At 64.4% G+C, this 44858-nt stretch carries 45 protein-coding genes and 1 pseudogene (1 of these 46 cut by a window edge); 27 read left to right on the forward strand and 19 right to left on the reverse strand.

The features are described 5' to 3' along the window. The 4 genes in view from HT136_RS12225 to HT136_RS12240 are tightly spaced (at most 39 nt apart) and all read left to right on the forward strand, a layout consistent with a single transcriptional unit that may run on beyond the window. Positions 1-658, forward strand: partial view of a GNAT family N-acetyltransferase gene (locus HT136_RS12225; RefSeq protein WP_214200041.1) — the 3' portion only. The gene continues 374 nt to the left of window position 1, outside the view; only the last 658 of its 1032 coding nucleotides appear in the window; the start codon falls outside the window, past its left edge; the stop codon is at positions 656-658. A gap of 39 nt (positions 659-697) precedes the next feature. After that, on the forward strand, positions 698-976 hold the full coding sequence (locus HT136_RS12230) for an acyl carrier protein (RefSeq protein ID WP_214200042.1): 279 nt from the start codon (positions 698-700) through the stop codon (positions 974-976). Between the two features lie 20 nt (positions 977-996). Further along, the gene (locus HT136_RS12235) at positions 997-1683 is read left to right on the forward strand and encodes an alpha/beta hydrolase family protein (RefSeq protein WP_214200043.1); all 687 of its coding nucleotides are present in this window, start codon (positions 997-999) and stop codon (positions 1681-1683) included. Then, positions 1680-2483: a hydrolase 1, exosortase A system-associated gene (locus tag HT136_RS12240; RefSeq protein ID WP_214200044.1), complete on the forward strand. Its 804-nt coding sequence runs from the start codon at positions 1680-1682 to the stop codon at positions 2481-2483. Before HT136_RS12235 ends, HT136_RS12240 begins: the two co-directional genes overlap by 4 nt. Before the next feature lie 58 nt (positions 2484-2541). Here the strand turns inward: HT136_RS12240 and trxB are convergent, their stop codons facing one another. Further along, the gene (trxB, locus tag HT136_RS12245; protein WP_214200045.1) at positions 2542-3513 is read right to left on the reverse strand and encodes a thioredoxin-disulfide reductase; all 972 of its coding nucleotides are present in this window, start codon (positions 3511-3513) and stop codon (positions 2542-2544) included. 198 nt (positions 3514-3711) lie between these two features. Here trxB and HT136_RS12250 point away from each other — a divergent pair, with 198 nt between their 5' ends. Next, positions 3712-4590 carry an alpha/beta fold hydrolase gene (locus HT136_RS12250; protein ID WP_214200046.1) on the forward strand — a complete coding sequence of 293 codons (879 nt, stop codon included), beginning with the start codon at positions 3712-3714 and terminating at the stop codon, positions 4588-4590. 31 nt (positions 4591-4621) lie between these two features. On the opposite strand, the gene HT136_RS12255 is transcribed toward HT136_RS12250, so the two are convergent. The 5 genes from HT136_RS12255 to HT136_RS12275 all read right to left on the reverse strand — a co-directional run bounded on the left by HT136_RS12255 (position 4622) and on the right by HT136_RS12275 (position 7984). Continuing rightward, entirely contained in the window at positions 4622-4873 is a 252-nt protein-coding gene (locus HT136_RS12255) for a hypothetical protein (RefSeq protein ID WP_214200047.1), read from the reverse strand. A gap of 53 nt (positions 4874-4926) precedes the next feature. Beyond that, positions 4927-5097 carry a hypothetical protein gene (locus HT136_RS12260; protein ID WP_214200048.1) on the reverse strand — a complete coding sequence of 57 codons (171 nt, stop codon included), beginning with the start codon at positions 5095-5097 and terminating at the stop codon, positions 4927-4929. A 532-nt stretch (positions 5098-5629) separates the two neighbouring features. Continuing rightward, the gene (gene fghA / locus HT136_RS12265) at positions 5630-6469 is read right to left on the reverse strand and encodes an S-formylglutathione hydrolase (protein ID WP_214200049.1); all 840 of its coding nucleotides are present in this window, start codon (positions 6467-6469) and stop codon (positions 5630-5632) included. Between the two features lie 10 nt (positions 6470-6479). Then, the gene (locus tag HT136_RS12270) at positions 6480-6857 is read right to left on the reverse strand and encodes a VOC family protein (protein WP_214200050.1); all 378 of its coding nucleotides are present in this window, start codon (positions 6855-6857) and stop codon (positions 6480-6482) included. Positions 6858-6871: 14 nt separating this feature from the next. After that, positions 6872-7984 carry an S-(hydroxymethyl)glutathione dehydrogenase/class III alcohol dehydrogenase gene (locus HT136_RS12275; RefSeq protein ID WP_214200051.1) on the reverse strand — a complete coding sequence of 371 codons (1113 nt, stop codon included), beginning with the start codon at positions 7982-7984 and terminating at the stop codon, positions 6872-6874. Positions 7985-8081: 97 nt separating this feature from the next. Between HT136_RS12275 and HT136_RS12280 the strand changes: the two genes are divergently transcribed. Next, positions 8082-8969 carry a LysR family transcriptional regulator gene (locus HT136_RS12280; RefSeq protein ID WP_214200052.1) on the forward strand — a complete coding sequence of 296 codons (888 nt, stop codon included), beginning with the start codon at positions 8082-8084 and terminating at the stop codon, positions 8967-8969. A gap of 107 nt (positions 8970-9076) precedes the next feature. Beyond that, positions 9077-10105 (forward strand): nucleoside hydrolase, encoded by a 1029-nt coding sequence (locus HT136_RS12285; protein WP_214200053.1) that lies wholly within the window; start codon positions 9077-9079, stop codon positions 10103-10105. A gap of 18 nt (positions 10106-10123) precedes the next feature. On the opposite strand, the gene HT136_RS12290 is transcribed toward HT136_RS12285, so the two are convergent. After that, positions 10124-10525 carry a winged helix-turn-helix transcriptional regulator gene (locus tag HT136_RS12290; protein ID WP_214200054.1) on the reverse strand — a complete coding sequence of 134 codons (402 nt, stop codon included), beginning with the start codon at positions 10523-10525 and terminating at the stop codon, positions 10124-10126. Between the two features lie 105 nt (positions 10526-10630). On the opposite strand from HT136_RS12290, the gene HT136_RS12295 reads away from it, so the two are divergent. Continuing rightward, positions 10631-11377 (forward strand): SDR family oxidoreductase, encoded by a 747-nt coding sequence (locus tag HT136_RS12295; RefSeq protein WP_214200055.1) that lies wholly within the window; start codon positions 10631-10633, stop codon positions 11375-11377. Between the two features lie 4 nt (positions 11378-11381). On the opposite strand, the gene HT136_RS12300 is transcribed toward HT136_RS12295, so the two are convergent. Next, positions 11382-12545 (reverse strand): isovaleryl-CoA dehydrogenase, encoded by a 1164-nt coding sequence (locus HT136_RS12300; protein WP_214200056.1) that lies wholly within the window; start codon positions 12543-12545, stop codon positions 11382-11384. 163 nt (positions 12546-12708) lie between these two features. Between HT136_RS12300 and HT136_RS12305 the strand changes: the two genes are divergently transcribed. After that, on the forward strand, positions 12709-13461 hold the full coding sequence (locus tag HT136_RS12305) for a DUF2238 domain-containing protein (protein WP_343222176.1): 753 nt from the start codon (positions 12709-12711) through the stop codon (positions 13459-13461). Positions 13462-13474: 13 nt separating this feature from the next. On the opposite strand, the gene HT136_RS12310 is transcribed toward HT136_RS12305, so the two are convergent. Continuing rightward, complete coding sequence (locus HT136_RS12310; RefSeq protein WP_214200057.1) at positions 13475-14248, reverse strand: enoyl-CoA hydratase/isomerase family protein; 774 nt, start codon at positions 14246-14248, stop codon at positions 13475-13477. A gap of 335 nt (positions 14249-14583) precedes the next feature. On the opposite strand from HT136_RS12310, the gene HT136_RS12315 reads away from it, so the two are divergent. Together HT136_RS12315 and HT136_RS12320 are read left to right on the forward strand one after the other, a co-directional pair. Beyond that, positions 14584-15372 (forward strand): sulfite exporter TauE/SafE family protein, encoded by a 789-nt coding sequence (locus HT136_RS12315; RefSeq protein ID WP_214200101.1) that lies wholly within the window; start codon positions 14584-14586, stop codon positions 15370-15372. Between the two features lie 51 nt (positions 15373-15423). Next, positions 15424-16569, forward strand: coding sequence for a pyridoxal phosphate-dependent aminotransferase (locus HT136_RS12320; RefSeq protein ID WP_214200058.1), 1146 nt, complete (start codon positions 15424-15426; stop codon positions 16567-16569). A gap of 18 nt (positions 16570-16587) precedes the next feature. On the opposite strand, the gene HT136_RS12325 is transcribed toward HT136_RS12320, so the two are convergent. After that, the gene (locus tag HT136_RS12325; protein ID WP_214200059.1) at positions 16588-17475 is read right to left on the reverse strand and encodes a LysR family transcriptional regulator; all 888 of its coding nucleotides are present in this window, start codon (positions 17473-17475) and stop codon (positions 16588-16590) included. A gap of 197 nt (positions 17476-17672) precedes the next feature. Between HT136_RS12325 and HT136_RS12330 the strand changes: the two genes are divergently transcribed. The 4 genes from HT136_RS12330 to HT136_RS12345 are packed head-to-tail and all read left to right on the forward strand — an operon-like array spanning position 17673 to position 22214. Beyond that, the gene (locus tag HT136_RS12330) at positions 17673-19592 is read left to right on the forward strand and encodes an FUSC family protein (RefSeq protein ID WP_214200060.1); all 1920 of its coding nucleotides are present in this window, start codon (positions 17673-17675) and stop codon (positions 19590-19592) included. After that, positions 19589-19810 carry a DUF1656 domain-containing protein gene (locus tag HT136_RS12335; RefSeq protein ID WP_214200061.1) on the forward strand — a complete coding sequence of 74 codons (222 nt, stop codon included), beginning with the start codon at positions 19589-19591 and terminating at the stop codon, positions 19808-19810. Before HT136_RS12330 ends, HT136_RS12335 begins: the two co-directional genes overlap by 4 nt. Next, the gene (locus HT136_RS12340; protein ID WP_214200062.1) at positions 19807-20778 is read left to right on the forward strand and encodes an HlyD family secretion protein; all 972 of its coding nucleotides are present in this window, start codon (positions 19807-19809) and stop codon (positions 20776-20778) included. The genes HT136_RS12335 and HT136_RS12340 overlap by 4 nt, the downstream gene beginning before the upstream one ends. Continuing rightward, positions 20778-22214, forward strand: a complete 1437-nt coding sequence (locus tag HT136_RS12345) for an efflux transporter outer membrane subunit (protein WP_214200102.1) — start codon at positions 20778-20780, stop codon at positions 22212-22214. The genes HT136_RS12340 and HT136_RS12345 overlap by 1 nt, the downstream gene beginning before the upstream one ends. Before the next feature lie 18 nt (positions 22215-22232). On the opposite strand, the gene HT136_RS12350 is transcribed toward HT136_RS12345, so the two are convergent. Further along, on the reverse strand, positions 22233-22874 hold the full coding sequence (locus HT136_RS12350; RefSeq protein ID WP_214200063.1) for a TetR/AcrR family transcriptional regulator: 642 nt from the start codon (positions 22872-22874) through the stop codon (positions 22233-22235). Positions 22875-22955: 81 nt separating this feature from the next. After that, positions 22956-23720 (reverse strand): SDR family NAD(P)-dependent oxidoreductase, encoded by a 765-nt coding sequence (locus tag HT136_RS12355; RefSeq protein WP_214200064.1) that lies wholly within the window; start codon positions 23718-23720, stop codon positions 22956-22958. Between the two features lie 588 nt (positions 23721-24308). Here HT136_RS12355 and HT136_RS12360 point away from each other — a divergent pair. The 3 genes from HT136_RS12360 to HT136_RS12370 all read left to right on the forward strand — a co-directional run bounded on the left by HT136_RS12360 (position 24309) and on the right by HT136_RS12370 (position 30837). Beyond that, a complete protein-coding gene (locus HT136_RS12360) occupies positions 24309-26711 on the forward strand; it encodes an arylsulfatase (protein WP_214200065.1) in 2403 nt (800 codons plus the stop codon). A gap of 444 nt (positions 26712-27155) precedes the next feature. After that, on the forward strand, positions 27156-28346 hold the full coding sequence (locus HT136_RS12365) for a cytochrome P450 (protein ID WP_214200066.1): 1191 nt from the start codon (positions 27156-27158) through the stop codon (positions 28344-28346). Between the two features lie 274 nt (positions 28347-28620). After that, positions 28621-30837 (forward strand): TonB-dependent receptor, encoded by a 2217-nt coding sequence (locus tag HT136_RS12370; protein ID WP_214200067.1) that lies wholly within the window; start codon positions 28621-28623, stop codon positions 30835-30837. 63 nt (positions 30838-30900) lie between these two features. On the opposite strand, the gene HT136_RS12375 is transcribed toward HT136_RS12370, so the two are convergent. Then, positions 30901-31854 carry an AraC-like ligand-binding domain-containing protein gene (locus HT136_RS12375; protein ID WP_214200068.1) on the reverse strand — a complete coding sequence of 318 codons (954 nt, stop codon included), beginning with the start codon at positions 31852-31854 and terminating at the stop codon, positions 30901-30903. Between the two features lie 182 nt (positions 31855-32036). On the opposite strand from HT136_RS12375, the gene HT136_RS12380 reads away from it, so the two are divergent. The 6 genes from HT136_RS12380 to HT136_RS12405 all read left to right on the forward strand — a co-directional run bounded on the left by HT136_RS12380 (position 32037) and on the right by HT136_RS12405 (position 37071). Continuing rightward, entirely contained in the window at positions 32037-32948 is a 912-nt protein-coding gene (locus tag HT136_RS12380) for a LysR family transcriptional regulator (RefSeq protein WP_214200069.1), read from the forward strand. Positions 32949-33041: 93 nt separating this feature from the next. After that, complete coding sequence (locus HT136_RS12385) at positions 33042-33926, forward strand: CmcJ/NvfI family oxidoreductase (protein WP_214200070.1); 885 nt, start codon at positions 33042-33044, stop codon at positions 33924-33926. Continuing rightward, entirely contained in the window at positions 33923-34762 is an 840-nt protein-coding gene (locus HT136_RS12390; RefSeq protein WP_214200071.1) for a CmcJ/NvfI family oxidoreductase, read from the forward strand. Before HT136_RS12385 ends, HT136_RS12390 begins: the two co-directional genes overlap by 4 nt. Before the next feature lie 2 nt (positions 34763-34764). After that, positions 34765-35550, forward strand: a complete 786-nt coding sequence (locus HT136_RS12395) for a glutathione S-transferase family protein (RefSeq protein WP_214200072.1) — start codon at positions 34765-34767, stop codon at positions 35548-35550. 22 nt (positions 35551-35572) lie between these two features. Further along, entirely contained in the window at positions 35573-36343 is a 771-nt protein-coding gene (locus tag HT136_RS12400) for a glutathione S-transferase family protein (protein WP_214200073.1), read from the forward strand. 5 nt (positions 36344-36348) lie between these two features. After that, positions 36349-37071, forward strand: coding sequence for a glutathione S-transferase family protein (locus HT136_RS12405; RefSeq protein WP_214200074.1), 723 nt, complete (start codon positions 36349-36351; stop codon positions 37069-37071). A 77-nt stretch (positions 37072-37148) separates the two neighbouring features. Here the strand turns inward: HT136_RS12405 and HT136_RS12410 are convergent, their stop codons facing one another. The 3 genes from HT136_RS12410 to HT136_RS12420 are packed head-to-tail and all read right to left on the reverse strand — an operon-like array spanning position 37149 to position 39013. Further along, entirely contained in the window at positions 37149-37742 is a 594-nt protein-coding gene (locus HT136_RS12410; protein WP_214200075.1) for a TetR/AcrR family transcriptional regulator, read from the reverse strand. 9 nt (positions 37743-37751) lie between these two features. Further along, entirely contained in the window at positions 37752-38105 is a 354-nt protein-coding gene (locus HT136_RS12415) for a DoxX family protein (RefSeq protein ID WP_214200076.1), read from the reverse strand. Beyond that, positions 38102-39013 (reverse strand): ABC transporter substrate-binding protein, encoded by a 912-nt coding sequence (locus tag HT136_RS12420; RefSeq protein ID WP_214200077.1) that lies wholly within the window; start codon positions 39011-39013, stop codon positions 38102-38104. Before HT136_RS12420 ends, HT136_RS12415 begins: the two co-directional genes overlap by 4 nt. 108 nt (positions 39014-39121) lie before the next feature. On the opposite strand from HT136_RS12420, the gene HT136_RS12425 reads away from it, so the two are divergent. Both HT136_RS12425 and HT136_RS12430 read left to right on the forward strand, forming a co-directional pair. Then, on the forward strand, positions 39122-40234 hold the full coding sequence (locus HT136_RS12425) for an alcohol dehydrogenase catalytic domain-containing protein (protein WP_246543646.1): 1113 nt from the start codon (positions 39122-39124) through the stop codon (positions 40232-40234). Next, the gene (locus HT136_RS12430; RefSeq protein WP_214200078.1) at positions 40231-40782 is read left to right on the forward strand and encodes a cupin domain-containing protein; all 552 of its coding nucleotides are present in this window, start codon (positions 40231-40233) and stop codon (positions 40780-40782) included. The genes HT136_RS12425 and HT136_RS12430 overlap by 4 nt, the downstream gene beginning before the upstream one ends. A 129-nt stretch (positions 40783-40911) precedes the next feature. On the opposite strand, the pseudogene HT136_RS12435 reads toward HT136_RS12430, so the two are convergent. After that, positions 40912-41202: pseudogene (locus HT136_RS12435) on the reverse strand (IS3 family transposase); the annotation flags it as partial. Between the two features lie 932 nt (positions 41203-42134). On the opposite strand from HT136_RS12435, the gene HT136_RS12440 reads away from it, so the two are divergent. Continuing rightward, positions 42135-42905: a hypothetical protein gene (locus HT136_RS12440; protein ID WP_214200079.1), complete on the forward strand. Its 771-nt coding sequence runs from the start codon at positions 42135-42137 to the stop codon at positions 42903-42905. Positions 42906-43300: 395 nt separating this feature from the next. On the opposite strand, the gene HT136_RS12445 is transcribed toward HT136_RS12440, so the two are convergent. Continuing rightward, positions 43301-44551, reverse strand: a complete 1251-nt coding sequence (locus tag HT136_RS12445) for a His-Xaa-Ser system-associated MauG-like protein (RefSeq protein ID WP_214200080.1) — start codon at positions 44549-44551, stop codon at positions 43301-43303. 16 nt (positions 44552-44567) lie between these two features. Next, positions 44568-44858: TIGR03982 family His-Xaa-Ser system protein (locus tag HT136_RS12450; protein ID WP_214200081.1), on the reverse strand; the 291-nt coding region annotated here is incomplete at its 5' end.

A 44858-nucleotide genomic window follows, 5' to 3' on the forward strand; every position in this document is an offset into this window, starting at 1 on the left:
GAGCCGACTGGTCGACACCTTTCGCAAGGCCGGCTGGCTGGTCCTGCGCGAGACCTGTGACACCAACCACGTGCTCAAGCTCGATGGGCGCGGCTACGCGGCCTATCACGCCAGCTTGCCCGGCCCCTTGCGCACGACCCTCAAGCGCAAGAGCGCCAAGGTTGCCACCACCATCCACACCCGCTTCGAGCCCGAGACCTGGGCCCGTTACGAGGCGATCTACGCGCGCAGCTGGAAGCCTGGGGAAGGCTCGCCCGCCTTCCTCCAGGCCTTCGCCCAGGCCGAGGGCGATGCCGGACGGCTGCGTCTTGGCCTCGCGCATGACGCGGCACGGCCCGATGCTCCGCCGATCGCGGCCCAGTTGTGGACGGTCGAGGGGGGAACGGCCTACATCCACAAGCTCGCCCACCTCGAGACGGCGCGAAACCTTTCCCCTGGCTCGGTGCTCAGCGCCGCCTTGTTCCGTCATGCGATCGACACCGACAGGGTCGATCTCGTCGACTTCGGCACGGGTGACGATCCCTACAAGCGCGACTGGATGAACGAGGTCCGCCCGCGCTACCGTATCGAGGCCTTCATGCCCTTCGCGCCCGCAAACGCACCGATCCTGCTGCGCCGAACGCTGCAACGCCTTGCCGCACGCATCAAGCGCCGCTAGAGGCGCGACTTGACCTTTTCGCCTGATTTCGAGGGCCCCATGGCTGAAGACACCGACCAGATCCTGCGCGCCATCCTGACCGACGTGCTCGGCCTTGCGCCGGGACAAGCCGCCAGCTTCGAGGCCGACACGGGCCTCTTCGGCCACCTTCCCGAACTCGATTCGATGGCCGTCGCAGGCCTCCTGACCGAAATGGAAGACCGTCTCGGCATCATGATCGACGACGACGAGATCGACGGCGAAATGCTCGAAACCTACGGCGGTCTCCTTGGCTTCGCCGAGACAAAGACGCGCGAAGCCAAGAACGCGCAGGCCTGAGGCATGCCGGAGCAGCGCGCATGAAGCCCCTGCTCTGGCCCTGCCCCGCCTCCGCGGGTGAACCTTCTCGCGAATACGCGCTCCAGTTCTCGGCTTCCGGCTGCGCCACGCTGCTGATCGTCCCCGCGCTCTTCGACGAAGGCAACCGCATGCGGCGCCTGACCGTCGAAGTCCAACGCCGGCTAGCGGACGAGCACGGCATCGCCAGCGTCCTGCCCGATCTTCCCGGCTGCAACGAGAGCCTTGCCGACCTCGCCCTGCAGACGCCCGCCAGCTGGCAACGCGCGATGATCGCTTGCGCCAGGCAGCTGGGCGCAACCCATGTGCTGGGGGTGCGTGGCGGCAGCCTGGTCACTCCATCGGGCTACCCGACGTTGCACTATGCCCCGGTTACGGGCGCCTCGATCCTGCGCCAGATGCTGCGCGCCCACGTCCTCGCCGCGCGCGAAGCCGGGCGCGAGGAGCGACGCGAGGACGTGCTCGATCGGGCCCGCCGCGAAGGGATCACGCTCTGCGGACATAACTTGGGTGCCGACTTCATCACCGCATTCGAAGCGCTCGAGCCAGCCGCCGAGGCGTCCATCCTCGCGCAAGGCACCTTGGGAGGAAGCGGCCTCTGGCTTCGGGCCGAGCCTTCCGATGACCCCGACCAGGCCGACGCGCTTGCCCTTGCCATCGCCGGGTGGATCGAAGGTGAGGCCGCGTGACGGCACGGCGCCACATCCTCTTTTCCTGCGAAGGCAGCCGCCTTGTCGGCACGCTCGACGAAGCGGCGGGCACTTGCGGGCTCGTCATCGTCACTGGAGGCAACGAGACCCGTGCAGGTGCGTGGAACGGCCAGGCGCTGTTCGCGGCACGGATCGCGAAGGCGGGCTGGCCGGTCCTGCGCTTCGACCGGCGGGGCGTGGGCGACAGCGAAGGCGAGAACGGAGAATTCCGCGCAAATGGCCCGGACATTGCAGCCGCCATCGCCGCCTTTCGCGAAGCGTGTCCGCAGATCACCCGCATCGTGGCTTTGGGCAACTGCGACGGCGCCGCCGCGCTGATGCTCGCGCAAGGGCGCGGTTGCGACGCCCTGATCCTCTCCAACCCCTGGACCATCGAGGACGACGAAGGCGACGTTCTTGCGCCCGGTGTGGCGCGCGATCATTACCGCCGCCGCCTGCGTGACCCGGCTGCGATCCGCCGCCTGCTGAGCGGCCAGGTCTCCCCACTCAAACTGGGGCGCAGCCTGCTGGGCCTGTGGCGCAAACCGGCCCGCGAAGCCCCGCGCGGCAGCCTTCTCGACGAACTGGTCGCCGGTATTGAAGGATTTGGCGGGCCCGTGCGCTTTCTCGTCGCCGAGCGCGACCGGACCGGCCTTACCTTCCTCGACCGCTGGGCCAAGGACGATGCGCGCATCCGGCGCTGCGCGAGAGCGACGCACAGCTACGTCGAACCCGATGCCCAGGAATGGCTCCAGGCTCAGACCTGCGAGGTCCTTGGGGCCATGCGCGCCGAAGGCTGAGCACGAAAAAAGGGGGCCTCAGCCCCCTTTCCCCTAGCGGAATAACGGGTCGACGCGATCAGCCCTGGACGGTCTCGGTAATCCCCGCGAATTCCTTCTCGGCCAGATAGCGTTCGGCGTCGAGCGCGGCCTGGCAGCCCATGCCAGCTGCCGTGATGGCCTGGCGATAGACGTGGTCGCATACGTCGCCCGCGGCGAAGACGCCGGGGATGTCGGTCTTGGGCGTGCCCGGCTGGACGAGCAGGTAGCCGGTCTCGTCCATCGCGAGCTTGCCCTTGAACAGTTCGGTCGAAGGCGCGTGGCCGATGGCGACGAAGGCACCGTCGGTCTCGAATTCGCTGGTCTCGCCGGTTACCGTGTCGGTCAGCGCGAGCGCGCGCAGTTCGCCGTTCTCGCCGGCGAGGAACTCGTCGACCTTCTTGTTCCAGACCACCGAAAGCTTGGGGTTGGCGGCAAGGCGATCCTGCAGGATCTTCTCGGCGCGCAGGCTGTCGCGGCGGTGGATCAGGGTGACGTCGTCGGAGTGGTTGGTAAGGTAGAGGGCTTCCTCGACGGCGGTGTTGCCGCCACCGATCACGACCACCTTCTTGCCGCGGTAGAAGAAGCCGTCGCACGTCGCGCACGCCGAAACACCCTTGCCCGAAAGCGCCTGCTCACCCGGAACGCCCAGCCACTTGGCCTGCGCGCCCGTCGCGATCACCAGCGTATCACCTTCGTAGGTGTCGCCGCCGTCACCGGTGGCAACGAAGGTCGAGCCCGAAAGATCGACGTTGGTGATCGTGTCCCACATCATACGCGTACCCACGTGTTCGGCCTGGGCCTGCATTTCCTGCATCAGCCAGGGGCCCTGGATCACCTCGCGAAAGCCGGGATAGTTTTCCACATCGGTGGTGATCGTCAGCTGGCCGCCGGGCTGGAGACCTTGCACCACGATCGGCTCCATCCCCGCGCGCGCGCCGTAGATCGCGGCGGAAAGGCCCGCCGGGCCCGATCCGATGATGAGCATGCGGGTCTTGTGATTGGTTGCCATGGGGCGGTCTCCGGAAGAAAAGGCGGGAATCGGGCGCAAATATCGAGCGGCGGAGATAGGAACTTTCCCACCCCTTTGCCAAGCCACGCCGCCTAAGGTTTTCGTTGCCGCGCCTAAATCGCGACTTGGCCCGCATGGCAAGCCCCTCGCCCACAAGACCATGTTGACCTTCCCCATCCCAAGCGCCACCTCTCGGCCATGACGTCCACGCTTGGCCCCACCTCCAATCGCTTCGTATCGCAGCGCCTGCGCCTCAATTACGTCGACTGGGGCAACCCCGAAGCGCCGCCGCTGATCCTTCTCCATGGCTGGCGCGACCATTGCCGCAGCTGGGACTGGGTGGCGCAGGACTTGCGCCGCGACTGGCACGTCATATGCCCGGACTTGCGCGGGCATGGCGACAGCGACTGGTCGCCCGAGGGCCATTACGGAATGGACGCCTTCGTGTTCGACCTCGCCCAACTCGTCCACACGCTCGGCTACCCCCAAGTGACGATCATCGGCCATTCGCTGGGCGGCGCGATCGCCACTCGCTTCACCGGCCTCTATCCCGAACGCGTGGAAAAGCTTGTTTCGATCGAAGGCCTTGGGCGTTCAGGCACCGACCCGACACATGCCGAGGGCGGCAATCCCGCCGAACGCCTGCGGCAATGGATCGCGAACAAGCGGATGGCCGCCGCGCGCACGCCTCGGCGATACACAACGCGGCGCGCGGCTTTCGAGCGCATGCTTTCGGAAAATCCCAACCTCAGCGAAGAGCAGGCCCGCCACCTGACGACCCATGGCGCGAGCCGCAACGAGGATGGAAGCTGGAGCTGGAAGTTCGACAACTACCTCAACGTCTCGGGGACGGCGGACCTTGCCACACCCGAGGTCTTTGCCCTGTGGCAGGCCATCACCTGCCCCGTACTGCTGGCGTGGGGCGAGAACAGCTTCGCAAGCCGCCCCGACCTCGACGGCCGCATGGCGCATTTCGCAAACGCACGCCTGATCACATATGCGCGGGCCGGACACTGGGTGCACCATGACCAGCTCGCCGGCTTGTTGGGCGATATCCGCGAATTCCTGGGTTCGTGAACTTCCTGACGACAACGCCAGGCAGACACACTCAGCGAAAGACCTGCCGTCCCGCCACCATTCCCAGCCTGGATAGCTCGCGACCCGACTTGGACTGCTCGCGCGCGTCGGACGATGCGGGTTTGGCAAAAGGAAGCGCGAAAGCCGCCACCGCCAGCCCCATCGCGAGTATGACACCCGGAATGACCATGCCCGCTGCGCGCGAGCGCATGCGGTCGGTTTCCCAGCTCTCGGTCTGCTGGTCGCTTTCCGTCAGGTTTGGGGGCGGGGAATCAGGCGTCATCCTTGCACCAACGCAGGTGCCCGCACATTGTTTCCGCCAGAGCGAAGCCGCAATCAGGTGAGCAGGAAATATCCCAGCACGGCCCAGCAGGCGACGCTTAGCAGCACAGCGGCGACAAGACCCCGCGGATCGTGTTCGCTGGCATCGTCTTCCAGACGCTGCGTGGCATAGACCTCACGGAGACCTGCCTCGAAAATGGTTCCTTTGTTTTCGGCGACCTGCACTTTCACATCCTCAGAAATAGAACGGTGACGCCCTTTCACGTCCACCCTTCGATTTATCCCTAACGGTCTGGAAGCACCTGTTGGCGTCTTTGGCCCGACCTTTCGATACATGCCAATATAACAAGATTGCGCAAAATACTCCATATGGAATGCGACACGCGTCCAAAATGACAACTTCGTGCCTCGCGTGGAATTTTTCTCCTAAAGTATTGTAATTTTATGTCTTTTCGGCGACAGAAAATACAGAGGCCCAAATCGATCTCACGCAGCGCAACAAAATCCATAATCGCGCTAAAATGCGGCCTTGCGAACGTTACCGTCTCCTTGACACGCGACCTATGCGGCACGGCACAATTTCCATGCCAGATCCTGCTGCAAAGCAACAGAAACGCCGGATTTCCGCAGGTTTCAGGACTCGGTTGCACCGCCTGCCAATGTGCCCTGACGTGATTCGCGCAGGCGTGCAAGAAAGGGATCGGAAAGCAGTCCCCCCGATCCCTCCCGGCTATTTCGTCAGGCCATCCGGCGAAATTCAGGAGTGCAGATGCTCCGCGTGCCAGGCGACATGCTCGGGCATGAAGGTCGAGATGAAGTAGTAGGAGTGGTCATAGCCAGGCTGCATTCGGATAGTGGCCGACATGCCTGCCGCCGCACAGGCCTCTTCGAGAAGGCCAGTGCGCAATTGCTCCTCGAGAAAGCCGTCTGCGCTTCCCTGATCGACCAGCAGATGCGCAGCGCGCGCACCATCGGCGATCAGTGCGCAGGCGTCGTATTCGCGCCAGGCCACGCGATCAGCACCGATATAGCCGGACAGGGCCTTTTCGCCCCAAGGACAGGCGAGCGGCGAGACGATCGGCGAAAATGCGCTGATCGAACGGAACCGCCCGGGATTGCGCAACCCGATCGTGAGCGCACCGTGCCCGCCCATCGAATGCCCGGTAATCGCCTGGCGCGTCATGTCGGCCGGAAACGCGGACGCGATGAGGTCGGGCAGTTCGGTTTCGATGTAGGAGCGCATGCGGAAATGCGTGCTCCACGGCGCCTGCGTCGCATCGACGTAGAAGCCTGCACCTTTCCCGAAGTCGTAGCCCGCATCGTCGGGCACATCGTCACCGCGCGGGCTCGTGTCGGGCGCCACGAAAATGATCCCGTGCTCGGCGCAGGCCGCCCGGAACTCGCCCTTTTCGGTGACGTTGGCGTGGGTGCAGGTGAGCCCCGAGAGGTACCACAGGACCGGCAGCTTCGCACCCTCGGCGTGGTCGGGCACGAAGACCGAGAACGTCATCTCGGTCCCGGTCTCGGCGGAACGGTGCGTGTAGACGCCCTGTGTCCCGCCATGGCTGCGATTGGTCGATACCGTCTCGAGGCTCATCGGCTATCCCTTATGCCGCTACGTGCCAGAGGCAGAGCTTGTTGTTGTCCGGATCGCGCAGATAGGCGCCATAGCTGCCCGGAAAGGCCGCACGCGGGCCGGGCTCACCGTCACAGGTGCCGCCAGCGGCGATGCCGGCCTTGTACGCCGCGTCCACCGCCTCGGGGCTCGCTGCCTTGAGGCCGATCGTGCCGCCGTTGGAGAACGAGGCCGGCTCGCCGTTCGCGGGCGCGCCAACGATGAAGTTGGCGGTGCCGTCGGAATAGACGAAGGCCGCGCCGTCCTTGATGCCGAAGCCCTCCTTGAGGCCATAGGCACCGAATAGCGCGTCATAGAAGGTCTTGGCCGCGACCGGATCGTTGGTGCCGACGAAGATATGGCTGAACATCGAAAGGGAACTCCTCAGTAGACGACGACCGAGCGAATGGATTCGCCCGCGTGCATCAGATCGAACGCCTTGTTGATGTCTTCAAGCCCCATGACGTGGGTAATCATCGGATCGATCTGGATTTTTCCATCCATGTACCAGTCAACAATCTTGGGCACGTCGGTCCGGCCCTTGGCCCCGCCGAACGCGGTGCCCTTCCACACGCGGCCAGTCACCAACTGGAATGGGCGGGTGCTGATTTCCTTGCCCGCCTCGGCCACGCCGATGATGATGCTCTCGCCCCAGCCGCGGTGGCAGCATTCGAGCGCGGTACGCATGACCTCGGTGTTGCCGGTGCAGTCGAAGGTGTAGTCGGCTCCACCATCGGTCATCTGGAGGATCCTGGCGATCACGTCCTCGCGGCTCATGCCCTTGGTGTTGAGGAAGTCGGTCATGCCGAACTTGCGGCCCCATTCCTCGCGGTCGGGGTTGATGTCGACGCCGATGATCTTGTTGGCGCCGGCCAGCTTGGCACCCTGGATCACGTTGAGCCCGATCCCGCCGAGGCCGAATACGGCCACGTTGTCGCCCACCTGGACCTTGGCGGTGTTGACCACCGCGCCCACGCCCGTGGTCACGCCGCAGCCGATGTAGCACGAGGACTGGAACGGCGCGTCCTTGCGGATCTTGGCGAGCGCGATCTCGGGCAGCACGGTGAAGTTCGAGAAGGTCGAGCAGCCCATGTAATGGAAGATCGTCTGGCCCTTGTAGGAGAACCGGCTGGTGCCGTCGGGCATCAGGCCCTGCCCCTGGGTCGAGCGGATCGAGGTGCACAGGTTGGACTTGCCCGAGGTGCAGGTTTTGCACTGGCGGCACTCGGGCGTGTAAAGCGGGATCACATGGTCGTCGACGGCGACCGAAGTCACGCCGGGGCCCACCTCGCGCACGATCCCGGCGCCTTCATGGCCCAGGATCGAGGGGAACAGGCCCTCGGAATCGAACCCGTCGAGCGTATAGGCATCGGTGTGACAGATGCCGGTCGCCATGATCTCGACGAGGACCTCGCCCGCCTTGGGGCCTTCCAGGTCAACTTCCACGATTTCCAAGGGCTTCTTGGCTTCGAACGCTACGGCGGCGCGAGTCTTCATGCGCAGGTCTCCTCTGATTGGCGGGTCTTCTAACGCGTTGCCGAATTCGCGTGAATGGGGTTGTTTTGCAAAGCATTATAACACTACAGGGATAATCATGAGCGGATCGTGGGATGGCATCGAGGAATTCGTAAGCGTGGCCCGCGCGGGCAGCTTCACCGGCGCGGCGCGCAGCTTCGGTGCCTCGGTCACGCACATGAGCCGTTCGGTCGGCCGTCTCGAGGCGCGCCTCGGCAACCAGCTGTTCCACCGCACCACCCGCTCGCTCAGCCTGACCGAGGCAGGTCGCCACTTCCTCGATTCCGCCGCGCGCCTGATCGCCGAGCGCGACGACGCGATCGCGGCGATGACCGCGAGTGGATCGCCGCGCGGACTGCTGCGGATCACCTGTTCCTACACACTGGGCGAGCGCTTCATCAGCCCGATCCTGCGCGACTACGCGCTCGAATACCCCGAGATCGCGGTGACCTGCGATCTCGACAACGACGTGGTCGATCTCATCCGCGACGGCTACGACCTTGCCATCCGCACCGGGCATCTCGAGGATTCGCGCCTCGTCGCCACGCGCGTCGCTTCGCGCGCGGTCATCACGGTGGCCGCGCCCTCCTATCTCGAGCGTCATGGCACGCCCCAGCGGATCGCCGATCTCAAGCATCACGCCTGTCTCGTGGGATCGAACCCGCTCTGGCAATTCGCGCGCGGCGAGACGTTTCGCCCCGAGGGCCGCTGGAAGGCGAATAGCGGGATCATGGTCCTCGACGCCGCGCTCGATGGCATGGGCTTGTGTCAGCTTCCGCGCTTCTACGCCGCCCAGCACGTGCGCAGCGGCAGCCTGTGCGAAGTGCTCAAAGCCGAATGCCCCGAGGACGAGCCGATCTGGGCCGTCTACCCGCGTCCCAAGCACCACTCGCCCAAGGTCAGCACGCTGGTCGAGCGGCTGCGCGCGCAATTGCCGGGCCTCCTGAACGGCTCCGTGCCCGAGTGATCGCGCACCGGGATCGATAGCCCAGGCCTATGCCAATCGTCGAAATCCCTATTGGACCCTACCTGCAACCTACTCGATAAGTGCCCGACCAGAGGGAGAGGAAAGATATGGACCGGCGAGCATTTCTGGGCGCGAGCGCCATCGTACTGGCGACCATCGCCGCGCGCGGCCAGGCGTTTGCGGGGACCGGCAAGCCCGCCCAGGCACGGGTCATCATCGATAACGACTTCGCGGGCGATCCCGACGGCCTCTTCCAGCTGGCGCACCATCTGCTCTCGCCCTCGCTCGACATCCCGCTTCTGGTCAGCTCGCATTTGCCCGTTGCCTTCGGCGGGTTGACCTCAGCGCAGGACGGGGTCGCCAAGGTCGAGCAACTGACGAAGGCCATGGCGATCGCGAGCCCGCCTCCAGTCCTGGCTGGCGCCCCGCTGCCAATTGCCAATCGCGCGGCGTGGAAGCCCAGCCCCGCGACCGCCGCGATCGTGCGCGAAGCCCTGCGCGAGGACACCGAGGCGCCCCTCGTCTACGCGGCCGGCGCCAGCCTCACCGAACTCGCCCTCGCCTGGCTGGCCGAGCCGCGCATTGGCCGCCGCCTGAAGCTGGTGTGGATCGGCGGGCGCGAACACCCCGGACTTGCGCTCCCACCACCGGGCCCGGACGAAGCCGAATTCAATTTCACGATCGATCCCATTGCCGCACAAGTCATCTTCAACGAGTCCGACATCGAAATCTGGCAGGTCCCGCGCGACGCCTATCGCCAGATGCTGTACTCGAATGCGGAACTGGACGAGCTTGCCGGTTCGGGTCCGATCGGCGCCTTCCTCAAGGACGAGCTCGACAAAATGGCAGCGAATCTCGCGCACATCCCGGCTTTTGCCGCGATGCCCGCCTCGGAAACCTATGTGCTGGGCGACAGCCCGCTCGTCACCCTGACCGCGCTGCTCTCGCCCATACAGCCCGATCCGTCTTCGAGCCGCTATGTAGCAATGCCCACCCCTCGGCTGGCCGATGATGGCCGCTATCAGACGCGTGCGGGCGCACGCCCCATGCGGGTCTACACCGCGATCGATTCCAGGCTCACGATCCGCGACATGACCGCCAAGTTCCGCGCCCACGCCCGCGCCAGCGGCGGCTGAGCGCCCTGGCATGGCCGGTCAGCCTTCCTGGCGTGCCAGGAACTCGGCGCGCGCCTGCTCGATCTTCTCCCGGTTGCGCTCGGCCCAGGTCCAGACTCCGCAGAACGCCTCGCTGAGGCCGAGCCCCAATTCGGTGAGCGCGTAAACGACCTTGGGCGGGACGACGGGATGGACAGTGCGCGTAACGAGCCCGTCGCGCTCCATCGCGCGCAAGGTCTGCGTCAGCATCTTCTGGCTGATCCCTTCGCAGGCCCGTCCGAGCTCGCCGAAACGGCACTCGCCCTGTTCGGTCAGGATCTCGATCAGCAACATCGTCCACTTGTCCGCCACGCGCCCGATGATCTGGGTCACGAGACGGTCGAGTTCGGGATCGGTTTCGGGAAGCGACTGGAGATGTTCACGCAGGGAATCGGCAGACATCCGCAATACTCTCTTTTTGGTAAGTATGGCACTTCAAGATGCCTACTTTCCATTGGATAGCACAAGTCCCATCTTGAGGCGACACGAAGAAACGAGAGGTTCCCCATGCAATTCGTCAACCGCAAGATTCTCATCACCGGCGGCAATTCCGGGATCGGCCGCGCGCTCGCCGAAGCGCTGGTGGCCGCCGGCAACACGCTGATCGTGACCGGACGCAAAGCCGAGACACTGAAGGCGACGCTCGAGGCCAATCCCGCGATGTCCGGCTACGAACTCGACGTGACCGACACCGCCAGCCTCGCGGCCTTCACCAAGGCCGTCCTCGCCGACCATCCCGACCTCGACGCCGTAATCCTCAACGCCGGGATCATGGAAGCCGAAGACTACGCCGCCGACCCGGTCTCGACCGAGGTGGCCGACCGCATTGTCGCGACCAACCTCACCGCGCCGATCCACATGGCCGCCGCGTTCCTGCCGCACTTGCGCGCGCGCGCCGAAGCCGCGCTCGTCACGGTGTCCTCGGGACTTGCGTTCCTGCCGCTGGCGCGCACGCCGGTCTATTCGGCCAGCAAGGCCGCGATCCACTCGTTCACACAGTCGCTGCGCCACCAGTTGCGCGACACTTCGGTCGCGGTCCACGAAATCGCCCCGCCCGAAGTTGCCACCGAACTGACACCGGGCCAGTCGCAGCGCCCGACCGCGCTGCCGCTCGAGGCCTTCATCACCGAAGTCACCGCGATCATGACGCAGGACGACGTGCCCGACGAGATCCTCGTCGAACGCGTCGCCTTCCTGCGCCAGGCCGAACGCGAAGGTCAGTTCGCCGAGCGCTTCGCGATGCTCAACGGCTGATCGATCAGACTTCGCCGATCAGTTCGCGGCCGATGAGCATGCGGCGGATCTCGTTGGTACCTGCGCCGATGTCGAGGAGCTTGGCATCGCGCAGGTACCGCTCGACCGGCCAGTCGGTGGTGTAGCCCGCGCCGCCCAGCGCCTGCACCGCCTCGCCGGCCACGCGAAACGCGCTCTCGCTGGCGAGCAGGATTGCGCCGGCCGCGTCGAACCGCGTGGTCTGCCCCTGATCGCAGGCCCGCGCGACCGCGTAGACATAGGCCCGGGCCGACTGGAGGGCGACGTACATGTCCGCCACCTTGGCCTGCATGAGCTGGAACGTGCCGATCGCGACGCCGAACTGACGGCGTTCGCGCACGAAGGGGATGACGGTGTCGAGGCACGCCTGCATGATGCCCAGTTGCAGGCCGGCCAGCACGACGCGCTCGTAATCGAGCCCGCTCATCAGCACGCGCACACCGCCGCCGATCGGCCCCATGACATTGGCATCGGGTACGAAACAGCCCTCGAACACCAGTTCGCAGGTGGGCGAGCCGCGCATGCCCAGCTTGTCGATCTTCTGACCGATCGCGAAACCCGCCATGCCCTTCTCGACGAGGAAGGCGGTGATGCCGCGCGACCCGGCGGCAGGATCGGTCTTGGCATAGACCACCAGGGTATCGGCGTAAGTGCCGTTGGTGATCCAGAACTTGGTGCCGTCGAGACGCCAGCCGCCATCCACCGCCTCGGCCCGCAGCGCCATGCCCACGACATCCGAACCTGCCCCCGCCTCGGACATGGCCAGGCTGCCGAGATGCTCGCCACTGATCAATGGCGGCAGGTACTTGGCCTTCTGCGCCTCGGTACCCCAACGGCGGATCTGGTTGACGCAAAGATTGGAATGCGCCCCATAGGACAGCCCGATCGACGCCGAGGCCCGGCTCACTTCCTCGAGCGCCACGACATGCTCGAGATAGCCCAGGCCAATTCCGCCCCATTCCTCCTCGACGGTGATCCCGTGCAGCCCCAGCGCGCCCATTTCGGGCCAGAGTTCGCGCGCGAACCAGTCCTCGCGGTCGATCCGCGCGGCAAGCGGCGCGATCCGTTCCTCGGCGAAACGCGCGACGCTTTCGCGGATCATCTCGGCGCTTTCCCCAAGGGCAAAATCGAAGTGCGGGGTGGCTTTCATCGGCTATCCTTTCCCGACCGCTTGCGCGGCCTTGTCTCCCGAGGCTTTGAGCCCCGTGTGTCTTGCTGTAGTTCTACCATGCACCGCCCGGATATCTGCCTGTCCGGTCGAGCAACAGTTTGCCTGCGCAACATCGCATTAGTAACGGAGGCATGCAACTATCGTGCACTCGCAAGAACCGAACAAGGCCCGGACAACGACCTTCACGAACCCCGATGCGCCGATCGCGACCGCGCCTGTCGTGCCCACCGAGGCCGCTGCGCCGCCGCGCGCGCAAGTTCTCGTGACATACGGATTCCTGCTCGTCATGGCGGTGGAACTCGTCACGCTCATCTTCTCGATGCGCTGGGCGCACGCCTTCCTGGTGACCGTGCTGATGATCGTGATCGCCCTGCCGGTCACCCCGAACCGGCGGCTCATCGCCAACGTCCCGGTCGAAATCCAGGTCTTTGCGGTCGCCTTCGTGTTCGCCACCCTGTTCCTGGGCGAAGTGGGCGATTTCTACGAAAAATTCTGGTGGTGGGACATCGCGCTCCACACCTGCTCGGGCGTGCTGCTGGGGCTCGCCGGGTTCCTCACGCTCTACCTGCTCAACGAGACCGAGACAGTGAGCGTGCACATGCGTCCGCTGTTCCTCGCGATCTTCGCCTTCTTCTTCAGCGTGGGCCTCGGCGCGATCTGGGAGATCTTCGAGTTCGCGATGGACCAGTTCTTCGGGCTCACGATGCAAAAGCCCATGCTGGGGGACCCATCGGGGCTTACCGACACGATGTGGGACCTGATCGTCGATACGCTGGGTGCGTTCGCCTCCAGCCTGCTTGGCCTGCTCTACATGCTTCAGGCGCGCAAGGAGGGACGGCGCGACTGGCTGCAGCGCTTCGTCGCGCGCTACCCGAACTTCTTCACCCGCACCTGATCCAAGGCGGCGTTCAGGCGCCGATGAAGTGCGCCGGGCGCCGCTCGAACACCGAGGCGACCCCTTCGGCATAGTCCGCCGTGGCACGCAGCGCGGCCTGCTCTGCGTGTTCGCGTCGCATGGAAGCAACCGCAGCATCCGCGACCCCGTCCATGAGCGTGCGCCGCACCGCCAGCAGCGCGAGCGGGGCATTGCCGGCAAGCTCGTGCGCCATGGCCAGCGCTTCCTGCGCCGCCGTGCCCTCGTCCGCCAGGCGGTCGACCAGTCCCCAGGCCAGCGCGGCATCGCCCTTCACCCGCTCGGACGAGAGCATCATCCAGCTTGCACGCTGTTCGCCCAGGAGGCGCGGCAGGGTGTAGGTCAGTGCAAACCCGGGATGGAAGCCCAGCCGGGTGAAGTTGGCCGACAACCGCGTCGTCGGGTCCGCGACACGGAAATCGGCGGTCAGCGCGAGGCCGAGGCCCGCCCCGATTGCACCGCCCTGCACCACCGCCACCATCGGCTTGCGACGGCGAAACAAGCGCTCGGCCTGGCTGTAAAGCTGCGCGATCGCGGCCATGCCACTATGGCCCGCCAGACTGGCATCCCCTACCAGATCGGCCCCCGCACAGAACGAGCGCCCCTTCGAGAGGAGCACCGAGCAGCGCAACTCGGGATCGTTGTCCACCTTGTAGACCGCATCGGCGATCTTGCGCAGGAGAACGGGGCAGGCGAAATTGTGTGGCGGCTTGGAAAACTGGATCGTCGCAACGTGGCCATCGCGCTCGAGCGTCACATCAACCGTCATCCCGTTCAATCTCCTTCGCGAGCGTTAGAGCCGCACCGCAATCGTTATTCCAGAAAGAACCCCTCAAGTTCAAGCTCCTTGCCAACGTCCGGTGCGGCGTGACCGCTCAGCTGGCCGAAAAGTGCGCCGCCAGAACATGTTGCACTGCAGAAAATTGCGCTCGCCTGGGACCCGTTCCTGCGACATACTGCGGCCATGCACGAAGCCGGCCTCGACCTGCCCCTCCTCCCAGCCCGCGCGTCCCGCGACGGGCGGGATCGACGCGGGACCCGCGCGGCAACGTGATCGATCCGGCCCTCTCCTCGGTCCAGACCTGGGCCGCTCCGGTGGGCCTCATGCTTCTGGCGGGACTGGCATCGGGCTTCGCGGCGGGCCTTTTCGGGATCGGGGGCGGCTTCGTCGTCGTGCCGGTCCTCTTCGTGATGCTGCCGCTGCTCGGCGCCAGCCCCGACAGCATCGCCCATGTCGCGATCGGCACCTCGCTCGCCACGATCCTCGTCACCTCGCTGCGCTCGGTCCAGGCTCATGCCCGGCGCGGGGCGGTCGACTTCACGCTGCTGCGCGCCTGGGCCCCCGGAGTGATACTGGGTGTCGGCGCGGGAGTGTTGCTGGCCTCGCGCGTCAGCGGGCAAGCGCTGGCGCTGATCTTCGGCCTCGGCGTCGCCGTGATGGCGCTGCATTTCCTGTTTCCGGTGCTTGCCTCGCGCCATCTGCGCGATGAATTGCCCGGCGGCTTCGCCCGGATCGGCATTGCCGGCGGGATCGGCGCCTTCTCCTCGCTGCTCGGCATCGGCGGAGGGACCCTCGCGATCATCGTGATGACTTTGTGCGGCAAGTCGATCCACCGCTCGATCGCGACCGCTTCGGGGGTCGGCTTCCTGATCGCGGTTCCCGGTACGCTGGGCTTCGTTGCCATCGGCCTTGGCACGGCGGGCCTTCCGACGGGATCGCTCGGCTACGTCAACCTGCCCGCGACACTGGCGATCGTGAGCACTTCGATCTTTTCCGCGCCTTGGGGAGCCGCCACCGCGCATCGCCTGCCGCCCTCGGTGCTCAACCCCGTCTTCGGCCTCTACCTGCTGTTCGTCGCGGCCACGATGGTCCGCAACGCGCTGGGAGCCTGATCCTATCGACGCCACCTGACATCACGCACCACGAGGAGGAGGAATAGCACCATGACCCCAGCCCTGAGCCGCCGTGCCCTGATCGGATCGGCCGCAGCCGGCACCACGCTTGGCCTCGCCGCGACCGGCGGCTCGCGCAGCGCCCTGGCCGTTTCGCCCGTGCCGCCCCCCTCCAATGCCGCCGCCCTGTTCGGGCCTCCTGCAGGCCTTGCCCAACTCAGCCGCAACGAGAATCCCTACGGCCCTTCGCCCAAGGCGCGCCAGGCGATCGCCGAAGCCTGCACCAACGGTGCCTATTACGCCGACCGCGGCCTCGCCCGCCTGACCGACATGATCGCCGAGCGCCATTCGCTGAGCGCCAAGCAGGTGGTGGTGAGCTCCGGCTCGACCGAAGTGCTGAGCTGCGCGTCGCTCTCGCTCTCTGGAAAGGGCGCGATCCTGTGTCCCGAGCTGTTCTGGGATACGACCGTCACCTACGCCGAGCGCAAGGGCGCCACGCTCAAACGGGTGCCCCTCGGCAAGGACATGGGCATCGACCTGGCCGCGATGAAGGCGGCGATCACGCCCGAGATCGGCCTCATCCATATCTGCAATCCGAACAACCCGACCGCGATGTCGCTCGACGGCGACGCCTTGCGCACGTTCATCCGCGCCGTCGATCCGGCAATCACGGTACTGGTCGACGAAGCTTACATGGAGCTGACCGCCCGTCCCGACTATACTTCGGTCGTCGACCTCCTTGCCGAGCGCGAGAACCTGATCGTGTGCCGCACGTTCTCGAAGATATACGGCATGGCCGGGCTGCGCCTCGGCTACGCGCTCACGTCCGAGGCGATGGCCGCGCGCCTGCAAGGCTATCTCATGAGCTTTGGTGGCAACACCGCCGGGCTCGCTGCGGGCATCGCCTCGTACAACGACGAACCGTTCCTGCGCTATTCCAAGGACCATATTCTCGAAGCGCGCGCCGCCATCCTCGAGGCGGTGGCCCAGGCCGGCCTGACCGCGCTGCCCTCGGACGCCAGCTTCGTCTACGTCAAGGTGCCCGACGCCGACGCGCTCCACGCCGCGATGGCCAAGGCGCAGGTCGCGATCCGCCCCGCCTATGGCCCCTGGACACAGTGGTCGCGCGTCAGCACCGGCAAGATGCCCGACGTCGCGCGTTACGCCGAGACGCTGAAACGCTTCTACCAGGCGTAAAATCCGCCAGGCGGTGGGTCACGCGCTGCGGAACAGGCCTGCAAGCACGCCCTGCACGAGCGCCACGCGCGGCTCGCGCAAGGACTTGGGGATCCAGACCAGATAGTAGCGGTTGACCGGCCGTTCGCGTGGAGGGGCGATCTCGACGAGCTCGCCGCTCGCGATGTGGCCATTGCACAAGTATCCGGGCAGCACCGTCCAGCCGAAGCCCGCTATGACCATGCGCTGGAGGCAGCGCAGGTCCTCCCCGACCAGCGCCGGGCGGTTCTTCGCGCCGGCCAGCGCGTTGGCCTCCAGCCAGGCCGAAATCAGCAGCTGCTTGATGTTGAAGGCCAGCACCGGCTCGGCGTGAAGTCCCGCCGCCAGTTCGGGAGCGGCCGCGATGCGCGCGGCGACTGCGGGCGCGGCAACCGCGTGAAGGCGTTCCTCGTGCACCACCTCGCTGCGCACATTGGTGTCGTTGACCGGGTAGCCGGAGAGTGCCAGGTCGCAATCCCCGCTCAGCACCTCGCGGCTCATCTGCGCATGGTCGGCGGCCGCGAAGCGGATCTGCATCCCCGAGCGCAGCAGCGGCAGGAGCCGGGGAACCACCATCTCGGCCAGGAAATCCGCCTGCCCCAGGATGCGCACGGCCCCGGTCAGATCGCCCGAGCGCGCCCGGGTCCGCGCCAACACCGCCTCGGCCATGTCGAGCTTGTCGCCCAGCCCCGCCGCGAGTTCATCCGCGACGACCGTCGGCCTCGCCCCCTTGGCGTGGCGCACGAACAGGGGATGCCCGATCGCCGCCTCAAGCGCGGCGATGTGCTGCGAGATCGCCGGCTGCGTGAGCCCCAGACTGCGCGCCGCCCCGCTCAGCGATTGCTGGCGATAGACTTCGACAAAGCTGCGCAACTGGGTGAGGGCCATGACCCAGCCCATAACACAATTTATCCCGACACCCAAATTGTCTAATAAGCCTTTGGACTCGATTGCGCATAATGCACGCATCGTTCATCGCGTTCCGGCGTCCGATCCCGTCCCCCTCCCCCCCGCGCGCCGGACCGCGATGGGCTCTGCCCCGTAAGCCCACTGCCCGACAGAAGCCGAACCCGTTGGAAACCTTCATGACTTCGGCCCGCTGGCAGGCCTGCCTGTTCTCCGCCAAGACCGCGCTTGCGGCCCTGATGGCGCTGTGGATCACGCTCTGGGTCGGGTTGGAGCGGCCATTCTGGGCGATGACCACCGCCTACATCGTATCGAGCCCACTCTCGGGGGCGACGCGCTCCAAGGCGATCTACCGCGTGCTCGGCACTTTCGTGGGCGCCATCGTCGCGGTCGCGCTCGTGCCGGTGCTGGTCGACTGGCCGCCCTTGCTGTGCCTCGCGCTCGCGCTGTGGGTCGGCGCGACGCTCGCCGTCTCGCTGCTCGACCGCTCGCCACGCGCCTACACGATGATGCTGGCGGGCTATACCGCCATGCTGATCGCCTTTCCTGCGGTCGATACACCCGAGGCGGTATTCGACATCGCCACCGCGCGCGTCACCGAGATCGTGCTCGGCATCACGTGCGCCACGCTGACGCACAGTCTGCTCTGGCCGCGTTCGGTAGGCGCGAACATGGGCCAGCGCCTATCGCTGTGGTGCCGCGACGCGCGGGCCTGGCGCGACGAGATCCTTTCGAGCACGAGCGCCAAGGACCTCCACGATCCCCAGATGGGACGGCGCAAGCTGGCGCAGGACGCGGTCGACTGCGTGCTCCTGGCAACGCACATTCCCTTCGACACCTCGCACTGGCGCGAGGCCAACGCCTCGGTCCAGGCCATCTTGCGCCGCATCCTGCTGCTCCTGCCCGCGCTTTCGGGCCTTGCCGACCGCCGCCGCGCGCTGCTCGAGCTCGACGCGCGCTCCGATGCCAGTCCGCAATGGCGCGCGTTGCTGGGCCACAGCCATGCCTTGCGCGAGGCGCAGACCGCGCAAATGCTCGACGAGAGCGAGGCGATCCTGGCCCATGTCGAAGACCGCACCCGGCCCACGCCGGTCGGCCCGCAGGAAAACCGCGCGACAATCGCGCTCCACGCCGACTGGCGCTTCGCGATCCTGGCCGGACTGGCAGCGGCGGCCTCGATCCTCATCTGCTGCGCGATCTGGATCGGCACCGGCTGGGCCGACGGCGCCATCGCGGCGATGATGACCGGGGTGTTCTGCTGCCTCTTTGCCGCGCTCGACAACCCGGTGACGATGATCCTGCGCTTCGGCGCCGCGCTGATCGCCTCGCTACCGCTCGCCGCCTTCTATCTCTTCGTTCTGCTCCCGCCCGTCGATGGCTTCATCCCGCTCGCGCTGCTGCTCTTGCCGGTGCTGCTCGCGGCGGGGTGGATCATCCCCCATCCCCGGTTCGGCGTCATCGGCGTTGCCTTCATGCTCGGCTTTGCCAATGCGCTCGCCCTGCAGGAAAGCTTCCACGCCAATCTTGCGCGCTTCATCAACGCCAATTCGGGGCAAGTACTGGGCGTGCTGATTGCCGCGATCGTCACCGCCGGGATGCGCACGGCGGGCGTCGATCGCGTCATCGCCCGGCTGCGCGTCAGCCTGCACAAGGACCTCGTCGCGCTGGCCTCGGCACGCAGCGCGCCCAATCCGATGGCCGCGCTGGGGCGTACGACCGACCGTCTTGCGCTGATCAGCGAGCGCCTCGGCGACGCCACCGACGCGGCGGCGGCGTCCTTGCGCGAAGTGCGCATCGCCGCAAACATCGTCGCCATCCAGCAACTGCGCGCGGGTGCCGAGCGCAAACTCGCGCTCGCCCTATCCCGCGTCCTGCGCGACGTGGCGCGCACCTACCGCAGCAATCGCGAAGACCCGCCCGAACGCCTGCTCGCGCGCATCGATGTCGCGCTGCGCCTGATGCTCGCCGCGCCGGAGCCCGCGCGCGACAGGTCCGACCGATCCGGCGAAGGCCTCGGTGCGCTCGTTGCCCTGCGCTGCAACCTCTTCCCCAAGGCCCCCGATTTCCGGCCTGATCCGCGGAGCGCCCCCCTGCCATGATGCCCGACTACCTGCTGGGCGTGATCTACGTTGCCGCCGCGCCCGTCGAAGGCTGCATGGCGCTCGTCGTCACCTACCTCCTCCACCGTCTGCTTTCGGCTTTCGGCCTCTATCGCTGGATCTGGCACGGCGTGCTGTTCGACACCGCGCTGTTCGTGATCGTCTGGGCCGTCCTCGTCCTTGTCCTTCCCCCCGTGTTCCCCGGATTGCACCCATGAGCCTGTCTTCCTCCGAACGCCGCCGCAAGGCCGTGTCCATGGCGATCACCAGCCTGATCGTGCTAGCCGCGATCTGGGCGGGCTATTCACTCTTCATCTACTACCAGGACGATCCCTGGACCCGTGACGGACGCATCCGGGCCGACATCGTGCGCATCGCGCCCGACGTCGGCGGCCTCGTCACCGCGGTGCACTTTGACCACGACCAGCGTGTGCGGCGCGGCGACGTTCTTTTCGAGATCGATCCCTCGCGCTACGCGATCGCACTCAGCGAGGCCAAAGTGGGGCTCCAGCAGGCCGAGGCAGACCTCGCGCGCGCGCGCTTCGTGGTCGAGGGCAGCGAAGCAAGTCTTGCCGAAGCCCGCCGGGAGGCGGCCCGCGACACGGGGCTGGGCGAACTCCTTCCCAGCGAAGCCACCCAGCAGTCGCAGACCCGCGCGCGCGAACTCGAAGCCAGCCTGGGCCAGAGCCGCGCCGAAGTGGCGCAGGCGCAGGCGCGCATCGCCGCCGCGCGCAACGCGCTCGACCTGGCCCGGCTCAACCTCACGCGCACCCGTGTGCTCGCCCCCGTCGACGGCTACCTCTCGGACTTCGACTTGCGCGTGGGCAATTACGTGAACGCCGGGAGCCCGGTGCTCGCGCTCGTCGACACCGCGACCTTGCGCGTCGAGGGCTATTTCGAGGAAACCAAGCTCGCCCGGGTGCACCTGGGCCAGAAGGCGCTGATCCACGCGATGGGCGAGGAGCGCCCTCTTCACGGCCACGTCATCTCGATCGCGGCGGGCATCAAGGACCATGACCGCACCGGCAGCAGCGACCTCCTGCCCGCGATCAATCCCTCCTTCAGCTGGGTGCGCCTGCCCCAGCGCGTGCCCGTGCGCATCCATATCGACGATGCGCCGCGCGATCTTGCGCTGATTTCGGGCCGGACGGTCTCGGTCAGCCTTGCCATGGACCAGGCCAAGTGATGCGGACCAAGGCCCGGTCCTGCGCGGCGCTGGCCTTGGCGAGCGCTCTGGCCGCCTGCACGGTCGGTCCGGACTACCACGTGCCCGAAAACGCGGCGATCTCACGGCCGGGCGCCAAGGCTCCGTTCAGCGCGGGCGAAGGAACCATCGCAGACCCGCTGCCCGCCCGCTGGTGGTCGCTCTACGACGACCCGGTGCTGGACCAACTGGAAGAGGAAGCTCTCACCGCCAACACCGACTTGCGCGCGGCAGGAGCCAACCTCGCGCGTTCGGCCGCGATCGTACGCGCGACGAAGGGCGAAGGCGATCCCGAGGTGGCGCTTGACGCGACGGTCGAACGGGCACGGCTTTCGGGCGAGTCTTTCCTCAAATACGAGACCCTGCCGGTTACCAATCTCGGGATCGGAGGGGGCGAAGTGTCCTATCAGCTCGACCTCTTCGGGCAGATCCGGCGCCGGGTCGAGCAGGCCGATGCCGAGCATGAGGCGACCCAGGCCTTGACCGAGGCCGTCCAGGTCACCCTCGCGGCCGAAGTCGCGCGCGCCTACGTCGCGGTCTGCGGCGAGAACGAGGCGATGGAGCTTGCCGAAGAGATACTCGCCAAGCGAGAGCACATCCTTGCCGCCAGCCAGCGCCTCCATGCCGCCGGCAAGATTGCCGCTCCTGAGGTCACGCGCGCCGAGCAGGCCATGTTGCAGGCCCGTGCGCAATTGCCCGGGCATCGCGCAAGGGTACGTGCCGGGCTTTACCGCCTGGCGTTCCTGCTCGGCCGCACGCCCGACCAGTACCCGCGCGAGGCCGAAGCCTGCCACGCCCTGCCCCACCTGTCCCGGCCGCTTCCCATCGGCGATGGCGCAACGCTGCTCGCCCGCCGCCCCGACGTGCGCGCGGCCGAGCGCCGTCTGGCCGCCGCCACCGCCGGAATCGGCGTCGCCAAGGCCGATCTCTATCCGCACATCGCCATCGGCGGTGGTGCCGGCACCTTCGGCCTGCTCGAGGACGTGGGCCAGGCCATGGCCGGGCACTGGTCACTCGGCGCGATGATCAGTTGGGCCTTCCCCACCCGGACCCAGCGCGCCAAGGTGACGATGGCCGAGGTCGCAACCGACAAGGCCCTGGCCGAATTCGACGCAGCCGTACTCGAGGCCCTGCAGGAGACCGAAACCGCGCTCTCCAACTACCGCGAGCGCCACAACCGCGCGGTCGACCTGGAAGAGGCACTCGGCAAGGCGCGCACCCTCGATGCGCAGAGCCGGCGGATGTTCGAGGCCGGAAAGGTCGGGCTTCGCGACGATCTGTCGAGCGGCGTCGACCTGATTGCTGCGCGCGATGCCGAGCGCGAGGCACAGGACGCCGTGGCGCAAAGCCAGATCGATCTGTTTCTCGCCCTCGGCGGGGGGTGGACGCAAGCTCCCCAGCCTTCGCCCGGATCGTGAAGCGGAGCGGGCCGGGCTTCAGGCCCCGGCTTGCGCTGCCCCCGGCTGCCCCAGGAAGCCAAGGACGAGCCGCACGATCGCCTCCTCGAGCGCCCGCGTGCCGAGCAGCGGGGAAGACTGCAACGCCGCGCGGCGCAGCACTTCGCTTACCGCGCGGCCAAGTGTGAAGACTTCCGCCTCGTCCATTGCAGGCGCGCCCTCTCCTGCCGCCTGGCGCCACACGTCGATGATCGCTTGCACGAAGCGGTCCGAAGGTTCGGGCAGCCCCCGATCGAGCGAAAACGCGACCAGCGCACGCACAAGGCGTGGATCGCTGCCGCCATGCCGGGCAAAGGCCTCGTGCAGCAGGCGCACTATGCCACGCACCTGCTCGTCCCAGGGATCGTCGCGACGCGCCTCCAGCAAGGCGTCGATTTCGCCCTCGACCACCTCGCGCTGGCGCTCGATGAGCGAGATGACGACCGCCTCGCGGTTCTCGAAATACTGGTAGATCGTCCCGATCGAGTAGCCCGAACGCTCGGCGAGGTGGTTCGTGGTGAGCTTCTCGCCGCCCTCCTCCGCGAGAATACGCGCGGTTGCCTCGAGAATCGTGTCGATCGTCAGGCGGGCTCGCGCCTGCCGGGGCTTCTTGCGGGAAAAATCGGGTTCGGAATTGGCCATTGCCGCCGGTTCAGACCCCTTCGCGCGCATCGAGGCAAGCGAAATCGCCCGGATCTCGCAGCCCCGGCGCGCGAGGGCGCGTCACACCAGCGTGCTGCCCCCGTCGAGCAGCAGGCACGAGCCGACGGCGTAGGAGGCATCGGGCGAGGCGAGGAACAGGATCGCGCGCGCCACTTCCTCCGCCTTGCCCGCACGGCCCGCCGGGATCGCCGCCTGAAGGCTTTGCAGGAACGTGGGATCATCGGCCGAGGCGCCGAGCAAAGGCGTGTCGATGAGACCGGGGCACACCGCGTTAACGCGAATGCCATGACCGATGAGGTCGAGCGCAGCCGCCTTGGTCAAGCCGGCAACCCCATGTTTGGCCGCGACATAGGCCGCGATCCCCTTCGCCGCGACCACGCTGGCAACCGAAGCGGTGTTGACGATTGTGCCGCCACCACGGGACTTTAGCGCGGGAACCTCAGCCTTCATGGCAAGAAATACGCCTTTCAGGTTGACGGCGATCTGGCGGTCGAATTCGTCCGGATCGATGTCCTCGAAGGCGAACACCGGAGCGCTCGCAATCCCCGCGTTGTTGACCGCGATATCGAGGCCACCGAACGTCTCGACACAGGTGCGCACCATCGCCCGGCACGCCTCGAGCGAGGAAACGTCGGCCTGCGCCGCGATCGCCTGCGCGCCAGCCATGCCGATCTCCTCCGCGATGCGCAGGGCCCCGGCCTCGTCCTGGTCGACCACGCAGACGGCCGCGCCCTGTTCGGCGAAGGCGAAGGCCGTGGCCCGGCCGATGCCACTGGCCGCGCCAGTCACCAGCGCCACTTTTCCGGAAAAACGAGCGATCGTCATTTCACCCCTCCCGTGTCGCCGCACGACGCGGCAGAGCGCAGAGCGTGCGCATGGATTGGCTCGGGCACCTTACGAAGCATCCAATCATCTCCCATCGCCACCTTGTCCGGTGCGCGCTGCACCCGCGTGGCCGTTATCCTGGAGATGCGAGTATCCGCGAAGCCGCGTCCTTGCGCCAGTGCCCGTCAGAAGCTTTTTTCCACCTCGCCCCGCTTCCCCGGCCATCACCTTGGGCTCCACGCCGGCCAACAATCCACATCTGGGCTCAGGATCCGCAATTGCTGCCAGAAGAGCACGGTGGCCGCGAGGGCGAGTGCGGAGAAGAAGACGGTGGACTGGGCGGATACGCGCTTTGGCCGTGTTCGGGCCGAGGCCGGTTACGGGCTATCGGCTTCGTGCCGAGGTGCCAGCAACGCGTCAGGCCATGCTTGCGCGAACGACTATGGGACGAAGCCGAACGCTAACGCGCAAATTTATGATCGCCCGGAGCCAAGCCTGATCCTGACGCGGATGGTGAAAGACGACAGCTGTAGCCCCACCGCCAACCATTGGAACCTGGGGAAAGGGTGCACGAACGAGAGGGGTGACATGAAATTTCCGGCCATTTTGATGAGCGGCGCAGCGTTTCTTGCTCTGGCACAGACGGCACTGGCTGCTCCTGCGGATGGGCCCGCCCTTCCTGCATCGTCCCCTCTAGACAGAGGCGCGCCGGGGCCGACCGACGCGCAGTCGTATCCGCCGGCTGCCGGAAGCCGCCCGACTGCCCCCAAGGGCGCCCCCAATGTGCTGCTGATCATGACGGACGACACCGGTTTCGGGTCTGCCAGCACGTTCGGCGGTCCGGTTCCCACGCCGACAATCGACGCCCTGGCGGGCCAGGGCATCACGTACAATCGGTTCCATACGACCGCGCTATGTGCACCCACACGCGCCGCCCTGCTGACCGGACGCAACCAGCATTCGGTCGGCTTCGGCGCGTTACCGGAGATCGCCACCAACTATCCCGGCTACGATGCCGAACTACCCAAGAGCGCGGCCACGATCGGTGAGGTCTTGCGTCAGAACGGCTATTCGACCGCCTGGTTCGGCAAGAACCATAATACGCCGAGACAGGAAATCACCCAGGTGGGGCCGTTCGATCGCTGGCCCACCGGATTGGGATTTGAGGAATTCTACGGCTTCATGGGCGGAGAGACGAGCCCCTTCACGCCCAGCCTTTATAGAGGCACCACGCCGGTCGATCCGTCGCTGAACGACCCGCACTATCTGCTCGACCGCGATCTGGCCGATCACGCGGTCAGATGGATGCATATTCAACATATGATCGCGCCGGAGAAACCCTTTTTACTCTACTATGCGCCGGGGACCACGCATGCCCCTCTGGCAGCGCCGCGCGACTGGATCGCCAAATTTCGCGGAAAATTCGATCAAGGCTGGGACAAAATGCGGAAGGAGACCTTCCGTCGACAAAAGGCCCTTGGCATCATTCCCGCATCGGCTGAACTCACGCAGAGACCCTCGGAAATTCCAAGCTGGGATTCGATGAGCGCGGACCAGAAGCAGGTCGCCGCCCGAATGATGGAGGTCTACGCTGCGGCCCTGGCCTATTGCGACAATCAGATCGGCCGCCTGATCGAGTCCCTGCGCAAAAGCGGACAATTGCAGAACACCATCGTCATTTTCATTGAGGGTGACAACGGCGCCAGCGGCGACGGCGGCATTCTGGGTTCCACCAATGAGGTGCTGACGCAGAACGGCGTGATCCAGGACACGGCAACCATGCACGGCGATCTCGATGCCATCGGCGGCCCGATGACGCTCACCCAGATCCCGGCGCCATGGGCCTGGGCAATGGACACCCCGTTTCAGTGGACGAAACAGATTGCCTCGCATTTCGGTGGTACGCGCAACGGCCTGGTTATTTCCTGGCCGGAGCGCATCCGCCATGACGGCAAGGTGCGCAGCCAGTTCGCGAGCGTGATCGATATCGCACCCACGCTTTACGATGCCATCGGCATTACCCCACCCGGCGAGGTGAACGGGGTTACGCAGATGCCGCTGGCCGGGCACAGCCTGATGAGCTCTTTTTTCGACGCTGGCGCGCCCAGCCCGCACTCCACGCAATATTTCGAGGTAATGGGCAATCGCGCGATCTATCAGGATGGATGGATCGCCTCTACCCATCCGCTGCGCCTGCCCTGGACGCATCGGCAGGCTCCCCGGCCGGAGAGCTTTTCCTGGGAACTCTACGACATTACCAAGGACTATTCCCAGGCCCATGATCTTGCAGCGCAAATGCCCGGCAAGCTGGCCGAAATGAAGGCGGCCTTCGATGCCGAAGCGCGGAAGTTCAACGTCTATCCGATCGACAGCCGCGGATTCGAGAGGCTGAACGACGCGAAGACGCACCCTGCCCCGCCTCGGTTGCACTACTCCCTCGCCGCCAGTCCTGATTGGTATGAGCAGGGTGCCTGGCCGGACATCAAGAACCGCTCCTGGTCGCTGCGTGCCGCGGTCACGCTTTCCAGTGATCACGCGCAGGGGATGATCGGCGGCCAAGGGGGGCAATTCGGCGGCTGGGGTGTCTACCTGTTGAAGGGCAAGCCAGTATTTTACTATCGCCGGACGCAGGCTCCGGGCGATTCATTGCGCATCGTTGGAGACCGGGCTCTATCGCCCGGCCCGCATGATATCAAACTGCAGTTCGATTACGACGGGGGCGGCTACGGCAAGGGCGGCACCGCTTCCCTGCTCGTCGATGGCACAATGGTCGCCCAAGGCCATGTTCCAAGTACCGTGCCGGCATGGATCTCAGAGCCGGGCACAGTCGGTCACGATGTCGGCACCGCGTTGAACCAGGACTATGCCCTGCCATTTGCGTTCGAAGGGCACATTCGCTCCCTCGATATCGACCTGGCACCGCCGATTGAACTTTCCAGTGCGCAAACGGCCGCCTTGTCAAAAATGACATATCAGGAAGGGGAACGGTAAGACCAATCTCGATCCCGCCTTTCGTTCTCGGAAGGACTTTGATGATGTGACCGCCGCAACGATTTTGATGTGCCAAGGTGGGTCTTGAGCGATCCACCAAGGTGCGCCGTCACATCGTCAATGCCCATCAGGAATCTCTTCGAAAATCAATTCGGCGGCATTTGCGGCCCGCGCCAAGGGCCCACAAATGGAAAGACCTCGTTCTTCCAGCGCATCAGCACCGGACCGACCCTGTGCGGCACTACCTTGTCTGCCCCCTCGATTGCCGGCGTGATGGGCAATCGAGGCCACCTCCGGGCTCTGGCCGATTCACGCCCACTGCGTCCTGCGCCCAGCCTCCCCTGACCCTCGTCCCGAACTGCGTACGAATTGACGCGGGCCTTCCGTCAATCTAGATACCAATCAGTATCTGAAATAACAGAAGACAACTGCCGGGAGAGGCGCATGCACGATGCAACTGCATTGACAGGTGAAAACCTGTTCAACGATCCGTACCCTGTTTACGCTAGGCTGCGAAACGAACACGGAATTGTCCGGTTCGAAGGCTCGCGCGAATACTTCGTGACCCGCTGGAGCGACTGCCAGACGGTGGGGGCGAACGAAAAGGTCTTCGCGCCCTCGGATTCGCAAGATCGGCCCGAAGCCCGCGTGTTCGGCTTGCCCAACGTGCTCTCGATGAGCGGCCCGGAACATCAGGCCTTGCGCACCGGGATCGACTACGAAGTGCAGCAGGAGCGAGTCGATGGTTATGTCGACGCGCTTGCCCGGCCAATCGTGAACCGCTACATCGACGCCATCGCGACCCGAGGCCAGGCCGATCTGACCCAGGACCTGTTCGAGCCGATCAGCGTCCGCTTGATCGGCGATCTGATCGGCCTCAAGCACATCCCCAATCCGCAGTTGCAAGCCTGGTTCCACGCGATCAACGGCGGGCTCCAGAACATCGTTGCCCAGGACCCCGAAGTCTGGCGCACCTGCGACAGTGCGATCGCCGAGATCGACGCGGTGTTGCGCCCGCTTTACGAGACCGTCAGCGCGCGGCCGGACAGCAGCCTCTTTTCGCATGCCGTGCACGGCGGCCTCCCCGATGGGCAGCGGCGTGCGTTCGATGCGATCATGCCTACGATCCGCGTGATCATCCTGGGCGGATTGCAGGAACCCGGCCATGGCGCTGCAAACGCGGCATTGGGCGTGCTGCAGGACGAAGTGCAAGGCGCACTCCTGCGCGAACAGCCAAGCGCATTCGCCTTGAAGGCCTATGACGAAGGGCTGCGCTGGATCGCTCCGATCGGCGTGACGCCGCGTGTTGCGCAAGAGGACTTCGTCCTGAGTGGAACCCGGATTGAGGAAGGCGCCTCGGTCGCCATCGTGCTGGCCTCCGCCAATCGCGACGCGAGCCGATGGGAGAAGGCCGACACATTCGACATGACCCGCAAGAAGAAGGCGCACGCCTCGTTTGGCTACCGCCCCCATTTCTGTTCCGGCCACTACCTCAGCCGGGCCGTGGGCCGGATCGCGCTTGAGGAAGCCTTCACACGCCTGCGCAACCTCCGGCTGGACCCGGCGGGCGAAGTCCAGACGAAGGGATGGCGCTTCCGGGGCGTCACGCACCTGCCCGCGCGCTGGGACCCGTGATGCGGCTCCGTCGCGGATCCGACTCGTCTGCCTGTTCTCTACACGCCGGGCAAAGGTGGCGTGCAAGCCACACTCGCGCCAACTTCGCCCGGCTGCACGTTTAGACAAACATCCACTTCCCAATCATCCAAGACCGCCTGAGCAAGACTGGATATGAATTTCACATACCGACCGGTATTTCGATGTCGGTGTGTCGAAGCCGCGACGGCAAAGATCGCGGCGGGCACGGGATCACTCGCAAAATGCGGGGGCCAAGTGGAGAGAGGATCAAGGCATGAAGAACAGGTTGTGGAGAGGCGCGGCCATTGTCTGCCAGGGTATCGCCCTTGCAGGCGGGGCACAGGCGGCCTGCGCGCAGGATCGGCAGGGCACGAGCGACGCGGACCTGCGCGCCATCGACGCGATCGTCGTCACCGCGCAGCGTCGCGCCGAAAACGTGCAGAGCTCCTCGCTGTCGATAAGCGTGCTCGACGAGACGAAGGCGCAAACGCTGTCCGATGCGAAGGATATCGCCGCCTTGGTGCCCGGCGTGCAGATTTCCAACGGCGGTGCCACGCTGCAGACCTATGTCAGGGGCGTGGGGGATTTCGGATCCAGCGCGCTCAACCAGTCGGCAGTCTCCTACAACATCGACGGCGTCTACGTTGCCGACACGACCACGATATCGACCCAGTTCTACGACCTGGAGCGGGTCGAGGTCCTCAAGGGACCGCAGGGCACACTCTACGGGCGCAACGCTTCAGCGGGATCGGTCAATCTGGTCTATGCCCACCCCGTGCTGCACGAGACTGCGGCTTCCATGCTGTTCGAGCTGGGCAACTACGACCTGCGACGCGGGTCGATGTCGATCAACGTCCCGCTCGGCGGACAGGCCGCGATCCGCGCTTCGGGCAATCTGGTGCGGCGCGATGGCTACCTGAGCGACGGCTCGGACGACGACCGGCAGTCGTCCGGCCGCCTGCAACTCCTGTTCGAACCCAACGACGCCTTCTCGCTGCGCATCACCGGTGACCTGTCCGAACGGCATGGCGTCGGCTCTGGCTCGGTCCTCTTCGCCCAAGGCGCCGCGCCAGGCAAGTTCGTGGGGGCCGTCGACGCGCGCAACAATACGGCCCGCATCGCGGCCTCGGCCGATGTCTACACACCGGGATCCGGCCTGCCGCCGCTTGGCCTGACCGGCCTTGAGAAGGACATGTTCCTGAAGGGACACCAGGCCAACATCTCGGCGGAGATGAACTGGGACCTGGGCCCGGCGCAACTGACCTTCATTCCCGCCTATCGCAGTTCGGACAGCGACGTCGGTTCCTACGTATCGGGTTCCCCTTTCCTCAACCAGGAAGAGGTCGAGCAGCAAAGCTACGAACTGCGCCTGTCGCACGTGGGGTCGTGGGGCAACATCGTCGTCGGCGCGTACTTCCTCGACCTCGATCAGACCACCGCCGCACAAGTCTACACCGCATCCTACATCACGGCGGACCAGGACGCACGTCTGGGCACCCGGTCGATCGCCGTCTTTGGCCAGGCGAATGTCGATCTTGCCACAGGACTGCGCGCCATCGCAGGGCTGCGCTTCACCAAGGAAGACCGCACCATCACGGCGAACGACTTCACCAATGCGGTCGCGTTCGACAGCGACGTGACCTTCCGCAAGTGGACGTGGCGTGGCGGACTGGAGTACGACCTTTCCTCGGACAACATGCTCTACCTGACGGCCAGCAAAGGCTTCAAGTCGGGCGGTTTCAACATCTTCGCGCCCACTGACGACGTTTCGAACGCCTACCAGCCCGAGACGCTCTATTCCTACGTGATCGGCGTAAGGAACGAGTTCTTCGGCCACAGTCTGCGCTTCAACGTGGAAGCGTTCTATTGGGACTATCGCGATGCCCAGCAGAACGCGTTGCAGTTTACCCCGGCCGGCAACCTGCAATTCTCCACATTCAACGCGGCCGGGGCAACGCTCTACGGCATCGACGCCGACCTGGTGTGGCGGGCAACGGGTAGCGACACGATCACCGCCTCCGCCGCCTTTCTCGATGCGCAATTCGACGAATTCGTCATCAACCCGCCCTTCCCCACCGACCCGGCCACAACGGCCTGCGCCCTCAACAACACGAACCCGCCCTTCGCAGTGGATTGCTCGGGTTTCGTGCTGCCAAGAGCTCCGCGCTGGTCCGGCACGGCGAGCTATGACCATGCCTTCGCGCTCGGCGATGACGAACTCACGCTGGGAGCCAGCCTGGATTTCGCGTCGAAACGCTACCTGGGGATCAACTATGTCTCCAACGAACTGGCCGATGGCTATGTCCGCTTCAACGCCCAGGCGGCGTACACCTTCGCGGGCGAGCGGCTCACCATCACCGGCTACATCAAGAACATCTTCAACGAAGAGGTCGCGATTGCCGGCAATCAGGGCGCACTGACCCCGAACTTCGAGTACGCACAGGTCGCCCCGCCGCGCACCTACGGCCTGCGCCTGACGGGCACGTTCTGAGTATCGCCCGGCCCCGTGCCCCTCGCGGGGACCGGGGCCGACAGCGCGAGACCACGCACCGGCTCAGCTCTCGAGCGAGAGAAGGCGGAATTCGCGCGGAGGCTTGCCGTAGCGCGCCTTGAACAGCCGGCTGAAATGGGCCGGACAGCTGAAACCATGCCGCAGGGCAATCGTAGTGATCGAACGCGCGACCATGTCCGGCCGGGAAAGGTCGTGATGGCACCGCTCCAGACGGCTGTTCCAGATCATCGCGTGCACGCTGCCCTCGTCCTTGAACAACGCGTGGACATACCGCTTGGAGCACCCCATCGCCTGCGCGATCGAAGCGACGCAGAGCGCCGGATCGCTAAGGTTGCGATCGATGTATTCGCGGATTCTGGCGACTCTCAGGTCCTTGCAAGTCGTATAGACCCGATCGCCCAGCCGCTCGTGCAGCAGGGCATTGATCAGCGAGGCGCCTGCCCGTTCGAAAAACTGGTCACGCATGAACGAGGTCGTCCCGGTATCGCGCAAGACCTCGCTCGCGAAGCGGAACACCAGTCCCGCGGTGGGCGCGTCGTGGGCCATGGGCCATGCAAGTCGGCCGGCGGCCTCGAACAGCGAGGCGGAAATCAGGGCGCGAGGTACGATGATCACGAGCGCTTCGATGGTCTCCGTCGAACGGAAGGAATGGGCTTGCGAAGCGGCCAGGATCGTCCATTGCCCCTTCTCGAGGCGGAACGTGCGCGCGCCTTGTGCAATCTCCACGCTGCCGCGGCGCTGGTATATCAGGCGAAGGAAAGCCTCGGGCGAATCCCGCACGTGATTTCGCGTCCAGCGCGCCTCGTTCGCGCTCACGCGGAATCGGCCGATCATGAAGCGTTCGAGCTTCGCCATCCGCACGCTTGCGCTGAATTCGGCAGCGTCGCGTGTGAAATGCTCCATCCCTCCAATCACCTTGGCACCTTCACTCCAGTAGGCCAGCCTGTCCTGGGGGAGCACACCGGTCGTGTCGGCCTCGAAAACATGTGGCATCATCTCTTCCCTTGTCCGCCGACTCTTGACAGGCCGTTTCGGAGACTGATCAGTATACCAATCGGAGAGGATCGCAAAACGGCCCGCCGATCAAGCCCGCCCGCCGCGCCCGCGCGAGGAAGGCGGAAGGCTCGGGCTGGAACGAGAGGTGCACACGCGCACCCGGGAGAGAGAGGGCCGACACCGTGATACCGATTACCTTTCGCCAGCTCGAAGTCTTCGTAAGGGTCGCGGAGGCGGGCAGCTTTCGCGCCGCCGCAGAGCAGCTATCGATTACCCCGGTGTCGGTCAGCGAGCATGTCCGTGCGCTCGAATGGCAGCTTGGTTGCACCTTGTTCGAGCGTCGCCGGGGTAGCGCCTCGCCGCTCACGCACATGGGCGAACGCGTCTTCAGGCAGGCCCGCAGCATCCTGTCCTCGACCGTGGACATGCTGGCGACGTTCGACCGCGTGCCGATAGACCGCCTGCGTCGGCGCATCCGCATCGGAGCGCATGGCTTCATTGCCGAGAGCTTCGCGCGCAAGGTCGCCCGCTTCATCCGCGAACACCCCGACGTCGACATCTCGCTCGAACGGCGTTCCTACGCCGAAATCGTATCGGGGCTGGCGCAAGGCGAGATCGAGATCGGATACTTTCTCTCGGTCGATCCGGTTCCTGAACTCGAGAGCTTCGTGGCCTGGGAAGAGCCGATGGCCCTGTTCGTGGGCGCCCAGCACCCTCTCGCCGAACGTGCCCACGTCGAGCCGGAGGAGTTGGAAAAGGTGCCCTTCGTCTACCTGCCCTCGCGCACCCATCTGCGCGGCGAAATCGCGTCGATGTTCGCAAGCCTGGGGATGAAGGATCCTCCGGCGGCGCTGACCACCGACGATCACCACCTGATCGCAGACCACCTGATGGAGGCCGACAGTTTCGCCTGCCTCTTCGCCGACTGGAACAGCGAGGCGGTGAAGCAAGGCAAGCTCGCGCCGCTGGCCTTCGCGCGCCGGATTCCCCCCATGCAGATCCGTTGTACCGTGCGCGGAGCCTATCGCACCGATCGCACGGTGAGGATGATGCTCGACGCCTTCAACCAGACCACACCAGCTGCGCATGTGTAAGGTTCAAACCTGATACTTCGCTGGCGCTCCCCTAATTCCGCCGCCCTCATCGCATGGCTAGTCTCCAGGTAACGAATAAATGGGAGAACTGCCGTGAACGCCACCGCTCTGGCCCGGGCGCGTACAATCGACGCCAAGATCGGCTATTTGCACAGGTCCTCGAAGATCAACCGGCGGTTCTGTGCACCGCACGAAGACGTCAACACCAGTGAATACATCGAATGTCCGGTCCACATGCAGGACGGCAGCGGGCTGGAGGACCAGTTCCAACTGGACGTGCACGGCTTCATGTTCGTCCACAGTCCCAACACCTTCACCGCCTGGAACGATCCCGAACGGATCGCCGCAGACTACGAACCGGTGCAGTTGGAGATCGTGCGCCGGATCCTTGGAGCCGATCGCATGGTCAATCTGGGTCATGCCCTGCGCACGGCTGGAAACAGCGTCGAGAAGGCCATGAAGCCGGTTGCAAGCGAGGCGCACGTCGACTTCGAAAGCCGCGCCGCGCAGGCCTATGCCAAGAGTCTCTATGCCGAGCATCACCCCGATGCCCCTCCCTATGAACGCTTCGTCGCCTTCAGCTTCTGGCGCCCGCTGACACCGCCCGCGCACGACTGGCCACTGGCCTTATGCGATTTCCGCTCGCTGGCCCCGGACGAAGGGAAGCGCAACGTTCTAGTCTGGTGCGACGAGATCCCGCCCAAGGAGACCTGGTTCGATCCGATCGAGGGGGAGGATGCATTTCCCGCGGCCTATATCTTCGACCACAATCCCGCGCATCGCTGGTGGTACTTCTCACGCATGACGCCGCAGGACGCGCTGCTGCTGAAATTCCACGATTCGGACCATTCACGCGCCTGGCGCTGCGCCCACTCGGCCTTCCGTAATACCGCCGATGACCAGCCCACCGAGCGCGAGAGCATCGAATTTCGGGGCATGGCGTTCTTCGATGCCCCCTCGGCGGGAGCGAAGGCATGAACGCCACAGAGACAATGAGCCCAGTGCGCCAGGTCCAGGCCCGGCTCAACTATGCCGTCGACAGCGGCGCGACCAACCGCTTCCATGCGATCAACCACGACCTCGACACTTTCGCACACGATGCGCACCAGGTCGCGATCTCCAATGCGCGAAGCCTCACCGACGCGCCAAGCCTCGAGCGGGAGGGCTTCATGCTGGCCGACATGCCAACCAGGGTCCGCGACTTTCGGGACAGCGCGGAGCTGGAGCGAACCTATTTCGCCGAAGTGATCGCCTTCATCGCCGGCCTGTCGAACGCTGACGCGACTGTCCTGTCCGGTCCGCCTGCGCTGCGCTTCGGCGAGAAGGCCTCCGCGCGCGATCGCTCCAGCGGGGCCCAGGTGGCCCGGCTCGTCCATTCGGACACCTACAAGTCAGGCACGCAATCCTTCACCGAGCAGTGCAACCCGCACCCCGAGCGGACGATCGCGCGAACGGTGCACCACAATATCTGGCGTACCTTCAGCCCTCCGCCGCAGGATCTGCCGCTCGCGCTGTGCGACTTCCGCTCGGTCGCGCCGACGGACATCATCGGCGCAGAAGCGGCATTCGACAACGCGGCCGGCGAAGTCATCTGGACCTTCGAGGCCATGCTCTTTGCGTTCAATCCCGCGCATCGCTGGTTCTACTGGCCCGACATGTCGGTGAACGAGGCACTGGTCTTCAAGCGCTACGATTCCGATCCCACGCGGCCCTGGTTCGTACCGCACACCGCGTTCGAGGATCCGACGGCCCCCGCCGACGCCCCCGCCCGGGCAAGCGTCGAAATGCGCACCATCAGCTATTGGTATGAATGAAGATGACTGAGAAACCCGTACTCTACCACTGGGAGCCCAACGCCAATTCCGGCAAGCCGATGCTGGCACTGGCGGAAAAGGGAGTCGAATTCACGAGTGTCTACATCGACATGCTCGAATTCGACCAGCACAAGCCCGAGTATCTCGCGATCAATCCGATGGGGACGATCCCGGCGATGACGCACGAGGGGCACCTGCTCAACGAATCCACCGCAATCATGGAATATGTCGATGCGCGTTTCGAGGGGCCCTCGCTGCGCCCGTCCGACCCGGCCGAACGCTGGAAAATGCGTTGGTGGATGAAGTACTGCGACCAGTACTACGCGCCCTGCGCGAGCATGGTTGCCTGGGACTTGTTCACCGGCCCGCGCGTGCGCGACAAGGACCCCGAGGAGTTGAAGGCCCGGATCGATGCCATTCCCCTGGAAGAGCGGCGGATCGCCTGGCGCAAGGCGATCTACGGCCTGTTCAGCGAAGAGGAACTGGCCGAGAGCCGGCGCCGCGTCATGGAGGCCTCGGCGCTGTTCGAGGCCAACCTGGAAGGGCACGACTGGATCGTGGGCAACACCTTCAGCCTGGCCGACATCAACGCGTTCAACCTCGTCTACATCCTGCCCCACATGGCCGAGACGATGAAGCTGCCCTCGGTCGATCCGGTGCGCACGCCAAGGACGATGGAATGGCTCAGGCGCATGTACCAACGCCCCTCGATCAAGACGATCTGGGCGCTTTCGCGGGGCAGCATGGGCATAGACATCGACGCCGAGGCGAACCGGGAATTTGCCTGAGCGGACAATGGGGAGAGAAGGCATGAAAACGCTGCATATCGCGGACTGGACTCCGCAGGCCCTGTCGGTGGCCCTGACCCTTGCGGAGAAGGGACTGCCCTTCGAGGTCGAACACCATGACTGGCGCGCGCTGGCACAGGCACTGGAAGGCTTCACCGCGACGCTGGAGCCGGGCAATACGCTGGAGGGCGAATTCCCCCTTCTGGTGGATGGGGATGCCACGCTGTGCGACAGCCACTTCATTCTCGAATATCTCGACGATGCCTGCCCCGAGCCGGCGCTCCGGCCCGACGACGCCTACGGCCAATGGCGCTTGCAAGCTCTCGCCCGCTTCCTGGGCGAGCGCGTGGCCCCCGCCATCGCCTCGCTGGGCGTGTCACGGCGCTTTGCCGATGCCCCCGCAACGACACGCGAAGAGCCGGACATGCTTCGGGCCACGTCGCTCCCGCGCGAACGCCGGGACGCCTGGGCCGCGGCGCTGGCCGGTCCGATCAGCCCGCACCTACGCGACGAATCGCAGCGCAAGATAGGCCTGTTCCTCGAACGGATCGAAAGCGAATTGGACACCAGCGGCGGACCGTGGCTGCTGGGCACGCGTTTCACGCTGTCCGACATCGCCGCCTTCGTCCTTGCCAAGCCTGTGTTCGAGGCCAGCCTCGGCGTGGATTTCGCCCCCGGTGCGCGAGCCGCGCGATGGTTCGAACAGGTTGCCGGGCGCGCAGCGGTTGCATCCGTTCTCGCCGACCAGACGATGGCGTTCCTGCCCGGCCCCGAACACGCGCGCTGGGGGTAATCGCGATGATCGAACTCTATCACTACGTGCCCGTCGCCAATGGCGGAAAGGTCCTCATGGCGCTCCATGAGAAGGAGATTCCCTTCCGGAGCCATTGGATCGACCTCCATGCCTTCGAGCAACATTCGCCGGAATATCTGGAGATCAATCCCGAAGGTCAGGTGCCCGCGCTCGTCCATGAAGGACACGTCATCACGCAGACCAGCGTCATCAACGAATATCTCGAGGACGCTTTTCCGCATAGCCCGCCGCTGCGACCGAGCGCCCCCCTCGAGGCGGCACGCATGCGGCAATGGAACAAGTATATTGACGATGTGGTCATGGAAGCCGTGTCGGTCCACGGTTGGCACACCGGGGCAGGCCAGATCGCGCGAGGCTACTCGGACGAGGAATTCGACATTCTGATGGCGCGCGTTCCCCTGGAAAAGCAGCGGATCAAGTGGCGCCAGGCACGCGCAGGATTCGCGCAGGAGAAGCTCGACGATTGCACGGCGAAAGTAGCCGAGGCGGTGGCGCGGGTCGAACAGGCGCTGGAACAGGGACCTTGGCTCCTGGGCGAATTCTTCAGTTTTGCCGACATCAATTTCTACGCCTATTGCGGCGGCGGATTGGCGCGGATGTTTCCGCAGATCGGCAGCAGCGCCACATGCCCGCGCGTGCTCGAATGGGTGGAGAGGATGGAGGCACGGCCCGGCGTGGCCAAGGCACTGGCGACAAGCGCGCCGTGATCGCAGCACACCGTCCACCGACCGTGCCTTGAGCGCCAACGCCTCCAAAGCACATGAACCCGAAAAACGTGCCCGTCTCAGTCGGCCCCGTGCGCCGAATGAAAAGCTTCGAGCGCCAGGCGCACGAGGTCGCCGACCTGCGGCCCTTGGGGGCTGTCGAAGCCGGACGCAGCACCATAAGTCAGTTCGAGAACCATCGCGCCGAGCAATTCGGGTTGCGGGTCGGACCAATTGGACGCGATCGGCATCAACAGGTTCCCCACGTCAGACCATTGCCGGCGAAAGAGCCCAGCGTGGCGCTCGCCATAAGTCGCGTCGCGCCGGGCCCTGCGAAATATCTCGATGGCCAGGAGGCCCCAGATCGGGTCCGTTGCCCGCCCCTTCGACCAGTTCGCCATTCGATCGATGATCTCTCGGGGCTCGGCGACACCCTCGAGCAAAGCCGTGATCTCCTCCACGTCCTGACCGGCATGGCGCTCCAGCAGCTCGAGGAAGAACTCTTCCTTGCTGGAGAAATTCGAATAGAACGCGCCCTTGCTGAAGCCCGCAGCCTTGGCGATCTTGTCGATAGAGGCCGCCTCGTATCCTTCACGGGCCACGACTTCCGGCCCCTTTTCCAGCAGGAGGCGGCGCGTACGGGCCTGGCTTTCTTCGCGGGTCAATGCGGGCAAGCGCTTATCCTATAAAACGGCAAGGATGCAGGCGATCGACCAGAAAACCATGTATTCGGGGCCACTCTTGTTCCACCGCCAAGCAGGACCATGCATCTTGAGAACGGCGTAGCTCGCCCCCATCAGGACGAACACGGCCGCTCCTGCCGCAATGTGCGGAAACAGGTTCAAAATCAACCCTGCGGCGGCGGCGAATTCGAGCGCAACGGTCAGTGCGAGAAACACGATGCCCGGTTTGAGGCCGACCTGCTCGAAGGTCTTGCGCGCCAGAGCCGCGTTGCGAATCTTGAGCAGCGCGTGCGGAAGGAGCCAGACACCGCACAGGATACGCAGCAGGTCCTGGGCGCTCACCCCCGCGATCATCGCAGTGCGTCCTCCAGATAATGGGCATCGAAGACACCCCTGGCCTCTTCGCGGTGGGCGGGGTCGAGGAGGTTCGCCCGGATCATCAGGTCGATCGAGGTATCAAGCGCGGTGTTCGGCACGGCCATATGGCGCGGCCACATGCCCATGTCGCGCATGTACAGGAACCCGCGCCGGGCTAGCGCGGCATTGTCCCGGGTCGTGATCGTCTGGAAGATGCAGGCGCAATCATCCTCGTTTTGCGGGTCGTTGACGTAATCGTGCGCCCTGTCGAGCGCGGCAAGGAACGGCGCGATGATCCCCGGATTGGCATCCAGCCACGGCTTGTTCCCCAGGATGCCCGCGAAGACGACTTCGGGGATATATTCAGGAATCTCCCCGATCAGGTTGTAACCCGCGTCCTGCGCCATGAAGTTCCAGGGGGCCGGTTGGGGCGCCGCATCGATTTCCCCATTCTGCAAGGCTTCCCAACGGGAAATGTGGATTCCTGCCAAGGCAAAGCCATAGTCCTGGGGATAGCTCAGCCCCTCGCTGGCCAGCATCATCTGGGTGTAGATGGCGGTGCCCTCGGTCAGCGAGGACGTGCCGATCGTCTTGCCGGCCAGATCGCGGATGGACCTGATCTCGGGGCGGGCAACGAGTGACATGGGCAGGCGGTTCGAATTGGACGCGATCATCCGCAGGTTGCCACCTTCCAGGTAGTTCTGGATGGCGCCCTCCGGTGGCGTGATCGCCAGTTCGGCCTCCTCGTTCAGGACCGCCGCCGTCGCCTTGTCCACCCCGCCCAGCTTGTGAAGTTCGACGTCGAGCCCACCCTCGTCGAAGTAGCCATGCTCGATGGCCACGAAAACCGGCAGCCAGTTGAAGCCCTGGGCCGCCCCCACGAGGCGGAACGAAATCTTGGTCATAGTATCCTCTCACCGGTTCTTTCGTGTTCTGTTGACAATCAAATACCATTCGGTATCTGAAATGACAACGGGGTCGATAAAGCGGCTCGAAAGGGAGAAGGAGACGTCATGGGCGACATGATGCGCGCGGCTCGCATGCACGCAGTGGGCGGAGCCATGCAGATCGACGAGGTGCCAAAGCCCGTCGCAAGCGGAAGCAATGTGGTTGTCGAGGTGGCGACCTGCGGCATGGTCCCCAACCTCGGCAACGTGCTCAGGAACTGGCCCGAATGGTGCCCTCACCTGCCCCAGCCCAAACTGCCGGCGATTTTCGGGCTCGATCCGGCCGGGGTGGTTCGCGAAGTCGGCGAAAACGTGATCGGAATTCGCCCGGGAGACCGCGTCTACGTCAGCCCGGTGCGCAGCTGCGGAACCTGCCCCGCCTGCCTCGACGGCAAGCGGACGCAGTGCAACTACATGACGTTCAACGGCTACTTCGGATTCCAGGAAAATTCGCAGGTTCTCTACCAGCAGTATCCCCACGGCGGCTTCGGCGAATACATGCTCGCTCCGGCCTACTCCCTGGTGAAGCTGCCCGACAACGTCTCATTCGAGGATGCCTCGCGGCTAGGCTACCTGGGAACGGCTTATTCGGCGCTGAAGAAGGCCGGCCACATGGCTGGCCACTCGGTCCTGATCAACGGCGGAACCGGCACCCTGGGGCTCGGAGCGGTCCTCTTCGCGCGCGCCATGGGAGCCACCCGGATCCTCGTGACCGCGCGCAACCGCGAGCTGCTCGAGCGCGTGCGCCAGCTCGACCCGACGCGCATCGCGGCATTCTCGACACTCGACGGCGAAATCCGCCCCTGGGTCCTGTCTCAGACCGACGGGCAAGGCGTCGACTACATGCTCGATACGCTGGGTGCTGTGGCTTCGCTCGAGGTCATGGTCGATGCCATGCGCTCGGTGCGCCGAGGCGGGCGGATCGTCAACATCGGCGGAACGGCCGGCGATATCACGTTCGACATCAAGTGGTTGATGGATGATCAGATCACCCTTGAAGGATCGGTCTGGTTCACCACCGCAGAAGGCTATGAAATGGTCGAGATGATGCGGACCCGCCTCGTCGACGTGACCGCGTTCGAGCACCGCAAGCACCCGCTCGACGAGATCAACGCGGCGATCAACGGCGTGGGCCAGGGAGACGGCGGCTTCACCAGCTACATGGTCACCCCGCGATGAACACCGCAAGATCGGCGCCACGCCGGGTCGTGACCGGCGTGCGCGAAGGCAAGTCGGTGTTCCTCAGCGACGGCGAGATGCCCAATTGCCACCACTATCTGGGCTGGCCGGGTTTCATGACCTCGGTCGCGTGGACAACGGCGGCGGTCCCCACGATCGAGCCGGGGGACCTGGCCGAAGCGGCCCGCCCCGGATGCGAGGTCCTTCCCGGCCCAGGCGAGACCCGGCTGATGTTCGTCCGCTTTCCGCCCGATTCCGTTTTTGCCGATCCGCGCTTCGACGCGGCGGTGCTGGACAAGGAGCAGGCTTTCCACCTCAACTCGCTTTCGCGCTGTTTCGAGAGTGAGGATCCCGGGATGCATCGCACGGCGAGCCTCGATTACGACATCGTCCTCGAGAATGAGATCTGGCTGGAACTCGATGACGGCGAAACGCGCCATCTGGCGCAAGGGGACGTTGCGATCCAGCGCGGAACCCGACACGCCTGGCGAAACAAGTCGGACAAGCCCACAACCATGTGCTTCGTCCTCATTGGCGCGCAGACTTAACTGAGTAACCCCTGTAGCAAGCCTTCCTGACGACCAAGAAGCTCGCAGGAGATCACGTGACCCTGAAACGTCCCTAGTTTTCTGGACGCGCTCCGCTTTCAAAATCCGCTGCTTTTCGAACTGCTTGGGTTACAGCGTCCCGTTCCTGACCTGCTTGCGCACAGGGTCGTAGAAGATCTCGATGTAGTCGAACACGTCCTGCCGGGCTTCCTCGCGCGTTTTGTAGGTCCCGCGCCGGATGCGTTTACGCTTGAGCGAGGAAAAGAAGTTCTCGGCTACCGCGTTACCTTGGCAGTTGCCGCGCCGGCTCATTGGATGCTCAAGATTGTGAGCTCGGATGAAGATCGCCCAGTCCATGCTGGTGAACTACGAGCCTCGATCCGAATGGATAGGCGCTCGCTGCTTTAGCTTGCGCCGCCATCGCGACCATCACCGGCCCCAAGCTGATGGAAGTCGGGAGCATCCTTGATGCCCATTTCGTGTGCCGAGATAAGGCCCTTGGACAGGCCGCCATTCGAAAGCTCGAAAAGCGCCATTCTCCCAAACAAGCCCCCAAACGCCCTTCGAGCGTCCAACCTTCACCCGAGAATAGGCGATAAAAAACCCCGGAAAAACCGGGGTTTGTAGGTGGTAGCGGAGGAGGGATTGGCCCAGTTCGCTCATCCTCCTGAAATTATGCAAAAACGGCGAGAAACCGCCCTGCACGCCACCCCCAATCATACCCCCAAATTAGCCATTTTCGACGAAACGCCCTGTAAGAGCGGTGAATTGAGCCGCGAAGCTTGGGGTCGGATGTCACCGGTGTTTAGCTCCATCTCGCGGACTTGAACTTCGCCTTCACACCGTTCCAGGATAACGGCGTCAGGCGCTTACCCTGAACTGAAAGCCGGCAACATAGCAACGATCATCAACCCGACCCTTAGGAGAAGCTCAGCGGTCAAATCTCGGTCCCTAGGTGCAGACCGTCCGGTTCCGGCAGGTCGCGACCACTGTCGGTCGCTCCCACGTAGACCTCCGAACGGCAGCCTGCGACGGAAGCCGCCATTTACGGCTCGAGAAGCAGGCCGTCGCCAACGCGCCCAAACGTTGCAGTTCATATGCGTGGGTGGCGATTCCAAGCGCTGCCATTTAGTCGCGGGAAAGGCAGTGCAAACGAGAAAAATGGCGGCCCTTGATGCCATTCTCGTCGCAGGAGGCGAACGGAAAGTTCTCGCCACAGCCAGTGTTCGCGCAATTTAGCAGATACCCGAGTGCATCGCTTTATCCGATCGGCTAGAGCCTCGCCACGTAGACTGTTATCTGAGTGGCGCTGAACCACTCTATGTTGATTACATATCCTGGAAAGGTTGGCGATGGCCGATACGAACGAGCGCAATTTGATTAGGCTGGAAGATGGCGACTTAGACCAGCCGGTCTATCGGATTTACGCTATTGACCGGTTTATCGCTCTGCTCGCCAGCAAGAACGACGCAGTCGTCAACCCGACCAAATGGGACGATCCATTCGAGGATTTTTTTCTGGATCGGACGGAAGTGATGGATGGTGTCAGCGGATCAACCATCCCCCTCAGCAACCTCGCGGGCGACTGGCATGGTCAATGCTGGTCGCTGCATGAGGACACCGACGCCATGTGGCGCATTTATAGCCCAAACCCGAAGGCTAGCGTTGGCGTTAAGGTTCGCACCACGATTCGGAAGCTTTTCACCAACCTGAAGGCGGTGGGTTCGTCGGCACCCTATCTCCAATTCTTCGTCGGCAAAGTGGATTACCTGGCGGAAGCCGACATCCGTAGGCTGATGAGCAGGCTGACTTTTGCCGATGTAGCGATAGGCGGTCAAGGAGACCGCTTCGCCGATCTCCTGTGTATTAAGCGCACCGCGTTCAAGCACGAAGCCGAGGTTAGGCTGCTATTTCAGGACATCGAGATAAAACGCAGCTCAGGCGGAGTATTCCGATATCCGCTGGATGCAAATCTTGTTTTCGAAGAGGCAGTGCTTGATCCCCGTTTGGACGATGTTGATCTGGCAGCGTTGAAGGCCAAGTTGCAAGATAGCGGCTGCACCCTGCCAATCTACCGATCACCGCTTTACGAAAGCCCGCGGTTCGTCATCCCATTTGAATAATCCACCAATTCGTGCTGGCCTATATCGGACGAGAAGTTGAGCTGTCGGCACGTTGGATCATTTGCCGTGGTTACCTATCGGCTTCCCAACCCGTCGCCAGGCGTTCGACCAGACTTGCTCGACTGAGGAATAAGCTGCGAGTAATGCGGGAACGCCGGCTTCTTTCGCAAGCCGACGTTCAGGCGGCGCAAGCAAGAATGGCCGCAAAGTCCCACGCCCTGCCCATCGCAGCCGACCCTTTGTCGCCGTTCAGGCGTCGATTTCCGATCCCCAAGTGCAGACCGTCCGCAATTTGAGGGCTGGCACTAAACTTAGTGGCGCTGCCAACGGCAGTTTGGAGTAATTTGATAGGGCCACGTCAGCTCACGTCAGTCCCTTCGCCAACCAACATTCGATCAAAAATTCAGTGTCGTCAAAAAGGAAACCAAGTCTCCAATTTCTTCGTCAGTCAACGGTGATGGAAGCGGTTCCCGCGAAGCCGGCCCAAGCCTCGCATAAATGTCTGCTCGCTGCCTAACCGTCATTTTGCGAGCATCCATAAGCCTCAGCGGGTCAAAATGGGCAACAATTGCATCGTGTATTGTAGCGACAGAGCCTGAATGCGAATAAGGAGCAGTCTTGCTCACGTTGAACAACGGCGGTGTTCTAAATTTGAAACGATCTTCCGGGTCAAAAGTCACATTGTACCTGCCGTAATCAATCCCAAACCCATTCTTTCCGAATGCCATCTGCGGGAACGCCACTGCATGGAACTGCATATCTGAAAAGTAAGGGCCACCATGGCAGGCCACACACTTACCTCTTCCGTAGAAGAGAATTCCACCGGCCAGCTCACTTTTTGTTAGAGGTCCGGAATCAAAAACGAAGTGCTCGAGTTTTGTAGGCCGGATCTTAAACTCGTCGCGAATGAACGCTCCTAGGGATGTAGCAACCTGGTTGAAGGTAAGCGCATCAGTGCCCGTGCCAAATGCTTTTGCAAGGCGCGGCCCTATTACGGGATCCTGCGCAAATCGCTGAGCTAACTTACTCTGGAGCAAGTTTGCAGAATTCACGCTTTCGTCAACGAGGGTTGCCTCGACCTGCGGAGTGTCATCCACCATCTCTCGCAATTCAACAGAGGGCAAGTGTACCGCGACAACAAAGGGGTCATTGGAAGGTGCGTCCGTGCCGAACTGGCTCACGAGTTGCCCACGATCGACACCGACCTTACCGTCCCAAAAAAATGTGTCGAAGCCCTTGCTGCCCCGCCCCCAAAAGGGGAGGACGTTGCGCGGCACGATTTGCCCGCCGCTTGCCAACCTTGTGGCCCCAATACCTTCTGCGCCCACGCCAACGGCGACCGGCAGGCCGTCGGTACTCCCGAACTCGTCCAAGTGACAGCTTTGGCAGCTTATGTTGCCATTAATGCTCATCAGTGGTGAGGCGAATATGAGTTTGCCGACATCCCGGGCTCTGCTGTCCACTGGAATGGCCAGTTCCTTGGCCCGAACAAAGCCATTCGCTTCAACAGCTCGCCTCAATGCTGCGAGGCGCATGTGGTCGCTAGCAGGCGATGGATCGCGCTGGCTCGGCGCTTCAAAAGCCGCCTGATCGTTGCAAGCCACAGTGGCGATGATCCCAGCGCCTCCAAGAAGGCTGGCGAGCAAGACTCTCAGCGGAACCTTAGAAATGGATCTCATGGGTCTCAATTACATCGTTGAGATCGGAGGCACGTTCTTCGATCGCGACGAGTCTCATTTGAGCCAATTCACTCTCACGCAGGCCCCATTGCATCAATTGCTTCTGATAAATGTCGTAATCTTGGCAGGTAACCAAGCCTAGCTCACGGTCGTGTCCCACGGGGTGGTGTAGGAAGGTTTCCCTGAGAGGGTGGCCACCGTCGATCTTCTGGTAGGGTTCGGATGCGAACTCGAACCTGGAGAAGAAGACGATGACCGACGACAGAATGGCCCT

Origin of the sequence: Novosphingobium profundi (assembly GCF_018491765.1) — a bacterium.
Classification (GTDB): domain Bacteria; phylum Pseudomonadota; class Alphaproteobacteria; order Sphingomonadales; family Sphingomonadaceae; genus Novosphingobium; species Novosphingobium profundi.

What these genes read in the sequence shown, in the direction of transcription:
- HT136_RS12230 (WP_214200042.1), top strand. Translation starts at nt 698, where the DNA reads ATGGCTGAAGACACCGACCAGATCCTGCGCGCCATCCTGACCGACGTG.
- HT136_RS12235 (WP_214200043.1), top strand. Translation starts at nt 997, where the DNA reads ATGAAGCCCCTGCTCTGGCCCTGCCCCGCCTCCGCGGGTGAACCTTCT.
- trxB (WP_214200045.1), bottom strand. Translation starts at nt 3,513, where the DNA reads ATGGCAACCAATCACAAGACCCGCATGCTCATCATCGGATCGGGCCCG.
- HT136_RS12250 (WP_214200046.1), top strand. Translation starts at nt 3,712, where the DNA reads ATGACGTCCACGCTTGGCCCCACCTCCAATCGCTTCGTATCGCAGCGC.
- HT136_RS12255 (WP_214200047.1), bottom strand. Translation starts at nt 4,873, where the DNA reads ATGACGCCTGATTCCCCGCCCCCAAACCTGACGGAAAGCGACCAGCAG.
- fghA (WP_214200049.1), bottom strand. Translation starts at nt 6,469, where the DNA reads ATGAGCCTCGAGACGGTATCGACCAATCGCAGCCATGGCGGGACACAG.
- HT136_RS12270 (WP_214200050.1), bottom strand. Translation starts at nt 6,857, where the DNA reads ATGTTCAGCCATATCTTCGTCGGCACCAACGATCCGGTCGCGGCCAAG.
- HT136_RS12275 (WP_214200051.1), bottom strand. Translation starts at nt 7,984, where the DNA reads ATGAAGACTCGCGCCGCCGTAGCGTTCGAAGCCAAGAAGCCCTTGGAA.
- HT136_RS12280 (WP_214200052.1), top strand. Translation starts at nt 8,082, where the DNA reads ATGAGCGGATCGTGGGATGGCATCGAGGAATTCGTAAGCGTGGCCCGC.
- HT136_RS12285 (WP_214200053.1), top strand. Translation starts at nt 9,077, where the DNA reads ATGGACCGGCGAGCATTTCTGGGCGCGAGCGCCATCGTACTGGCGACC.
- HT136_RS12290 (WP_214200054.1), bottom strand. Translation starts at nt 10,525, where the DNA reads ATGTCTGCCGATTCCCTGCGTGAACATCTCCAGTCGCTTCCCGAAACC.
- HT136_RS12295 (WP_214200055.1), top strand. Translation starts at nt 10,631, where the DNA reads ATGCAATTCGTCAACCGCAAGATTCTCATCACCGGCGGCAATTCCGGG.
- HT136_RS12300 (WP_214200056.1), bottom strand. Translation starts at nt 12,545, where the DNA reads ATGAAAGCCACCCCGCACTTCGATTTTGCCCTTGGGGAAAGCGCCGAG.
- HT136_RS12310 (WP_214200057.1), bottom strand. Translation starts at nt 14,248, where the DNA reads ATGACGGTTGATGTGACGCTCGAGCGCGATGGCCACGTTGCGACGATC.
- HT136_RS12315 (WP_214200101.1), top strand. Translation starts at nt 14,584, where the DNA reads ATGCTTCTGGCGGGACTGGCATCGGGCTTCGCGGCGGGCCTTTTCGGG.
- HT136_RS12320 (WP_214200058.1), top strand. Translation starts at nt 15,424, where the DNA reads ATGACCCCAGCCCTGAGCCGCCGTGCCCTGATCGGATCGGCCGCAGCC.
- HT136_RS12325 (WP_214200059.1), bottom strand. Translation starts at nt 17,475, where the DNA reads ATGGCCCTCACCCAGTTGCGCAGCTTTGTCGAAGTCTATCGCCAGCAA.
- HT136_RS12330 (WP_214200060.1), top strand. Translation starts at nt 17,673, where the DNA reads ATGACTTCGGCCCGCTGGCAGGCCTGCCTGTTCTCCGCCAAGACCGCG.
- HT136_RS12335 (WP_214200061.1), top strand. Translation starts at nt 19,589, where the DNA reads ATGATGCCCGACTACCTGCTGGGCGTGATCTACGTTGCCGCCGCGCCC.
- HT136_RS12340 (WP_214200062.1), top strand. Translation starts at nt 19,807, where the DNA reads ATGAGCCTGTCTTCCTCCGAACGCCGCCGCAAGGCCGTGTCCATGGCG.
- HT136_RS12345 (WP_214200102.1), top strand. Translation starts at nt 20,778, where the DNA reads ATGCGGACCAAGGCCCGGTCCTGCGCGGCGCTGGCCTTGGCGAGCGCT.
- HT136_RS12350 (WP_214200063.1), bottom strand. Translation starts at nt 22,874, where the DNA reads ATGGCCAATTCCGAACCCGATTTTTCCCGCAAGAAGCCCCGGCAGGCG.
- HT136_RS12355 (WP_214200064.1), bottom strand. Translation starts at nt 23,720, where the DNA reads ATGACGATCGCTCGTTTTTCCGGAAAAGTGGCGCTGGTGACTGGCGCG.
- HT136_RS12360 (WP_214200065.1), top strand. Translation starts at nt 24,309, where the DNA reads ATGAAATTTCCGGCCATTTTGATGAGCGGCGCAGCGTTTCTTGCTCTG.
- HT136_RS12365 (WP_214200066.1), top strand. Translation starts at nt 27,156, where the DNA reads ATGCACGATGCAACTGCATTGACAGGTGAAAACCTGTTCAACGATCCG.
- HT136_RS12370 (WP_214200067.1), top strand. Translation starts at nt 28,621, where the DNA reads ATGAAGAACAGGTTGTGGAGAGGCGCGGCCATTGTCTGCCAGGGTATC.
- HT136_RS12375 (WP_214200068.1), bottom strand. Translation starts at nt 31,854, where the DNA reads ATGATGCCACATGTTTTCGAGGCCGACACGACCGGTGTGCTCCCCCAG.
- HT136_RS12390 (WP_214200071.1), top strand. Translation starts at nt 33,923, where the DNA reads ATGAACGCCACAGAGACAATGAGCCCAGTGCGCCAGGTCCAGGCCCGG.
- HT136_RS12395 (WP_214200072.1), top strand. Translation starts at nt 34,765, where the DNA reads ATGACTGAGAAACCCGTACTCTACCACTGGGAGCCCAACGCCAATTCC.
- HT136_RS12400 (WP_214200073.1), top strand. Translation starts at nt 35,573, where the DNA reads ATGAAAACGCTGCATATCGCGGACTGGACTCCGCAGGCCCTGTCGGTG.
- HT136_RS12405 (WP_214200074.1), top strand. Translation starts at nt 36,349, where the DNA reads ATGATCGAACTCTATCACTACGTGCCCGTCGCCAATGGCGGAAAGGTC.
- HT136_RS12415 (WP_214200076.1), bottom strand. Translation starts at nt 38,105, where the DNA reads ATGATCGCGGGGGTGAGCGCCCAGGACCTGCTGCGTATCCTGTGCGGT.
- HT136_RS12420 (WP_214200077.1), bottom strand. Translation starts at nt 39,013, where the DNA reads ATGACCAAGATTTCGTTCCGCCTCGTGGGGGCGGCCCAGGGCTTCAAC.
- HT136_RS12425 (WP_246543646.1), top strand. Translation starts at nt 39,122, where the DNA reads ATGGGCGACATGATGCGCGCGGCTCGCATGCACGCAGTGGGCGGAGCC.
- HT136_RS12430 (WP_214200078.1), top strand. Translation starts at nt 40,231, where the DNA reads ATGAACACCGCAAGATCGGCGCCACGCCGGGTCGTGACCGGCGTGCGC.
- HT136_RS12440 (WP_214200079.1), top strand. Translation starts at nt 42,135, where the DNA reads ATGGCCGATACGAACGAGCGCAATTTGATTAGGCTGGAAGATGGCGAC.